50 protein-coding genes (1 of these 50 only partly in view) are annotated in these 57671 nt (G+C 64.5%); 35 read left to right on the top strand and 15 right to left on the bottom strand.

All coding sequences use genetic code 11. The annotated features are described in order from the left end of the window. The first annotated feature begins 110 nt into the window (after positions 1-110). The 5 genes from ASR47_RS15105 (at position 111) to ASR47_RS15085 (ending at position 6439) form a co-directional block, all read left to right on the top strand. Positions 111-521, top strand: a complete 411-nt coding sequence (locus ASR47_RS15105; protein WP_065308601.1) for a hemerythrin domain-containing protein — start codon at positions 111-113, stop codon at positions 519-521. A gap of 37 nt (positions 522-558) precedes the next feature. Further along, entirely contained in the window at positions 559-1740 is a 1182-nt protein-coding gene (gene hmpA / locus ASR47_RS15100; RefSeq protein WP_065308600.1) for an NO-inducible flavohemoprotein, read from the top strand. A 107-nt stretch (positions 1741-1847) separates the two neighbouring features. Then, positions 1848-2156 (top strand): DUF485 domain-containing protein, encoded by a 309-nt coding sequence (locus ASR47_RS15095; protein WP_065308599.1) that lies wholly within the window; start codon positions 1848-1850, stop codon positions 2154-2156. Continuing rightward, positions 2153-3826: a cation acetate symporter gene (locus ASR47_RS15090; protein ID WP_065308598.1), complete on the top strand. Its 1674-nt coding sequence runs from the start codon at positions 2153-2155 to the stop codon at positions 3824-3826. Before ASR47_RS15095 ends, ASR47_RS15090 begins: the two co-directional genes overlap by 4 nt. A 135-nt stretch (positions 3827-3961) precedes the next feature. After that, a complete protein-coding gene (locus ASR47_RS15085) occupies positions 3962-6439 on the top strand; it encodes an ATP-binding protein (protein ID WP_082988946.1) in 2478 nt (825 codons plus the stop codon). Positions 6440-6448: 9 nt separating this feature from the next. Here ASR47_RS15085 and ASR47_RS15080 read toward each other — a convergent pair whose 3' ends face one another. Continuing rightward, positions 6449-6895 carry an RrF2 family transcriptional regulator gene (locus tag ASR47_RS15080; RefSeq protein ID WP_065308596.1) on the bottom strand — a complete coding sequence of 149 codons (447 nt, stop codon included), beginning with the start codon at positions 6893-6895 and terminating at the stop codon, positions 6449-6451. Between the two features lie 345 nt (positions 6896-7240). Here ASR47_RS15080 and ppc point away from each other — a divergent pair, with 345 nt between their 5' ends. The 4 genes from ppc to ASR47_RS15065 all read left to right on the top strand — a co-directional run bounded on the left by ppc (position 7241) and on the right by ASR47_RS15065 (position 12559). Beyond that, positions 7241-9994 (top strand): phosphoenolpyruvate carboxylase, encoded by a 2754-nt coding sequence (gene ppc / locus ASR47_RS15075; protein ID WP_217270567.1) that lies wholly within the window; start codon positions 7241-7243, stop codon positions 9992-9994. Between the two features lie 75 nt (positions 9995-10069). After that, the gene (gene pyk, locus ASR47_RS15070) at positions 10070-11530 is read left to right on the top strand and encodes a pyruvate kinase (protein WP_065308594.1); all 1461 of its coding nucleotides are present in this window, start codon (positions 10070-10072) and stop codon (positions 11528-11530) included. A gap of 289 nt (positions 11531-11819) precedes the next feature. Further along, positions 11820-11996 (top strand): hypothetical protein, encoded by a 177-nt coding sequence (locus ASR47_RS27430; RefSeq protein ID WP_171898947.1) that lies wholly within the window; start codon positions 11820-11822, stop codon positions 11994-11996. Next, positions 11993-12559 (top strand): DUF6891 domain-containing protein, encoded by a 567-nt coding sequence (locus tag ASR47_RS15065; RefSeq protein ID WP_065308593.1) that lies wholly within the window; start codon positions 11993-11995, stop codon positions 12557-12559. The genes ASR47_RS27430 and ASR47_RS15065 overlap by 4 nt, the downstream gene beginning before the upstream one ends. 182 nt (positions 12560-12741) lie before the next feature. Here ASR47_RS15065 and ASR47_RS15060 read toward each other — a convergent pair whose 3' ends face one another. Continuing rightward, positions 12742-14325: a hypothetical protein gene (locus tag ASR47_RS15060; RefSeq protein ID WP_150127817.1), complete on the bottom strand. Its 1584-nt coding sequence runs from the start codon at positions 14323-14325 to the stop codon at positions 12742-12744. A 99-nt stretch (positions 14326-14424) separates the two neighbouring features. Between ASR47_RS15060 and ASR47_RS15055 the strand changes: the two genes are divergently transcribed. The 4 genes from ASR47_RS15055 (at position 14425) to ASR47_RS15040 (ending at position 18908) form a co-directional block, all read left to right on the top strand. Next, positions 14425-15003 carry a (2Fe-2S)-binding protein gene (locus ASR47_RS15055; protein WP_065308591.1) on the top strand — a complete coding sequence of 193 codons (579 nt, stop codon included), beginning with the start codon at positions 14425-14427 and terminating at the stop codon, positions 15001-15003. Continuing rightward, a complete protein-coding gene (locus ASR47_RS15050; protein ID WP_082988945.1) occupies positions 15000-16034 on the top strand; it encodes an FAD binding domain-containing protein in 1035 nt (344 codons plus the stop codon). Before ASR47_RS15055 ends, ASR47_RS15050 begins: the two co-directional genes overlap by 4 nt. Then, entirely contained in the window at positions 16031-18346 is a 2316-nt protein-coding gene (locus ASR47_RS15045) for a xanthine dehydrogenase family protein molybdopterin-binding subunit (protein WP_065308590.1), read from the top strand. Before ASR47_RS15050 ends, ASR47_RS15045 begins: the two co-directional genes overlap by 4 nt. Positions 18347-18413: 67 nt before the next feature. Then, entirely contained in the window at positions 18414-18908 is a 495-nt protein-coding gene (locus ASR47_RS15040; protein ID WP_065308589.1) for a DUF3617 domain-containing protein, read from the top strand. Between the two features lie 17 nt (positions 18909-18925). On the opposite strand, the gene ASR47_RS15035 is transcribed toward ASR47_RS15040, so the two are convergent. Then, entirely contained in the window at positions 18926-19891 is a 966-nt protein-coding gene (locus ASR47_RS15035; RefSeq protein ID WP_245714358.1) for an alpha/beta hydrolase, read from the bottom strand. A 101-nt stretch (positions 19892-19992) separates the two neighbouring features. Beyond that, on the bottom strand, positions 19993-21189 hold the full coding sequence (locus tag ASR47_RS15030) for an MFS transporter (protein WP_065308587.1): 1197 nt from the start codon (positions 21187-21189) through the stop codon (positions 19993-19995). Positions 21190-21344: 155 nt separating this feature from the next. Here ASR47_RS15030 and ASR47_RS15025 point away from each other — a divergent pair, with 155 nt between their 5' ends. The 4 genes from ASR47_RS15025 to ASR47_RS15010 all read left to right on the top strand — a co-directional run bounded on the left by ASR47_RS15025 (position 21345) and on the right by ASR47_RS15010 (position 28136). Continuing rightward, positions 21345-22235, top strand: a complete 891-nt coding sequence (locus ASR47_RS15025; RefSeq protein ID WP_065308586.1) for a LysR family transcriptional regulator — start codon at positions 21345-21347, stop codon at positions 22233-22235. A 390-nt stretch (positions 22236-22625) separates the two neighbouring features. Continuing rightward, positions 22626-22994, top strand: a complete 369-nt coding sequence (locus ASR47_RS15020; protein WP_150127815.1) for a hypothetical protein — start codon at positions 22626-22628, stop codon at positions 22992-22994. Positions 22995-23387: 393 nt separating this feature from the next. After that, the gene (locus ASR47_RS15015; RefSeq protein WP_065308584.1) at positions 23388-27116 is read left to right on the top strand and encodes a PAS domain S-box protein; all 3729 of its coding nucleotides are present in this window, start codon (positions 23388-23390) and stop codon (positions 27114-27116) included. Between the two features lie 24 nt (positions 27117-27140). Further along, a complete protein-coding gene (locus ASR47_RS15010) occupies positions 27141-28136 on the top strand; it encodes a response regulator (RefSeq protein WP_065308583.1) in 996 nt (331 codons plus the stop codon). A gap of 180 nt (positions 28137-28316) precedes the next feature. Here the strand turns inward: ASR47_RS15010 and ASR47_RS15005 are convergent, their stop codons facing one another. Then, positions 28317-30194 carry an esterase/lipase family protein gene (locus ASR47_RS15005; protein ID WP_065308582.1) on the bottom strand — a complete coding sequence of 626 codons (1878 nt, stop codon included), beginning with the start codon at positions 30192-30194 and terminating at the stop codon, positions 28317-28319. A gap of 13 nt (positions 30195-30207) precedes the next feature. Further along, the gene (locus tag ASR47_RS15000) at positions 30208-30984 is read right to left on the bottom strand and encodes a DUF481 domain-containing protein (protein ID WP_065308581.1); all 777 of its coding nucleotides are present in this window, start codon (positions 30982-30984) and stop codon (positions 30208-30210) included. Between the two features lie 197 nt (positions 30985-31181). Here ASR47_RS15000 and ASR47_RS14995 point away from each other — a divergent pair, with 197 nt between their 5' ends. The 12 genes from ASR47_RS14995 (at position 31182) to ASR47_RS14940 (ending at position 44768) form a co-directional block, all read left to right on the top strand. Then, a complete protein-coding gene (locus tag ASR47_RS14995) occupies positions 31182-31877 on the top strand; it encodes a winged helix-turn-helix domain-containing protein (RefSeq protein ID WP_065308580.1) in 696 nt (231 codons plus the stop codon). Further along, positions 31870-33213 carry a sensor histidine kinase gene (locus ASR47_RS14990; RefSeq protein ID WP_065308579.1) on the top strand — a complete coding sequence of 448 codons (1344 nt, stop codon included), beginning with the start codon at positions 31870-31872 and terminating at the stop codon, positions 33211-33213. The genes ASR47_RS14995 and ASR47_RS14990 overlap by 8 nt, the downstream gene beginning before the upstream one ends. Positions 33214-33384: 171 nt before the next feature. Next, entirely contained in the window at positions 33385-34329 is a 945-nt protein-coding gene (locus ASR47_RS14985) for a DUF535 family protein (protein ID WP_065308578.1), read from the top strand. A 91-nt stretch (positions 34330-34420) separates the two neighbouring features. Next, positions 34421-35395: a porphobilinogen synthase gene (gene hemB / locus ASR47_RS14980; RefSeq protein WP_065308577.1), complete on the top strand. Its 975-nt coding sequence runs from the start codon at positions 34421-34423 to the stop codon at positions 35393-35395. Between the two features lie 60 nt (positions 35396-35455). Next, positions 35456-36811: an MBL fold metallo-hydrolase gene (locus ASR47_RS14975; RefSeq protein WP_065308576.1), complete on the top strand. Its 1356-nt coding sequence runs from the start codon at positions 35456-35458 to the stop codon at positions 36809-36811. 52 nt (positions 36812-36863) lie between these two features. After that, positions 36864-37373: a peptide-methionine (S)-S-oxide reductase MsrA gene (gene msrA / locus ASR47_RS14970; protein WP_065308575.1), complete on the top strand. Its 510-nt coding sequence runs from the start codon at positions 36864-36866 to the stop codon at positions 37371-37373. A gap of 13 nt (positions 37374-37386) precedes the next feature. Then, the gene (locus tag ASR47_RS14965) at positions 37387-38202 is read left to right on the top strand and encodes a helix-turn-helix transcriptional regulator (RefSeq protein WP_065308574.1); all 816 of its coding nucleotides are present in this window, start codon (positions 37387-37389) and stop codon (positions 38200-38202) included. A gap of 147 nt (positions 38203-38349) precedes the next feature. After that, positions 38350-39705 carry an MFS transporter gene (locus tag ASR47_RS14960; protein WP_082988943.1) on the top strand — a complete coding sequence of 452 codons (1356 nt, stop codon included), beginning with the start codon at positions 38350-38352 and terminating at the stop codon, positions 39703-39705. A 14-nt stretch (positions 39706-39719) separates the two neighbouring features. Next, on the top strand, positions 39720-41399 hold the full coding sequence (locus ASR47_RS14955; protein ID WP_065308573.1) for an FAD-dependent oxidoreductase: 1680 nt from the start codon (positions 39720-39722) through the stop codon (positions 41397-41399). After that, on the top strand, positions 41396-41605 hold the full coding sequence (locus tag ASR47_RS14950) for a hypothetical protein (RefSeq protein ID WP_065308572.1): 210 nt from the start codon (positions 41396-41398) through the stop codon (positions 41603-41605). Before ASR47_RS14955 ends, ASR47_RS14950 begins: the two co-directional genes overlap by 4 nt. Positions 41606-41694: 89 nt before the next feature. Further along, positions 41695-44388, top strand: coding sequence for a polysaccharide deacetylase family protein (locus tag ASR47_RS14945; RefSeq protein ID WP_065308571.1), 2694 nt, complete (start codon positions 41695-41697; stop codon positions 44386-44388). Between the two features lie 2 nt (positions 44389-44390). Beyond that, positions 44391-44768, top strand: coding sequence for an immunity 22 family protein (locus tag ASR47_RS14940; protein WP_065308570.1), 378 nt, complete (start codon positions 44391-44393; stop codon positions 44766-44768). Here ASR47_RS14940 and ASR47_RS14935 read toward each other — a convergent pair. Then, positions 44765-45952 (bottom strand): DNA-binding transcriptional response regulator, encoded by a 1188-nt coding sequence (locus ASR47_RS14935; protein ID WP_171898946.1) that lies wholly within the window; start codon positions 45950-45952, stop codon positions 44765-44767. The genes ASR47_RS14940 and ASR47_RS14935 overlap by 4 nt on opposite strands. 122 nt (positions 45953-46074) lie before the next feature. Here ASR47_RS14935 and ASR47_RS14930 point away from each other — a divergent pair, with 122 nt between their 5' ends. Both ASR47_RS14930 and ASR47_RS14925 read left to right on the top strand, forming a co-directional pair. Continuing rightward, complete coding sequence (locus ASR47_RS14930) at positions 46075-48144, top strand: TonB-dependent receptor (protein WP_065308568.1); 2070 nt, start codon at positions 46075-46077, stop codon at positions 48142-48144. Positions 48145-48170: 26 nt separating this feature from the next. After that, positions 48171-48716, top strand: a complete 546-nt coding sequence (locus tag ASR47_RS14925) for an RNA 2'-phosphotransferase (protein WP_065308567.1) — start codon at positions 48171-48173, stop codon at positions 48714-48716. Positions 48717-48742: 26 nt separating this feature from the next. Here the strand turns inward: ASR47_RS14925 and ASR47_RS14920 are convergent, their stop codons facing one another. The 6 genes from ASR47_RS14920 to ASR47_RS14895 all read right to left on the bottom strand — a co-directional run bounded on the left by ASR47_RS14920 (position 48743) and on the right by ASR47_RS14895 (position 54475). Beyond that, positions 48743-49870, bottom strand: a complete 1128-nt coding sequence (locus tag ASR47_RS14920) for a HupE/UreJ family protein (RefSeq protein ID WP_065308566.1) — start codon at positions 49868-49870, stop codon at positions 48743-48745. Next, entirely contained in the window at positions 49867-51033 is a 1167-nt protein-coding gene (locus tag ASR47_RS14915) for a tetratricopeptide repeat protein (protein ID WP_065308565.1), read from the bottom strand. The genes ASR47_RS14920 and ASR47_RS14915 overlap by 4 nt, the downstream gene beginning before the upstream one ends. 74 nt (positions 51034-51107) lie before the next feature. Continuing rightward, positions 51108-51356, bottom strand: coding sequence for a hypothetical protein (locus ASR47_RS14910; protein ID WP_065308564.1), 249 nt, complete (start codon positions 51354-51356; stop codon positions 51108-51110). 25 nt (positions 51357-51381) lie between these two features. After that, complete coding sequence (locus ASR47_RS14905; protein WP_082988941.1) at positions 51382-52881, bottom strand: DUF4331 domain-containing protein; 1500 nt, start codon at positions 52879-52881, stop codon at positions 51382-51384. A 365-nt stretch (positions 52882-53246) separates the two neighbouring features. Beyond that, the gene (locus ASR47_RS14900; RefSeq protein ID WP_065308563.1) at positions 53247-53894 is read right to left on the bottom strand and encodes an NrsF family protein; all 648 of its coding nucleotides are present in this window, start codon (positions 53892-53894) and stop codon (positions 53247-53249) included. Next, positions 53891-54475 carry a sigma-70 family RNA polymerase sigma factor gene (locus tag ASR47_RS14895; RefSeq protein WP_065308663.1) on the bottom strand — a complete coding sequence of 195 codons (585 nt, stop codon included), beginning with the start codon at positions 54473-54475 and terminating at the stop codon, positions 53891-53893. Before ASR47_RS14895 ends, ASR47_RS14900 begins: the two co-directional genes overlap by 4 nt. A gap of 126 nt (positions 54476-54601) precedes the next feature. Here ASR47_RS14895 and ASR47_RS14890 point away from each other — a divergent pair, with 126 nt between their 5' ends. From ASR47_RS14890 to ASR47_RS14875, 4 genes are all read left to right on the top strand, one after another. Then, positions 54602-55417 (top strand): DUF1223 domain-containing protein, encoded by an 816-nt coding sequence (locus ASR47_RS14890; protein WP_065308562.1) that lies wholly within the window; start codon positions 54602-54604, stop codon positions 55415-55417. Between the two features lie 77 nt (positions 55418-55494). Then, positions 55495-55785, top strand: coding sequence for a pentapeptide MXKDX repeat protein (locus ASR47_RS14885; RefSeq protein ID WP_065308561.1), 291 nt, complete (start codon positions 55495-55497; stop codon positions 55783-55785). A gap of 76 nt (positions 55786-55861) precedes the next feature. After that, on the top strand, positions 55862-56092 hold the full coding sequence (locus ASR47_RS14880) for a hypothetical protein (RefSeq protein ID WP_065308560.1): 231 nt from the start codon (positions 55862-55864) through the stop codon (positions 56090-56092). A 51-nt stretch (positions 56093-56143) separates the two neighbouring features. Then, positions 56144-56782: a CatA-like O-acetyltransferase gene (locus ASR47_RS14875; RefSeq protein ID WP_065308662.1), complete on the top strand. Its 639-nt coding sequence runs from the start codon at positions 56144-56146 to the stop codon at positions 56780-56782. 6 nt (positions 56783-56788) lie between these two features. On the opposite strand, the gene ASR47_RS14870 is transcribed toward ASR47_RS14875, so the two are convergent. Both ASR47_RS14870 and ASR47_RS14865 read right to left on the bottom strand, forming a co-directional pair. Then, complete coding sequence (locus ASR47_RS14870; RefSeq protein WP_065308559.1) at positions 56789-57436, bottom strand: LysE family translocator; 648 nt, start codon at positions 57434-57436, stop codon at positions 56789-56791. A gap of 61 nt (positions 57437-57497) precedes the next feature. Continuing rightward, positions 57498-57671: the 3' end of a YeiH family protein gene (locus ASR47_RS14865; protein WP_065308558.1), read on the bottom strand. Its footprint extends 900 nt past the window's final position; 174 of the gene's 1074 nt are visible here — the last part of the coding sequence; the start codon falls outside the window, past its right edge; the stop codon is at positions 57498-57500.

Raw genomic sequence — 57671 nt, 5'->3', positions numbered from 1 at the left:
CAATGCACGCCGCAAGCCGGCGTGGCCGGCTGCGGCTTAAAACATGCATGTAATTTGCATGTTTAAGCGCAAGGCGCTACACTGGCGGCACTTCTACCGCGGAAACCACCATGAATATCGATAAATTCAAACATGAACACGTGGCCATCCTGTCGGCCATCGACCAGCTGCGTACCCTGGCGCGCAGCGGCGTGGCGGCGCAGGCGCAGGCGATCGCCGAACAGGTCGTCGCCATGAGCGGCCTGGTCAAGCTGCACCTGGCTGTCGAGCAGCGCGTGCTGTATCCGGCCGTGCAGGCGTGCGGCGTGGCCAGGGTGGCACGCCTGGGCCGCCAGTACGAAACGGAGATGCAAGGCATCGCCGGCGACTACCTGGCCTTTGCCGGGCGCTGGAATACGGCCGTGCGGCTGGCGCAGGAGCCTGACGCCTTCCGCAGCGAAGCCAATCTGGTGTTGCACGCGCTGTACCAGCGCATGCGCCGCGAAGAGACCGAACTGTATCCGGCCGTCGAAGCCATCTGAATCCACATAGCTATCCACCTCATTACAGGAGTTTTTCATGCTGACCCAGCCACAACGCGACATCGTTAGCGCCACCGTGCCGATCCTCGAGCAGGGCGGCGAAGCGCTGACCCGCCACTTTTACCAGGGCCTGTTCCGCGATTATCCGGAAGTTCTGCCGTACTTTAACCAGGCGCACCAGCACAGCGGCGAGCAGCAGCGCGCGCTGGCCAACGGCGTGCTGGCCTATGCGCGCAATATCGACCGGCTCGACGCCCTGGGCGGCCTGGTCGCCACCATCGTCAACAAGCACGTGGCGCTGCAGATCCGCGCCGAGCACTATCCACTGGTAGGCGCCAGCCTGCTCAAGGCGATCCGCGAAGTGCTGGGCGAGGAGGTGGCGACCGACGCCGTGATCGACGCCTGGGGCGCGGCCTACGGCCAGCTGGCCGAGATCCTGGCCGGCGAAGAAGGGCGCATCTACCGGCAACAGGCCAGTGCGCCCGGCGGCTGGAGTGGCGCGCGCGATTTTCAGGTGGTCGGCAAGGTGGCGGAGAGCGAAGAAATCACCTCGTTCCTGATGGCGCCGGTGGACGGCAAGGCGGTGCTGGCGTTTGCGCCGGGCCAGTATATCGGCGTGGTGGTCAATGTCGACGGCGTGCCGATGCGGCGCCAGTATTCGCTGTCGGCCGCCAGCAATGGCCAGACCTACCGCATCAGCGTCAAGCGCGAGCCGGGCGGCAAGGTATCGAATTATTTGCATGACCAGGTACACCTGGACGGCGTGGTGCAACTGACGCCGCCGTCGGGCCAGTTCGTGCTGGCCGACGGCGACAAGCCGCTGGTGCTCATTTCGGGCGGCGTCGGCATCACGCCGACCCTGGCCATGTTGACGCAGGCCCTGCGCGGCAAGCGCCCGGTGCACTTTATCCATGCGGCACGCAACCATGGCGTGCATGCGTTTCGCGCGCAGATCGACGCACTGGCGGCGCGGCATCCGCAACTGAAACGCCATTACTGCTATGCGGAACATGGCGGGCCCGAACATGCGCCGGACGCCGTCGGCCTGCTGGGCAAGGCGCAGCTGGCGCAATGGCTGCCCGCCTCGCGCGATGTCGATGCGTATTTCCTGGGACCGCAGCCGTTCATGCGCGCCGTAAAGGGCTACCTGCGCGAACTGGGCGTGCCGGAAAACCAGACCCACCATGAGTTTTTCGGTCCCGCGTCCGCCCTGAACTGAAATGTCGAAATGCCGCCCGCCGTAAGGGGCGGGTAAGCCTCGCCCTTTATTGTGGTAGCCAAGCTCGAAACAAAAGAGCATGGTTTCATATAAATGGAGGCAACAAAATGCAAGACGATCTGGTTCAAAAAATCAAGGGCGACCCCAATTATCACAAGCTGGTCAAGGTACGTTCGACGTTCGGCTGGTGGCTGACGGCCGCCATGATGGTGGTCTATTACGGCTACATCCTGCTGATCGCCTTCAACAAGGAATTTCTCGCCTCGAAAACGGGCGCCGGCGTGATGACCTGGGGCATGCCGATCGGCCTGTTCGTGATCGTCTTCACGGTGGTGGTGACCGGCATCTATGTCAGCCGCGCCAACAAGCAGTTCGACGAGCTGACGGCCGCCATCGCCAAGCGGGTGCAGGTATGAGCGCCGTCCGGCAGTTCCGGCGCGCCCTGGCAGGATTGACTTTGTCAGGCGGCAGCGGCGCGGTCATGGCCGCCGGCGCCGACCTGGGCCAGGCGGTGCAGCAGCCGACCAACTGGACCGCGATCATCATGTTCGCCGTGTTCGTCATCTTTACCCTGTTCGTCACCAAATGGGCGGCCGCGAAAACCAAGTCGGCCTCGGACTTCTACACGGCCGGTGGCGGCATCACCGGTTTCCAGAACGGCCTGGCGATCGCCGGCGACTATATGTCGGCCGCATCGTTCCTCGGCATTTCCGCCGCCGTCTTTCTGAATGGCTATGATGGCCTGATCTACGCCATCGGCTTCCTGGTCGGCTGGCCCATCATCACCTTTTTAATGGCCGAGCGCCTGCGCAACCTGGGCCGCTATACCTTTGCCGACGTCGCCGCCTACCGCTTCAAGCAGGCGCCGATCCGCATTTTCTCGGCATCGGGCACTCTGGTGGTGGTCGCCTTTTACCTGATCGCGCAGATGGTCGGCGCCGGCCAATTGATCAAGCTGCTGTTCGGCCTCGAATACTGGATCGCCGTGGTGCTGGTCGGTACCCTGATGATGATCTACGTGCTGTTTGGCGGCATGACGGCCACCACCTGGGTACAGATCATCAAGGCGGTGATGCTGCTCGGCGGCGCCAGCTTCATGGCCATTGCCGTGCTGGCGCAGTTCAACTTCAGCCCCGAAGCGCTGTTTGCCAGGTCGGTCGACGTGCACGCCACCAAGGAAGCCATCATGGGTCCGGGCAGCTTTATCAAGGACCCGATTTCGGCCATCTCCTTCGGCATGGCGCTGATGTTCGGCACGGCTGGCCTGCCGCACATCCTGATGCGTTTCTTCACCGTGCCGAGCGCCAAGGAAGCGCGCAAATCGGTGTTCTGGGCCACCACCTGGATCGCCTATTTCTATATCCTGACCTTCATTATCGGTTTTGGCGCCATCGTGCTGGTCAGCACCAATCCCGAATTCAAGGATGCGGCCGGCAAACTGCTGGGCGGCAACAACATGGCGGCCGTGCACCTGGCCAAGGCGGTCGGCGGCAATGTGTTCCTGGGCTTTATGTCGGCCGTGGCGTTTGCCACCATCCTGGCCGTGGTGGCCGGTTTGACCCTGTCGGGCGCCTCGGCCGTCTCGCACGACCTGTACGCCACCGTCATCAAGAAGGGCAAGGCCACCGGTGCGAACGAACTGAAAGTGTCGCGCGTGACCACCATCGTGCTGGGCATTATCGCCGTCGTGCTGGGCATCGCCTTTGAAAAGCAGAACATCGCCTTCATGGTCTCGCTGGCGTTTGCGATTGCCGCCTCGGCCAACTTCCCGGTGCTGTTCATGTCGGTGCTGTGGAAAGACTGCACCACGCGCGGCGCCACCATCGGCGGCTTCCTCGGTTTGATCACGGCGGTCGGCCTGACGGTGGTGTCGAAATCGGTGTGGGTCGACGTGCTGGGCCATCCGGCAGCGCTGTTCCCCTACGCTTCGCCGGCGCTGTTCTCGATGACGGCCGGTTTCGTCGGCATCTGGCTGTTCTCCATCCTCGACAAGAGCCCGCGCGCGCGCATCGACCGCGCCGGCTACGAGGCGCAGCAAATGCGTTCGGAAACGGGCATCGGCGCGGCGGGCGCCAGCGCGCACTGATCTGAGGCGCAGTGAAGGAAGCAGGGCAGGCCGGTGCGCAAGCACCGGCTTTTTTCATGGCCTCCAAATAAACGCCCAGCTCATCAGTAATCATGGCATAGTCCCCGGCTACCTCTGACTGGAGCCCGATGTTGTATGGATACGCCCCCGACCTTCCCCTGTGACGCCGCCTTGCCGCAGCGTCCGCCCACGGAAGGTCTCCTGGGTTTCGAGCCGTTTCTGCAGGCCATGCCCACACCGTGTGTGGTAATGACGCCACAAATGACCATCGTTACCGCCAATGCCGCCTATCTGCGCCTGTCCGGGCGCCGTGTTGCCGATGTGGTGGGGCGCAATGTGTTCCACGCCTTTCCCGGCAATCCCGCTGATCCGCACGCCGACGGCGTCGCCAACCTGCGCGCCTCGCTGCTGCGCGTGTGCGCCACCGCGCGCCCGGACAAGATGGAGTTGCAGCGCTATGACATCGCCACCGAAGCCAATGGCACAGACTACCAGGCGCGCTACTGGAAAATCCAGAACGCGCCCGTGCTCGATGCCGATGGCGCCGTTGCCTGGATCATGCACACGGTCGAGGAGCTGACCGACTTTTATCTGCCGCGCAAGAACACCTTGCGCGATGTGCTGGCCAATCTGGCCGAAGCGCTGCGCAACCTGAAGGGTGAGGGCGACATCGGCCACGCGGCATCGGCCATCCTGGGCGAGGCGCTGGGCGCCAGCCGGGTCGGCTACGGCACCCTCAACCTGGCCGCCGATACCCTGGGCGTCGTGCGCGACTGGTGCGCGCCGGGCGTCGACAGCCTGGCCGGCAGCAACGCCTTGCGCGGTTATGGCGCGCTGGTCGACGAGCTCAGGCGCGATCGTTTCATCGCCATTGCCAATGTCGATCACGATCCGCGCACGGCGCCCCTGGCGGCGCACCTGCGCGCGCGCGATGCGGCCGCCTTTGTCCATGTGCCGGTGGTGGAGGATGGTGCGCTGGTGGCCGTGCTGTTCGTCAACGACAGGCGCGAACGGCACTGGACGGCGGAAGAACTGGTGCTGATCAAGGAAGTGGCGGCGCGCATCCGCATTGCCGCCGAGCGCGCACGCAGTGAGGCCGCGCTGAGCCAGAGCGAAGCGAAGTTTCGCATCATTACCGACGCCATGCCGCAGATGGTGTGGTCAACCTTGCCGGACGGCTACCACGATTACTACAACGAGCAGTGGTACCGCTACACGGGCGTGCCGAACGGCTCGACCAATGGCATGGGCTGGAACGATATTTTTCATCCCGACGACCGCGCGCGTGCCTGGGACGCCTGGCATGCCTGCCTGGCCAGCGGCAAGGTGTATGAAATCCAGTACCGTTTGCGCCACCACAGCGGCATTTACCGCTGGGTGCTGGGGCGTGCCTTGCCGATCCGCGACCACCTTGGCGGCATCACGCGCTGGATGGGCACCTGCACCGATATCGACGATCAAAAGCGGGCCGAGGAGGAACTGCGCCGGCTGGGCGTGCGCAAGGATGAATTCCTGGCCATGCTGGCGCACGAGCTGCGCAATCCGCTCGCGCCCATCAGCAGCGCGGCGCAACTGCTGATGTTTGGCGCGGCCGATCCGCAACGCGTGCAAAAGTCGGCCGGCGTGATCCAGCGCCAGGTGCGCCATTTGACCAACCTGGTCAACGATTTGCTCGACGTGTCGCGCGTCACGCGCGGCCTGGTGCAGCTGGACCGGCGCGTGATCGACCTGCGCGAGGTGCTGCACGGCGCCATCGAACAGGTGCGCCCGTCCATCGAGGCGCGCCGCCACCAGCTGGCGCTGGTCTTGCCGCCAGCGCCGGTGCTGGTGCATGGCGACCGGACCAGGCTGGTACAGGTGGTGGCCAACCTGCTGGGCAATGCGGCCAAATACACGGCACTCGGCGGGCATCTGAGCATGTCGCTGCAGCTGGCGCAGGGGCAGGCTTGCATTATTGTCGGCGACGATGGCATCGGCATGACCCCCGATCTGCTGCCGCATGTGTTCGAACTGTTCGTGCAAGCCGAGCGCACGCCGGACCGCGCCCAGGGCGGCCTGGGGCTGGGCCTGGCGCTGGTGCAGAGGATTGCGCAACTGCATGGCGGCAGTGTGCAGGCCCATAGCGCCGGGCTGGGCCAGGGCAGCACCCTGACCGTCTGCCTGCCGGTATCGTCTGCGCCGGCGCAGGACAGCGCGCCGCAGGCCGGTGCGGCAGAAGCGGCGCCACTGGCGAACACAAATTTGCCGAGCTTGCTGCTGCTGGACGACCATGTCGATGGCGCCCACATGCTGGGCGCCTTGCTGCGCGCGCGCGGTTTCGACGTGACGATCGCCCACGACGGCGCGTCCGTGTTGCGCCTGGCGCAAGTGCGGCGCTTCCAGGTGTACATCCTCGATATCGGCCTGCCCGGCATGGATGGCTATGAAGTGGCGCGGCGCCTGCGCGCCAGTGCCAGCGCCGAGATCGCCCAGGCGCGGCTGCTGGCGCTGACCGGCTACGGCAAGGCCGAAGACCGGCAGCGGGCGCTCGATGCCGGCTTTGACCATCACCTGGTCAAGCCGGTTGACTTCGATGCGCTGTTGACATTGCTGGCCAGGCCCGCCAGATCCTGAACTGCCGCCTCAGTGTTCCAGTTTCAAGGCGATCACGCCGGCCAGCGCGGCCGGCGCCGGCGCCAGGATGGACGCCAGCGTCACCTGGTCGAGCACGGCCAGGAAGGCGCCGGTCGCCTGGCCCAGCGCCGATTTCAGTTTGCAGTCCGGTGTCAGCGGACAGGTATTGTTGTCCTTGTTAAAACACTCGGCCATGAAAAAATCGCTTTCCGTCTCGCGCACCACGGTGCCGATATTGATCTCGGACGGCTCGCGCGCCAGGCGCAGCCCGCCGTTGCGGCCACGCACGGTTTCCACGATGCCCGACAGTCCCAGCTGGTGCACCACTTTCATCAGATGGTTTTTCGAAATCAGATGCAGGTCGGCGATGTCCTGGATGGTGACCAGCCGGTCGCGGTTGGCGCCCAGGTACATCAGGGTACGCAGGGTATAGTCGGTATAGGCGGTCAGTCGCATGGCAGGTCAGCTTGTTAAAGATGTGAAATACATCCTTGTTTCTGGCGCCAGCATACAGCAAAAGAACGTCGTTTTCATGGACCTGGCGATAAAAGCAGATTGCATTTCGGCTAAATGCGTAGTAAATTTTCATATTGTTGGAGTGCGAACCGACAGGCAAACAGGCAGCAAGCCCTGTAGACCCCTTTTTTGCATGGGAAAGGGCGCAGAATGAAGGAGATGCCAGGGCATTGAGGTAAATTTACTACAAATTTAGGAATGCAATTTTCTTGATGGAAATCGCATAAACGCAATCAATCGGCAAACAGTTGCAGTCCGCTGGTGGCTGCCCCGGGAAGACATACCATGCAAATGAATGAAGTAAAAGACGAATTGCTCAGCAGCGATATCCGCCAGCTGGGCCGCCTGCTGGGCGACGCCATCCGCAGTCAATTGGGTGACGCCGCCTTCGACGGCATCGAAAACGTGCGCCAGCTGGCGATCCGTTTCCGCCGCGATCACGACGAAACGGCGCGCGCGCAATTGTCCGACGCGCTCGAAAGCATGTCGCAGGAAGAAACCACGCAACTGATACGCGCCTTCAGCTATTTCTCGCTGCTGGCCAATATTGCCGAAGACCAGCACCATATCCGTCGCACGCGCGCCCACCTGATCGCCGGCTCGCCGCCGCGCCAGGGCAGCTTGCGCCATGCGGTCGGCAATGTATTTGACGCCGGCCAGGCCGATGCGCTGGAAACGTTTTTTGAAGACGCCTTTGTCAGCCCGGTGTTTACGGCGCACCCGACCGAAGTGCAGCGCAAGAGCATCCAGAACTGCCAGCTGGCCATCGCGCGCCTGCTGAACGAACGCGACCGCGTGCAGATGACGCCCGAGGAAGCCGAACAGAACGAGGAAGCGCTGGGGCGCGGCATCGTGACACTATGGCAGACGCGCCTGCTGCGCACCACCAAGCTGTCGGTGATGGACGAAGTGGAAAACGGCCTGTCCTTCTACGACCATACGATCTTGCGCGAACTGCCGCAGCTGTACTCGTCGCTGGAAACCATGCTGGCGCAGCGCGATGCGCGCTGGGAAGACACCGAATTACCCAATTTTATGAAAGTCGGCAGCTGGATCGGCGGCGACCGCGACGGCAACCCGTTCGTGACGGCCGATATCCTGCGCAGCACCTTGCAGCAGCAGGCCAGCAAGGTCTTCGGTTTTTACCTGGAAGAATTGCGCAAGCTCGCTTCGCAACTGTCGCTGGCGCAAAAACTCAATGGCTGCAGCGACGACTTGCGGGCGCTGGCCGAACGCTCTGCCGATGCTTCGCCGCACCATGCGGACGAACCGTACCGCCGCGCCCTGCATGGTGTGGTGGCGCGCGCGGAAGCGGCGCGTTTTGTTCTGTGCGGCAAAGGCAAGCAGGCCGACGGCGTCACGCCGTATGCCTCGGCAGCCGAGCTGCTGGCCGACCTGGACGTGGTGCATCATTCGCTGGCCGGCAACGGCCTGCGCGCGCTGGCCCGTGGCCGCCTGCGCCAGCTGCGCCGTGCGGTAAAAGTGTTCGGCTTTTCGCTGGCGCCGCTGGACCTGCGCCAGAATTCCGACGTGCATGAACGGGTGGTCGGCGAGCTGTTTGCCGGCGTGCAGCCTGGCCTGGTCTACCTTGAGCTGGACGAGGAAGCGCGCATCGCCTTGCTGCTCAAGGAATTGTCGTCGCCGCGCCTGCTGATGTCGCCGTTTGCGCAATACTCGGAAGAAACAACGGGCGAACTCGCCATTTTCCGCGGCGTGCGCGACGCGCACCTGAAATACGGCCGCGAGTCGGTGCCGAACTGCATCATCTCGAAGGCGGCCAGCGTTTCGGACCTGCTGGAAGTGGCGCTGCTGCTCAAGGAAGCGGGCCTGCTGCGCCAGGACAGTCTGGAAGTCGATGTCAATATCATCCCGCTGTTCGAAACCATAGACGACTTGCGCGCTGGCCCGGCCATCATGGCGCGCGCCTTTGGCCTGCCGTTCTACAGCGGCCTGCTCGCTTCGCGCGGCCGCCAGCAGGAAGTCATGCTGGGCTATTCGGACAGCAACAAGGACGGCGGTTTCCTCACTTCGGGCTGGGAACTGTACAAGGCCGAGATCGAACTGGTCAATGTGTTCAGGGAACACCAGGTCAAGCTGCGCCTGTTCCATGGCCGCGGCGGTTCGGTTGGCCGTGGTGGTGGCCCCAGCTATGAAGCCATCCTGGCCCAGCCGGCCGGCGCCGTGCAAGGCCAGATCCGTTTGACCGAGCAGGGCGAAGTCATTACCGCCAAGTATGCGAACCCGGAAGTGGGGCGCCGCAACCTGGAAGTGCTGGTGGCCGCCACCATCCAGTCGACCCTGCTGCCGCAGGCGCAGCTGCAGCCCAAGGCGTCGGCTGGCGCGGGCCACCTGGCCGCGATGGAAGAACTGTCGGGTACGGCCCTGAACGCCTACCGCGAGCTGGTGTACGGCACCGAAGGCTTCGAGCAGTATTTCTGGGAATCGACCGTGATTGCCGAGATTGCCGCCCTCAATATCGGCAGCCGCCCGGCTTCGCGCAAGAAATCGACCTCGATCGAAGACCTGCGCGCGATTCCGTGGGTGCTGAGCTGGGCCCAATGCCGCTTGATGCTGCCGGGCTGGTTCGGCTTCGGTTCGGCCGTGCAAGCCTATGTCAAAGCCCATCCGGACACCGGCGCCGAACTGCTGCGCGGCATGTACCAGGACTGGCCGTTCTTCACTTCCCTGCTGTCGAACATGGACATGGTGCTGGCCAAGAGCGATATCGCGATTGCCGGCAAGTATGCCGAGCTGGTCAAGGACGAAGCCCTGCGCACGGCGATTTTCACGCGCATCCGCGCCGAATACGCTGCCACGCTGGACGCCCTGAAACTGATTACGGGCCAGGAAGAACTGCAGCAAGCCAACCCGCTGCTGCAGCGCTCGATCCGCCACCGCTTCCCGTATATCGATCCGCTCAATCACGTGCAGGTGGAATTGCTCAAGCGCTTCCGCGAAGGCAAGCAGGATGCGGCCGCGCGTACCGGCATTCATCTGTCGATCAATGGTATTGCGGCCGGCTTGCGCAACAGCGGCTAAGTTTTATCTCCCCAACAGTGTAATCGGCCAGCCCACGAGGCTGGCCGCCGTATGACCTTTTATAGAAAGCACACAATGACTCTGCAAACCCAGCAACGCGCGACCAAGATTGTCGCCACCATCGGCCCTGCCTCCAACGACATCGACACCTTGGTGCGCATGTTCAAGGCCGGCGTCGACGTGGTGCGCCTGAATTTTTCGCACGGCAAGGCGCAGGACCATATCGACCGCGCGCGCATGGTGCGTGAAGCGGCGGCCCTGTGCGGCCGCGAAGTGGCCATCATGGCCGACTTGCAAGGCCCGAAAATTCGCGTCGGCAAGTTTGAGGAAGGCAAGATTTTCCTGGAAAAAGGCGACAAATTTATCCTGGACGCGAAATGGGGCGAAAACGGTGAACTGGGCAACCAGGAACGCTGCGGCCTGGACTACAAGGAACTGCCGCGCGACCTGCGCGCCGCCGACGTGCTGCTGTTGAATGACGGCCTGATCGTGCTGACGGTCGACAAGGTCGTCGGCAGCGAAATCCACACCACCGTGAAGATCGGCGGCGAACTGTCGAACAACAAGGGCATCAACCGCCAGGGCGGGGGACTGTCTGCGCCGGCGCTGACGGCGAAAGACATGGAAGACGTCAAGACCGCCATGAGCTTCCAGGCCGACTACGTGGCCGTATCGTTCCCGAAAAACGCCACCGACATGGTGATGGCGCGCCAGCTGGCCAATATCGCCGGCGAAGCGTGGGACCACAAGCCGATGATGATCGCCAAGATCGAGCGCGCCGAAGCGATTCCGGCGCTGCAGGAAATCCTCGACGCCTCCGACGGCATCATGGTCGCGCGTGGCGACCTGGCGGTGGAAGTGGGCAATGCAGCCGTGCCGGCCCTGCAAAAGCGCATGATCAAGATGGCGCGCGTGTCCAATAAACTGGCGATTACCGCCACGCAGATGATGGAATCGATGATCGTCAACGCCGTGCCGACCCGCGCGGAGGTCTCCGACGTGGCCAACGCCGTGCTCGACGGCACCGACGCCGTGATGACCTCGGCTGAAACGGCTTCGGGCCGCTATCCGATCGAAACCGTCGAAGCGATGGCCGCCATCTGCCTGGACGCCGAAAAATGGGACACCGTGAAGCTCGACGCCGATTTCCTGAACGCCACTTTTACCCGCATCGACCAGTCGATCGCCTATGGCGCCCTGTTTACGGCGTATCACCTGCGCGTAAAGGCGATTGCCACCCTGACGGAATCGGGCTCGACCGCCCTGTGGATGAGCCGCTGCAATATCGACATCCCCATCGTGGCGCTGACTCCGAGCGTGACGACCCGTCGCAAGCTGGCCCTGTACCGCAACGTCAGCACCATCAGCCTGGAATCGGGCACCGACCGCGACAAGGTCCTGAAACAGGCGGAACAGCTGCTGGTCGAGCACAAGGTGGTGTCGAAAGGCGATACCGTGGTGGTTACCTGGGGCGAGCCGATGGGCAAAGTGGGCGGCACCAATTCGCTGAAGATCACCAAGATCGGCCAGCACTGATCGCCGGATGCCGGCCGGGCGCAGTGTGTTACCAGATGCTACGCCAGGAAAACAATCATTGGAAAGCGGCCGGGCAGGGCAGCGTTGTGCTCGACGCCAGGCTGCTGACTGCCGGCACACTGGTCGCACAGCGCCAGAAATCGCTCCGCCATTGGTAGCCGGGCCCCTTAAGACAAGCTGAAAATGGCGCTGCTGGCGGCGTGCAGCGGCGAGGAAGGTCGAACCGCTATTGCGCCGCCAGCCGTTCCATGTCAGCATGGCCCTTCACTGAACGCTAGCGGAGTGCGCCATGACTGCCTATATTCCTGCCCTGATCTGGTCGATGTCGGCCGTTGCCTGCCTGTTGGTCGCCAAGCGCCGCAACCTGAAAGCCACGGCGCCCATGGCGTGCATGGTGACCTTGCTGGGGCCGCTCGCGATTCCCTATGTGCTGGCCTTGAAACCCGTCAAACGGAACGCTGCATGACCGACAGTGAACAGCATGTAGCCGACAGCGTCCGGCAGTGGGTGTGGTCGGGCTTTTACACGCGCGACGACATCGAACAGATGATGGATGATATCGTCGATGACGACTGCGATGTCGACGCGTTGCGCTCCCTGATCGGCCCCATGCTGCGCGAGAAGCAAAAGGCCGAGCGCGGCTGGTCGGAGCTCACCGATTGCGACCGGCTCGACCAGGTCTTTTACGGTCTGCACGAGCGTGGCATCTGCGCGCTGGCCAATGCCGGCTACACCAAGTCCGATGGCTATGCCGACGTGGCCGAAGCGGTGGCCGACGCGCCCGACGATCACTACACGGGCTATTGCTTTTACCACGGCCAGGATGTCGAGCGCGCCATCGAAGGCCACGGCGTGATGCTGGCGTTTGGCGACCTGGGCGACGATGATGCACGGGGCATACAGCTGGGGCAAGTGATCGCCGAGGCGCTGCGCGAGGCCGGCTTTCAGGTGGCGTGGGACGGCACCATGCAAACCCGTATCAATCTGCCGGTGTTTGACTGGAAACGGCGGGCGGCGCAAGCATCATGATTTTTGTCATCGTTGCGAATATCACGTTGCTCGCGGACATGGCCGAGACACTGGCCCGAGAGTAGCCGCGGTTTGCTTGTGGAAGAGCGTTGAAAAGGGCGCACATTCCTTCTCGGTTGCTGATCACAAGCGAGTGCCGGGCAGGACGCCGGGACTGACCCAGGGCGCGTCCCGCCTTTGTCCTATTGGTTCACCGCCCTATCAGGAATAATCCATTGGAAATCGGTGAGGGTGAACGGCGCCAGGCAGCTGCTCTCAGGATTGAGTGCGGCGCGCAGATTCGGGCACGCCGGGTTTTGATAACTGGTGACGCCGGGCGTCATGGCTTGAAAACTGCTCGGCCAGCCCGCGTTCGCGTGGCAGGTATAGCAACTGGTGGCGACCGGGTGCGTGACCAGTTCAATATACGGGTTGGTGGCGACGGGCAGCAGTTCCGGATTGCCTTTTTCCGGGATGCCATAGGCTTCCGTCAGCAAATAATGCTTCCATGGTCCTTTGGCTTGCGGGTTGGCTGGGCGGTTGGCCGCATATGGCATGCTGTCGGGTATATCCGACCACCACACGCTTTGCAGACCCCAGCTGGGAATTTCCTTGGTATTGATATGCATGGCCACCGTGACCAGAAAATCGCCGGCGCCGAAAGGCTGACCGTTCAGCCAATAGCTGGCGGCGTTGATGATGGCCTTGTCGGCCTCGTCGAAGCTGTCCCAGTCGGCCTGGCTGACCTGGTGGTGATAAAAGTCCTGCAGGCCGTATATTCTGGCTGCCTTGGTGATCGTCGGCCATGGCGTGGTGGCGTCGTGCCTGAACACGCCATGCAGGTAGCTCACTTGCGCTATTTTCCCGACCTGCTTGCCGCTGGGATCAATCGCAGCCAGGGTGTGCCACTTTTCGTAGCCGGCATAACCCGGATAGCTTGCGCTGAAGTCGTTGTGCCACACCGGCAATGCGCTCAAGCCCTTGGCCTTGACGGGCCAATACATATGCTTGGTCACGACATAGCTGGCCGGCGCATTCAGGTTATGTACTCTTTTGTCAGGATCATCCTTGCTGTACAGGGCGTCGAGCGTGCTTTTTTGGTACACCGGCTGTTTCGGATCGCGGATGAAGTCCAGCGCCTCCTTGCTCAGCGATTCAGTCGCGATCATAATATCGCCGTTAAAGGCGAAGTGGATGCCGTCGCGGATGCTGAGCTTGGTTTTTCCCCCATCGATGGTGCTGACAATCGCGTTCGGATACGCCTTGATCACTTGGGCCGGAACGATGTACGCGGGGGTGTCCGGCAGGTTGACGGGCGGCAGGGTGCTGGCGCCCAGGCGGCCCATGCGGCGCTTCGGGGCACTGCCCATTTTCGTGTCGCCGACTTCGGCACTTGCTGAAATGGGCTTGCTGGCAAAGGCGTCGCTCGTGTTTGGCCAGGTGTACCAGACCGGCCAGTCAAGGCCGGCCGCCGGCTGCATGATGCCGGCCCATAGCCGCCAGCCGTGCGCTCGCACGACGGCATTGTCGCCTTGCTTGACCGCCGCCTGCAGGGCGCGTGTTTCGGCTGGCTCCAGGTAGCCGTAGCCCTTCGGAAACGGTTGGTAAGAGGGCTCGATGGCGGAAGCGGCGACGGTAAACAGCAGGGCGAGGCTGGTGCAGGCTGGCTTGAGGACTGACATGGGCGTTCCTGGTGAAGTTGGCAACAATAGCGATAGTAGCTCCGAATTAATTGTGGAATCTATGCAATTGTCACGCGACAGGCCTGGCGCTGCTTTCTGGCGCAACGCTCGCTGAATTGACCATATGTGCGAGACCGCATATAACAACCATCGCTACAATCTTAATATTCAGGCATCCCCACGATTCATCTGGAAGGGTTTGCCATGGATACCCGTTTGCCCGCGACACCGATTTCCCCCGCACCAGCCGCCGCAGCACCGCCGGTGCCGCTGTATCCCCTCAAGCTGAACATCAATGGCCAGCAGCGCCAGCTGCACGTGGAAGCGTGGGTCAGCCTGCTTGATCTGCTGCGCGAGCGCCTGGCGCTGACCGGCACCAAGAAGGGCTGCGACCATGGCCAGTGCGGCGCCTGCACGGTGCTGGTCGACGGCAAGCGCATCAATTCCTGCCTGACCCTGGCGCTGATGCAGGAAGGGCGCAGCATCACCACCGTCGAAGGCATGGCCGATGGCGCTGCGCTGCATCCGCTGCAGCAGGCGTTTATCGCCCATGACGCGTTTCAGTGCGGCTACTGCACGCCGGGCCAGCTGTGTTCGGCCATGGGCCTGATTGCCGAAGGCCAGGCCGATACGCGGGCCCAGGTGCGCGAACTGATGAGCGGCAACGTATGCCGCTGCGGCGCCTATCCGCAGATCGTCGCGGCGCTGGCCGACGTGATGCAGCTGCCCGATGAAACACAGGACGGCCCGGCCACGGCGCCGGTCGGCATGGTGCCCGCATGAACCCGCTCTCGTTCGTGGTGCCCTTCGACCAGGCCGCCGCCCTGACGCAGATTCGTGCCGAAGGCGCGCGCTTTATCGCCGGCGGCACCAACCTGGTCGACCTGATGAAGGAGCGTGTGATGCTGCCGCAGCGCCTGGTCGATATCAACCACCTCGACCTGGACGCCATCGAAGAAACCGGCGATGGCGGCTTGTTGCTCGGTGCGCTGGCGCGCAATGCGGCCACCGCCTATCACCCGCTGGTGCAGGAGCGCTACCCTTTGCTCAGTGCGGCCATCCTGGCCGGCGCCTCGCCGCAGATCCGCAATATGGCCAGCAATGGCGGCAACCTGCTGCAGCGCACGCGCTGCCATTATTTCTATGACGCCGGCGTGCCGTGCAACAAGCGCGAGCCGGGCACGGGTTGCCCGGCCATCGGCGGCATTTCGCGCCAGCACGCCATCCTGGGCGCCAGCGATTCCTGCATCGCGACCCACCCGTCCGACATGTGCGTGGCGCTGCGCGCGCTTGACGCCGTGGTGCATGTGGCCTCGGGCAATGGTGAACGGGCGATACCGTTTGGCGAGTTTCACCGCCTGCCCGGTGACCAGCCACAGATCGACACCAACCTGGCGCCGCACGAACTGATCACGCATATCGTGCTGCCGGCCGCGCCGCAGTTCGCGGCGCACGCGGTCTATCTGAAACTGCGCGAGCGCGCTTCGTATGCCTTTGCGCTGGTATCGGTGGCCGCCATGCTCGATATCGGCGAGGACGGCGTCATCCGCGAAGGCCGGGTGGCGCTCGGTGGCGTCGCCCACAAGCCGTGGCGCGTCGAGGAAGCCGAAGCGCTGCTGCGCGGCGTGCCCGATCCGGCCCGCTTCGGCGCCTTTGCCGACCGCCTGCTGCAAGGCGCGCAGGGGCAGGGCGGCAACGATTTTAAAATGGTCATGGCGCGGCGCGCCATCGTGCGCGCGCTGTCGATGGCGGCGGCGGGCACGCATGACAATACAGGCCACGGCAGCACGGTGATGGCAAGGGGAGCGGCATGAGTTCAGCGACAACGGCATTGATACCCGAGCTGCGCACGCCGGTGGCGGACGCCGGTACCGGCTACGTGAAGACCGGCACGGCGGTGCCGCGCGTGGACGGGCGCGACAAGGTCACGGGCGCGGCGCGCTATGCGGCTGAAATTTCGGCCGATGACTTGTTACATGGCGTGGTGGTCAACAGCACCGTCACGCGCGGGCGCATCGTGTCGTTCGACACCAGCGCGGCGATGGCCCAGCCGGGCGTGGTCGACGTGATCACCTATCTGAACCGGCCAAAGATGCGCAGTTACGACCTGTTCTACAAGGACATGACGGCCCCCGCCGGCGCGCCGTTCCGGCCCCTGTATGACGAGCAGATCGTCAGCAATGGCCAGCCGGTGGCGCTGGTGGTGGCCGGGACGTTCGAGGCGGCGCGCCATGCGGCGGCCCTGGTCAAGGTGCGGTATGAAATCACGCCGCATGAAACCGGCTTGCTCAACTACCTGTCACGGCCGCACAAGCCGCAAGGACTGAAGGCCGGCTTTACGCCGCCGCCCGACGAGAAGGGCAATGCCGCCCGGGCCTGGCAGGATGCCGACTGCAAGATCGACGCCCAGTATTTCAGCGGCGTGGAGCATCACAACCCGATGGAGCTGTTTGCCTCGACCGTGATTCGCGCCGCCGACGGCCATCTGACCATCTACGACAAGACGCAAAGCTCGCAGAACAGCCGCTGGTATGTCTCGCGCGTGTTCGGCCTGTCGAAAGCCGAGGTCACGGTGCGCAACCCGTATGTGGGCGGCGCGTTTGGCGCCGGCTTGCGGCCGCAGTACCAGCTGCCGCTGGCCGTGATGGCGGCCATCAAACTGCGGCGCTCGGTGCGTGTGGTGATGACGCGCCAGCAGATGTTTACCTTTGGCCACCGGCCCGAAACCTGGCAGCGCGTCAAGCTGGCGGCCAGCCGCGACGGCGTGCTGCGGTCGATCGCGCACGAGGCGGTGGCCGAAACCTCGCGCTTCGAGGATTACGTGGAAGTGGTGGTGAACTGGTCGGGCCAGCTGTACGCCTGCGAGCATATCCGCCTGGCCTACCAGCTGGTCGACCTGGACCAGTTCACGCCGATGGACATGCGCGCGCCCGGCGCGGCCCACGGCGTGCATGCGCTGGAAGTGGCGATGGACGAACTGTCGTACGAGGTGGGCATGGACCCGCTGGCGTTCCGGCTGAAAAACTATGCGGAAATCAATCCCGTCGACGGCCTGCCGTATTCGACCAAGGAGCTGCGCGCCTGCTATGCGCAAGGCGCCGAGCGTTTCGGCTGGAGCCGCCGGCCGCTGGCGCCGCGCAGCCGCCGCGAGGGCACGGAATGGGTGGGCTGGGGCATGGCCACCGGCATCTGGGATGCGATGCAGATGTTTGCCCGCGCCAGCGCCGTGCTGCACGCCGACGGGCGCCTGGTGGTCAGCAGCGCGGCCACCGATATCGGTACCGGCACCTACACCGTGATGGCCACCATCGCGGCCGAGGAGCTGGGCCTGCCGCTGGAACACGTGGCCTTCCAGCTCGGTGACTCGACCCTGCCGGTGGCGCCCGTCGAAGGCGGCTCCTCGCATGTGGCCACCGTCGGCTCGGCGGTGCAGGGCGCCTGCGAAAAACTGAAAAAAAACCTGTTCAAGCTGGCCCGCCAGCTGCCCGACACGCCGTTTGACAACGCACGCTTTGCCGACGTGGAGTTCGCCGAGGGGCGCATCCGCCTGCGCCGCGAGCACGGCACAGGCATGGCGCTGGTGGAGTTGCTCAAGGCGGCCGAGGTGACGCGGATCGAGGAAAAATATCTGCTGCTGCCGAACATGCTCAAGCAGCGCAAATATACGCGCGCCGTGCATTCGGCGGTATTTTGCGAAGTGCGGGTGGACGAGGAATTCGGCACCGTGCGGGTCACGCGCGTGGTCAGCGCGGTGGCGGCCGGGCGCATCATCAATACCAGAACCGCCGCCAGCCAGGTCAGCGGCGCCGTCGTGTGGGGCATCAGCCAGGCGCTGCACGAAGAAACCCATATGGACCACGCGCTGGGGCGCTTCATGAACCACAACCTGAGCGAATACCATGTGGCCGTCAACGCCGATATCCACGATATCGACGTCCTCTTCGTGCAGGAGGACGACCGCATCGTCAGCCGCCTGGGCGCCAAGGGCGTGGGGGAAATCGGCATCGTCGGCGTGGCCGCCGCCATTTCCAACGCCATCTACCACGCGACGGGCAAGCGGGTGCGCAGCACGCCGATGACGCCGGATAAAGTGATGAGTGCCCCGGTGATGAGCGACGAGGTATGAGCTACGGTGTGGCTGGTGCGTGGTCCTCTGGGCTATATTGGCTTTTTTACTATCGGGGACACGCCACATGAAGCGCACCGCCACACTGCTGTTGATGACATTGATTTCCCTGCCGCTGGCCTTGGCCGCCACTGCGACTGCCACGGCGGCGGAGCCGGCGCAGCGCCTGCAGCGCGCCAGCGGGCTGTGGAAAGTGACGCCCACCACCTCGCCCCATTCATGGGAAATCTGCGTCGACCAGGGCAAGGACCGCCTGATCGACGACGACCTGTGGGCCAATTTCGAGACCGAATGCCAGATCGAATCGCAAAGCCGCGACGGCGACAGCTACCGCGTCCAGGCCCAATGCCCCGACGCGAAGCTGGCGGCCAGCTTCAAGGGCGACCTGGCGCGCGCCTATACGCTCACTGCCGACACCAGTTTCGAGCTCAAGGGCAAGACCGAAGTGCAGCATACCGAGCTCAAGGCCACGTTCGAAGGCGCTTGCCCGGCCGGCCTGGCGCCGGGCGCCAAGAAAATGCGTGGCGGCCTGGTCATGAAAGGCGTGTACCAGAGTCGTTAAATCATCCTGCTCTTCGACTACTTCAAATTGCTGCGAAAGAAGCTGGCCAGCTTGTCGAAGGGGATCAGCTCGACCCGGTCGTACAGATCGACATGGCCGGCGCCCGGGATAGTCACGAGTTCCTTGGGCTGGCCCGCCAGGCGATACGCTTCCTGGCTGAATTCGCGCGAGTGCGCCTGGTCGCCGGTGATGAACAGCATGGGGCGCGGCGAGATGGTCTCGATATCGTTGAACGGGTAGAAATTCATGAACTTGACGTTGCTGCTCAAGGTAGGGTGGGTGGTGGTCAGCGTGGTGGCGCCCCTGGGCGTATATTCGCCGCGCGGGGTACGATAGAAGTCGTAGAATTCGCGCTCGATCGGATGGCTGCTTTCCGTCAGTGCATGCACCGTGCCGCTGGTGTAGGCCACGGCGCCGCCGCCAAACTCCACGTCACGCTGCGCCGCCGCCTTGGTGATGATCTGCTTGCGCTGGGCCAGCGTTTGCGAGTGGTTCAGCGCATTGCGGTTGGCGCCGCCCATGTCGTACATGCTGACGGTGGCGATCGCCTTCATGCGCGGGTCGATCTTGGCCGCGCTGATCACGAAGCTGCCGCTGCCGCAAATGCCCAGCACGCCGATGCGCTGTCGGTCCACCGACGCCTGCGTGCCGAGGAAGTCAACGGCGGCGCTGAAGTCTTCGGCGTAGATATCGGGCGAAACCGCATTGCGCGGCTGGCCTTCGCTTTCGCCCCAGAATGACAGGTCCAGCGACAGGGTCACGAAACCCTGTTCGGCCAGCTTTTGGGCATACAGATTGGCGCTTTGCTCCTTCACCGCGCCCATTGGGTGGCCGACGATAATGGCGGCATGGCGCTCACCGGCCCTGGCGCCCTTGGGCAGGTACAGATTGCCGGCCACCTGCATCTGGTACTGGTTCCTGAAAACGACTTTTTGCGCCGTCACCCCGGTGCTGGCGTAAAAATTGTTGGCTCCTCTGGACATGTCCGCTCCTGTGGCGTTGAACGATGCGGCGATCATCAGTGCAAGTATCAAATGGCATTTTTTCACGTTGGTTCCTGAGTGTGAGTTGAGAAAGGATGGTGTCAGGCCTGCAGCCGCCTGCCATTGCCGACCAGCAGGCAAGCCATGGCCAGCAACGCCGCGCCGCCGAGCAGGGTGGCCGTGATGTAAAAATGGTCGAGCAGCAGGCCGCCCAATGCGGCGCCGGCCATGATGGACAACTGGATCGCCGCGACCATCAGGCCGCCGCCGCTTTCGGGCGCGTCGCGCACGCCGCGCGTCAGCCAGGTCGACCAGGCGACGGGAATGGCCGCATTGAGCGCGCCCCAGGCGGCCAGCGCGATTGCCGTGACCCACAGATGGTGGCCAACGCCCAGCAGCAGCACGGTGACCAGTCCCAGCGCCAGCGGCAGCCAGCGCAGCAGCGGGTACAGGTGGCGGCCCAGCAGCAGGGTGGCGCCATAGGTGCCGGCAAAGCCGGCCACGCCCAGTCCCAGCAGCAGCATCGACATTTGCGGCACGCTCGCTTGCGTGTACGTTTCAAGAAAGGGCCGGAAGTACGTAAAGCTGGTAAATGCTCCGCCAAACGACAGCATGGCGCCGGCCATCGCCAGTGCCACATGGCGGCGCTTCAACAGGCCCAGCACGCTGGTCGTTGCTTTGCTTGCATCGGGCGGCAAGGGGGGCAAGGACGGCAGGCTGGCTGCTTGCCACAGCAGGTTGATCAGCACCAGCGGCACCAGGGTCCAGAAGGTGGCGCGCCAGCCGATAATGGCGCCGAAGTAGCTGCCCATAGGCGCTGCCAGCGCCGCCGCCACGGCGTTACCCGTATACATCAAGCCGAGTGCCTTGGGCAGCAGCTCGCCCGGCACCAGCCGCATCACGGTGGCGGTGGACAGCGCCCAGAAGCCGCCGATGGTCACGCCGAGCAGGGCGCGCGCCAGCATCAGCACGGTAAAGTCGGGCGCCATGGCGATCAGCACCAGCGAGGCCAGCATGGTCCAGGTCAGCGCGATCAGCACATGGCGGCGGTCGTGGCGGCGCGCGACGGCCGGTATCAGCAGGCTGGTGGCGACGGCGAACAGACCCGAGACGGCGATCGCCTGGCCGGCCATGCCTTGCGTGGCGCCGAGGTCACGGGCAATCGGCGTGAGCAGGCTGACTGGCATGAATTCGGCCGCGATCAGCAGCGCCACGCACATGGTCATGGCGCCGACGGCGCTCCAGGCGGGCTGGCCGGCCGCGCTGGCGTGGTCTGTCAGAGGAGAAGACAGTTGCATGGGAATCGAGGTGCTTGAGAAGGAAGCACCGATGGTAGCCGCGTTTGCGCGGCTGAAAACAGGCCGCCATTGCTAGGGTTTATGCGCGTACGTCATCAATCGATTGCCAATGGCCGGCTGTTAGAATGAACGATTACCGGTTTCTTCGAGTTCCCATGGCGCGCGACAATATCAACGATATCCAGGTCTTCCTTGCCGTCGCGCGCGAGCGCAGTTTTACGCGCGCGGCCGCCACCCTGGGCATGTCGCAGTCGGCATTGAGCCATATCGTGCGCGCGCTCGAAGCGCGCATGGGGGTGCAGCTGCTGGCGCGCACCACGCGCAGCGTGGCGCCGACGGCCGCCGGCCAGCGCCTGATCGACACGGTGGCGCCGCGCTTTGAAGAGATCGAAGCGGAGATCGCCGCCATCAGCGACCTTGGTGGCAGCCCGGCCGGCATCATCCGCATCACGGCCATCGACCATATCATCGACAGCGTGCTGTGGCCGCGCCTGGCCCATCTGCTGCCGCAATACCCGGACCTGCGCATCGAGATCAATTCCGACTACCGCATGCACGATATCGTGGCCGAACGCTTTGACATCGGCGTGCGCTATGGCGACCAGGTGCAGCAGGACATGATCGCCGTCAGGCTCACGCCCGACGTGCGGATGGCCATCGTCGCCGCGCCCGATTACTGGCGCGGCCGGCGCCCACCGGAGACGATAGCCGAACTGCAACGACACAACTGCATCACCCTGCGACTGGCCGGCGGCGGCTTGTATGCTTGGGAATTGTGCGAGGGCGGCCAGCCGCTGGACGTGCGCGTGACTGGTCAGGCGACCTTCAACAGCGCTTGCCAGATGCTCAACGCCGCGCTGTACGGGGTCGGCCTGGCTTTCCTGTCGCAGGAGATGGTCGCGCCCTACCTGAAGGACGGCCGCCTGGTCAGCGTGATGGACGACTACTGCCCGGCGTTTCCCGCGCTGCACGCCTATTACCTGTCGCGCCGCCATACCTCGCGCGCGTTTTCGCTGGTGATCGAAGCCTTGCGCTACCAGGGGTGAACAGGGCCTGGGAACCGTCACTGCCGCTCCGGGCGCGACGTGGGTGTGATCAATCTGTGATCAATCTTGCTGATCGCAAGGCACTTGCCGTCGACTTTGAGCAGATTGAAAAAGTCGGTAGCGCACAAGCGCGAGAAAGCGTTGGTGTCGATGCGCGCGCTGGCGCCGGTGCCTGCCTTGCGCCAGCCGCGTGCCTGACTCGCCACCGTGGCGCAGCAGCGACTGATCGACCACGACCGGCGGGACAAGATGATCCGCCGCGAGCGAGGCTTTGATACCTCGCAGCGTGCTGCTGTTTCCGCACTACAGGATGCAGGGGCCGCCAGCGGAGCGCGCCGCCGGCGGCGCCTCTGCTACACTGCCGGGCTTGACCATTCTGCCATGATTGCCATGTCCACCACACCCACCATGACACCGCTGAAACGCGCTTTCGAACAATCGCGTGCCGAGAACAATATCGAACTGATACTGCCGGCGCTGCTGAAGGCGCAGTTCCATGTGGTGATCGGCGGACAAAGCGAACAGATCGACCTGTTCCTGGTGCCATCGCCCAATCCCGAGCGCCGCTGCGTGACGGTGGCCGAAGAACTGGCTTTCCTGGCCGGCATCGATTATCCGAAGATTCCCGTCACCGGCCGCCAGCTGGTCGCCTCGATTCCGGCCGACATTGAGATCGTCATCCTGCATGGCGACGGCGCCAACTACCTGACGCGCGAGCAGCTGGCGTGGTTTCGCGGCATGCCGGAAATGCAAGCCTGAGCAACACCTGGCTGGCGCTGGCCGCAGCGTGTCGCTAAATCGCCGCAAAAAATTGCTTGCTTTGCAATGGACTTGCTGAAGTCCTATGAATATTTTCCAAAAGCAACTATAATCCCCGCTCGTCAGAACACACATCGTCACCCTGGCCGCCGCAGTTTTTGATACGCCGCGCCAGATGTTGCACGCATGCCGCTTTTTCCGTTCCGGGGAGGCATCTGGACGACTTCTGAAGTGATCTTCTTCCCGCCCCGACAATGCGGGCGCGGCGACCGTGCCATGATGCGGTCGATATTCCCTGTTTCAGCCTGCCGCGTTGCCGCGCTTGTTGCGGCGCTAGTGCCTGCTGGCGGCTTCGCGCCGCCGCTTAATCTTGTCCTCACGGATCTACACAGCATGCTCAGTTCAATGTTCGCGGCCGGCCCGGCCTCCCTTCCTTACCAGTACGGCACCCACGATGGCTGGCTGGTACTGATTTCGGTTGCGATCGCCATCTTCGCCTCGTTCATGGCCCTGCAGGTGGCCGGCATGGCGCGCGACAGCGACATGTGGCTGCAGCGCCAGACGGCGATCGTCACAGGCGCCGTGGCGCTGGGCGGCGGCATCTGGTCCATGCATTTCATCGGCATGCTGGCGTTCGACCTGTGTACCCACGTCACGTTCGAGCCCCGCCTGACCCTGCTGTCGATGCTGCCCGGCATGGGCGCTTCCTGGGTCGCGCTGCACCTGCTGGCGCGCCCGCACATCAGCGTGCCGCAGTTGCTGGTCGGCGGCCTGCTGGTTGGCGCCGGCATCGGCTCGATGCATTACAGCGGCATGGCCGCCATGCAAAGCGCGCTGGACCTGCATTACGAACCGTGGCTGTTCTGCCTGTCGCTGGTGGTGGCCATCGTCATGGCCATGCTGGCCTTGTGGATACGCTTCGGCCTGGCCGCCTCGCGCCTGCGGCTGCGGCCGATGACGGCGCTGCTGGCCAGCAGCGTGGTGATGGGCCTGGCGATTTCGGGCATGCATTACACGGGCATGCTGGCGGCGCGTTTTTCGGGCCTGCCTGCCACCGGCAGCAACACCATCACGGTGCAGGCCTCGTTCATCGCGCTGGCCGTGGCGTTGATTACCGTCACGCTGACCGTGTTCGTGGCGGCCGCCAATGGCCTGCTGCGCTACCGCCAGTTGCTGCGCCACGCCAATGCGGGCGAGTCGCGCCTGCGCGCCATCGTCGACACGGCCGCCGATGGCCTGATCACCATCGACGGCCAGGGCAAGGTGCGCTCCTTCAATCCGGCCGCCGAGGCCCTGTTCGGCTGGTGCGAAGCCGATATCCTCGGGCGCGACGCCTATATCCTGCTGCAGGACGATGACGCGGCGCGCTACCAGGGCTACTTGCGCGAATTCCTGGCCACCGGCGTGTCAGGCATCCCCGAGAGCGGGCGCGAACTCGAAGGCCGCCACCGGGACGGCACCATGCTGCCGATCCGCGTGGCCATCGGCAAGATCGACACGCCCGGCCAGCCGCTGTTCGTGGCCTTTGTCACCGACATGCGTTCGTCGCGCAACATGGAGCAGGCGCTGAAAGACAGCGAGCGCCAGTACCGCACCCTGATCCGCAATATTCCCGGCGTGTCCTTCCACACCAGCTTCGCACCCGACTGGAAAATGATTTTCATCAGTGACGCCGTGTTCAACCTGACCGGCTGGATGCCGCAGGACTTCATCGACGGGCGCATCAATATCATCGAACTGGTGCACCCGGACGATCGCCAGCGCGTCAACGACACCTGCGTGCAGGCGGCCAGCCAGAAGCGCGACTTTGAAAACGTCTACCGCATGATCCACCGCGACGGGCGCGAATGCTGGGTGCGCGAAAGCAGTGGCCCGGTGCTCGACAGCGACGGCGTGGTACGCTGGATCGACGGCGTGATCCTCGACATCACCGAGAGCGAATTGCGCAATGCCGAATACGAAGGCAAGGTGACGGCCATTTCGCGCGCCATGGCGGTGATCGAATTCGACCTGCAGGGCAGGGTGCTGGCGGCCAACCAGAACTTCCTCGACCTGGTCGGCTACCAGCTGGACGAAGTGCTGGGCCAGCATCACAGCATGTTCTGCGAGCCCGATTACGTGCAGTCCGCCGCCTATCCGCTGTTCTGGCAGCGCCTGGGCAATGGCGAATTCGACGCCGCCGACTACGACCGCATCGGCAAGCATGGCAAGCGCATCAGCATCCAGGCCTCGTACAACCCGATCTTCAATGCCGACGGCACGCCGTTCAAGGTGGTCAAGCTGGCCACCGACATCAGCGAGCAGCGCGCGCTGCAGGAAAACCTGCGCGCGGCCAAGGACCGCGCCGAGCTGGCGGCCGAGTCTAAAACCTCGTTTCTGGCCAACATGAGCCACGAAATCCGCACGCCGATGAACGCCATTATCGGCTTTACGGAAGTGCTGCTGGGCACGGCCCTGGACAGCCTGCAGCGGCGCCACCTGACGACCGTGCGCCAGTCGGCCCGCTCGCTGCTGGAACTGCTCAACGACATACTCGACACGGCCAAGCTGGAAAAGGGCGCGACCGAACTGGAGCTGGTGGACTTTTCGCTGCCCGACCTGGTCGACCACGTGGCCGCCTCGCTGCGCATTTCAGCGCACAACAAGGAGATCGAACTGCTGGTCGACTACGATCCGCGCGCCGGCCAGTTCTTCCTGGGCGACGCGCGCCGCATCCAGCAGATACTGACCAACCTGATCGGCAACGCCGTCAAATTCACCGAAGCGGGCCAGGTGCGCATCGCCGTCGACATGCAGGGCAGCGACGTGCATGTCGCCGTGCACGATACCGGCATCGGCATTCCGGCCGACCGCCTCGACAAGATCTTTGCACCATTTACCCAGGCCGACTCTTCGATGAGCCGCCGCTTTGGCGGCACGGGCCTGGGCACCACCATCTCGCTGCAGCTGGTCGAGCTGATGGGTGGCAGCATCACCGTGGACAGCACCCTCGGCGTGGGCAGCGCGTTCCATGTGCGGCTGCCGCTGGCGCCGGGCAAGGTGGTACTGCGCCGCAGCGAACAGCCGGTGCTGGCCTTGCCGCCGCTGCGCATCCTGGCGGCCGACGACGTGCCGCAAAATATCGAGCTGCTGATGATCAGCCTGGGCGCGGCCGGCCACCAGGTGATTACCGCCAGCGATGGCGAAAGCGCCGTGCGCGAGTTCCGCAACGGCAGTTACGACATCGTGCTGATGGACGTGCAGATGCCGCGCATGGATGGCCTGGAAGCGACGCGATTGATACGCATGCACGAGCGCGAACAGGGCTTGACACCGACACCGATCATCGCGCTGACGGCCAGCGTGCTGGAACAGGATCGCCGCGCCGCGGAAGCCGCCGGCATGAACGGCTTTGCCTCGAAACCGCTGGAAATGCACAAACTGACGGCGGAAGTGGCGCGCCTGCTCGATATCGCCGTCGCCCCCGAACTGGCGCCACCGCATGGGGCGCCCGGTTTTGCCGGCTGCCAGGTCGACTGGCAGCGCGGCACGGCCCTGTGGGGCGGGCGCGAGACGCTGGCGCGGGCGATAACCCGCTTCGCCAGCACCAACGCCGACAGCACGGCCCTGCTGGCGCGCGAGATCGGCCGCGGCGGCGCCAGCGTGGCCGGCCACCTGCTGCATCGCCTCAAAGGCGCGGCCGCGAACTTGTGCCTGGTGCAGATCGAGGGTATCCTCGGGCGCATCGAGCAGGCAATACAGCACCAGCGGCCGGTGGCCGAACTGCTGCAGCAACTGGCGGCGGCGTTTGCGGCGCTGTCGGCCGAAGTGATCGAGGGCGCCGAACCGGGCGTGGTCATTGTGGCTGCTGCGCCGGCGCCAGCGGCCGCGCCGCTCGACCATGCCGCCGCCGGCGCCCTGCTGCGCCACGCGATTGCCAGCCTGGAAGGCGGCCAGCTCGACGACAGCCTGATGGCGCAAGTGACGACCCTGCTGGCGCCGCACGCCCGGCAGCGCCAGTTGCAAACCCTGGCCGGCGCCATCGACGATTTTGAATTTGCGCGCGCCGCCGACGTGCTCAGGCAACTGCTTGAGTGGCTGCAGGCGCAGGCGGCCGAAGCAGACGGCGCCGTGCCATCCTGAACCGATTTTCAGCAACGAGCAACCATGACATTACCCGAACAGAAACCCATCGTGCTGCTGGTCGACGACGAAGCGACCAACCTGCAGGTGCTGCGCCAGATCCTGCAGGACGACTATCGCCTGCTGTACGCCAAGGACGGCGAAAAGGCGCTCGAACTGGCGCAGGCCAATCCGGTCGAGCTGATCCTGCTTGACATCATGATGCCCGCCATGACCGGCTACGAAGTGTGCCGCAAGCTCAAGGCCATGCCGCACACGGCGGCCATTCCCGTGATCTTCGTCACGGCCCTGTCCGACGTGAAGGATGAAACGGAAGGCTTCGAGGCCGGCGCCGTCGACTACATCACCAAGCCGGTCAGCCCGCCCATCGTGCGTGCGCGCGTGCGCACCCATCTGTCGCTGGTCGACGCGGCCGAACTGCGCCGTTCGCGCCTGCAGGTAATCCAGCGCCTGGGCCAGGCGGCCGAGTACAAGGACAACGAAACCGGCATGCACGTCATCCGCATGAGCTATTACGCGCGCCAGCTGGCGCTGGCGGCCGGCTTCAGCGAGGCCCACGCCGAGGACCTGCTCAACGCCGCGCCCATGCACGACGTCGGCAAGATCGGCATCCCCGACGCCATCCTGCAAAAGCCGGGCAAGCTCGATGCCGGAGAATGGCAGGTCATGCGCAGCCACGCCGAAATCGGCGCGGCCATTATCGGCGAACATGCGGCAGGGTTGCTCAAGATGGCGCGCACCATCGCCCTGACGCACCATGAAAAATGGGACGGCAGCGGCTATCCCAACGGCCTGAAGGGCGAGGAAATCGCCGTCGAGGGCCGCATCGTGGCGATTGCCGACGTGTTCGACGCCCTGACCAGCGAGCGCCCCTACAAGCGCGCCTGGACGGTGGCAGAAGCGATAGCCACCATGTCGGGCGACAGCGGCAAGCACTTCGATCCCGCACTGCTGGAATTGTTTGTCGCGCATCTGCCGGCGATGCTGGAGATCAAGGCGCAGTGGAAGGAGCCGGGTTGACGGTCAGGGCGGATCCGCCCTCAGGCGGTCCGCCAGCAGGCGCGCATGGGCTGGGCTGTCGCTGAACTTCAGCCATGAATGTGTCATGGTCTTGCTTGATATGATAAATGAAGCCGTGAATCGCATCGCCTTGCTGCACAATGATCTGATCGAGCTGCCGATGGGCTAGCCTCAGTGTTTTCAATCCGCCAGCCGCAAGATCCGCCGTATCTCCAGGATCGCCTGCGGATTTTCCTGCACGCTATGCCAGGATGGAAATACCTTTTCCGATTGGGCGCCCGCCAGGTGGGCGCTGGCGTAGGGCACCACGCCGTCGTTCGATTGCGCCAGCGGCAGCTCGGGCGTGTCGTTGCCCATGATGGAGTAGTAGCGCACTGCCGGGCTGATCGGCAGGTCGGCCACCAGTTGCACGAACGGGTCCTTGTCACTGAGATTGTCGATGCTGTTGGGGATGCGCAGCGGCGCGCTGTCGCCCGCAGCATCACTGGTGTTGAGCTGCGCCAGGCTGCCGGCGGCGTCGGACAGCTGATCGAGCATGGTGATCGGCAAGGTCACCAGGTTGCCGATCCAGCGCGCCACCTTGTAGTTGGCAAACGAGGTGCCGCGGTGCGGAGCGGCGATGAAAATGGCGCGGTTCACCTGCGGCATGGCCGAGAAATTCAGGTAGGGCGCCAGGCCCGCGCGCACTTTTTCCGCCTTCCGGCCCTTGAGCTGATATTGCTCGGTGATGGCGTCGAGCAGGGTGTCCCTGGCGTCGGAGACCATCAGCCGCGCCAGCACGCCGCCCATGCTGTGGCCGATCAGCACCATCTGGTTCGAGGCCGGCGCGCGGCCGGCGGGATCGAAATGGGCCAGCGTGGCGGCCAGGGCCTGGCGGATGGCCGCATTGTTCGCCGCCAGCGGCGCATTGCTTGGATAATAGACCTGCCAGATCTGGTAGCGCCGGCGCAGCTGCTCGTCGCCCATCAGTTCGTTGGCCACATTGATCCACGCCTCGGGACTGCTGGCCAGGCCGTGCAGCATGACGATGGTGCGCTTGGACGGATCGTAAGGCTGCATCAGGTGGACCTGCGGGCGCGACAGGCCGTCGGCGCTGCCGAACAGGGTACGCAGCGCCTGCAGGCCGAAACCCGAACGCGCCAGCCACAGGCCATAGCCGGCCGTGAAATTGGCCGCCACCGGCAGCTCCTGGCCGGCCATGCCGATGCTGGTACTGCGGGTCGGGTCGGCCAGCACCAGCATCAGGTTTTGCGTGGCCAGCACCTCATCGAGGCTATTGCCTTCGAAGCGGATCAGCGCCGTGACGACGGGAAAGCGGGTTTCCCGGTAGGGCGCCGCAGTGTCTTTTGCTGCTGCCGGCTTGGGCATGACGGCCACCAGCTCGGCGCCAAAGCCGTCGCGCCGGTACACATTGCGCACGCCTGAAAACGCCAGCGAGGTGGCCGGCAGCAGTTCTTCGGGCAGGGTGCCGTCCTGCGGCAGGCGCAGCGCGGAAAGTTCGCTGTCGATGCGCCAGCCGGACACCAGCACCGCATTGCCGTCCGGCCGGTACTCGCGATGATGGCGAAACAGGTTGACGACGGCTTTTTGCACCGCGTAGTTGTAGTAGTCGCGAATTTGCGTCTGCCGCTCTTCGAACGCGCGCTGGCCTGGCGTGCGCGCGGTGTAGAACAGGTAGGCATAGGCGTAGCGGGCCGATTCCAGCCAGGCCGCCAGCAGGCTGGCGCTGTCGTGGCCGGCCTGTTTTTCCTCCTGCAAGGCAGTCCCCAGCCACAGTTCGGACAGGGTCGCCAGGCGCTGCTCGTCGCTCAGCAGGGTGGAACGGGCCAGGTCGGCGCGGCAAGTGCCGGCGTTGCTGGTGCAAGCGTCGATGTCGCTGCCGATAATGCGCAGCACCTCGCTGGCCGCCGCACTCAGCTTGCCGGTGGTCAGTACGTCGCCGCGCCGCTGCTGCAGATAGTCGGCGGGCGAAATATCGGAGACGGTGACGGCGGCGCAGCCACCGAGCAGCACGGTGGCGCACAGCAGCAGGGCGCCAGGGAGGTGGCGGGCAGGCATGGAAGGCCGCACGTCAGAATGAATAGACGAGGGTCAGCGAGGTTTGCGTATCGGTGTTCTTCTTGTCGTCGGGCACGCGCGTGTCGTTGCGGGCGCTGAAGGCGGCCTTCATCTGCATGGTGCCGTTGATCTTGGCGCTGAGCGCCGATTCGGCGATCGAGTGGGTATTCGAGGTGCCGCGTTCAACGCTGACCGTCTGCGTGAACATGGCCGACTGGCTCACCTTCCATTTCATGGCCGCCGCGCCGCGGATGGTCAGGCCATGCTCGGACACGCCTTCGTCGTTGGTGCCGCTGAAGTAGCCCGGACCGACTTCCACGTCGACGCTCTTGTCGTCGGACTGGTACCAGCGCGAACCGTGACCGACGGCCAGGGTGCTGTATTTGGTATAGGCGCCGAAACGGTCGTTGACGTGCGAGGCCAGCACGAACAGTTTTTCATTGTCGGACATCAGCTTGTAGGCGGCCTTGCCGGAGGCGGAAAAGCGTTCGGCCGAGCGCTCGCGGTAGCGGTGGCCCTCGTCATCGGTATTCTTGTCTTCCTTGAAGTAGCCGCTGAAGATGTACTGGTTGCTCCAGTCGTCGAGCTCCTGGCGCGCGTCGATCTTGCCGGTGACCGAGGTGCCGGCCGTATTGCCCGAGGTGGTGATGGCGCCCAGTTCGGCCGAGGTACTCCAGCTGCCGATGGGGATTTCGTCGAACAGCAGGCTTTGCTTGGTGTCTTTGGCGATGGCGCCGGCATGCGCGGTGGCCAGGGCCAGCGCCAGTACGAGGGTAGAAATGGATTTCATGGCTGTGTGCTTGTGTGTGGCGGGCGCACCTGCGCGGGCGCGGCCCATCAAGGTCGAGCGCATATTGTACCTGAGCCCGCAATCTCCCGCCCTGCGCACGCGCCGCCGCATCCTGCCCGTTTTCAGGTCCGGGACTGGCAAGCCGCGTCCGCCTGGCGTATGCTGCGCATATTTCCACTGATTCATAAGGATTCACCGTGCGCTGCCTGGTCATCGAAGACGAAGCCGATACTTCCCGCTATATTTGCGCCGGCCTGCGCGACGCCGGCCATGAGGTTGTCGCCTGTGACAACGGCATCGACGGCATGCGCCTGGCCTGCGGCGAGGAATGGGACGCGCTGGTGCTCGACCGCCTGCTGCCGGGCGAGATCGACGGCTTGGCCATCGTCGCGCGGCTGCGCGGCATGGGCCGCAATACGCCGGTGCTGGTGCTGTCGGCCCTGTCCAGCGTTGACGAGCGCGTGCGCGGCCTGCGCAGCGGCGGCGACGATTACCTGTCCAAGCCGTTCGCCATCGACGAGCTGCTGGCCCGCATCGAAGCGCTGCTGCGCCGCGCCGCGCCGGTGCCCGACGCCACCCAGCTGCAGGTGGCCGACCTGGTGCTCGACATGCGCACCATGCGCGTGACGCGCGCCAACCGCCAGATCGCGCTGCAGCCGCGCGAGTTTCGCCTGCTCGAATACCTGATGCGCCACCAGGGCCAGTCGGTCACGCGCGCCATGCTGCTCGAAGCGGTGTGGGATTACCATTTCGACCCGCAGACCAATGTGATCGACGTGCAGGTCAGCCGCCTGCGCACCAAGATCGACAAGGAATTCTCGCCGGCGCTGATCCACACGGTGCGCGGCGTCGGCTATACCCTGGGCGTGCTGGAAAGCGGCCCGCATGCCTAAGTCGATCGCGGCCCGCCTGGCGCTGGGCTACGGCCTGCTGCTGGCCATTTCCATCGCCATCGTCTGCGGCGTATTCTATTTCGGCACCATCGGCGTGCTCGATCGCAGCGTGGACCGCAAGCTGACGGTGCTGTCCGAGCGCCTGGCGCTCTTGTACCGGCCCGAGGACAGCACGAGAACCTCGGCCGAGATCGCGCACTTGCTGACCGACCGCACCGACAGCGATACCGAGATTTTCCTGCTGGTCAGTGCCGAAGGACGGCGCATCTCCGGCAACCTGTCGAGCTGGCCGGTGGCCGAGAGCCCGGCCGGCAAGCTGCTGCACGTGCATGTGACGCGCGAAGGGCGCGTGGTGCCGGCGCGGCTGCTGATCCGCGACCTGATCGACGGCTCGCGCCTGTACGTCGGGCGCGCCATGCTGGAAAGCGATTCGATCCGCACCCTGGTGCTGCGCTCGATCGCCTATGGCGGCGGGGTGGCGATTGTGCTGATGGTGGCTGGCGCCTGGCTGTTCCGGCGCCAGCTGGAGGCGCGCATCGGACAGATACGCCGCACCGCCGCCGAGATCGAGGCGGGCGACCTGTCGCAGCGCATTCCGGTGGCCAGCGACGACGAATTCGGCAAACTCAGCCGCGACATCAACCGCATGCTGGACCGCATCGAACACCTGATGGAAGGCGTGCGCCACGTCTCGAACGCGATTGCCCACGACCTGCGCACGCCGCTGGCGCGGGTGCGCAACAAGCTCGATGGTGCGCTGCGCCAGCCGCAGACGGTGCAAGCCTGGCAGGGCGCGGCGCAGTCGGCGATCGCCGACATCGATGACCTGACGCGCGTGTTCGACAAGCTGCTGCAGATCGCGGCGGCCGAATCGGGCATGCGCCCCGAATACTTCAGCGATATCGACCTGCAGCAGATCGGCGCCGATATCGTGGAAATGTACGAGGCGACGGCCGACGAGCAGGGTGTGCTGCTGGTGCAGCTGTATGGCCCCGAGCTGCCGGCGCGCGGCGACCGCAACCTGCTGGGCAGCGCGCTGGCCAGCCTGGTCGACAACGCCATCAAGTACGCGGGGCAGGGCAGCACGGTGGAAGTGTCGTGCGGGCAGGACGCGGCCGGTGCCTGGCTGGCCGTGCGCGACAACGGCCCGGGTGTGCCGGCCAGCGAGTTGCCCAAGCTGACGCAGCGCTTTTACCGCCTCGACAAAAGCCGCCACCTGCCAGGCAATGGCCTGGGCCTGTCTATCGTCGCGGCGATCGCGGCGCTGCACGGCGGCAGCCTGGAGGTCGAGGATGCGGCGCCGGGCCTGTGCGTGCGGCTGCGCCTGAATCGCTAGCATGGCCGGGCGCATGGTTCACATTGCCAACTTGTAACCCCCCTGGTTTTTCGCCTCGCCTATCATGTGCCTACCCGTCGCGGAGCGGCTGCACTGCGGTGCAGCCGCCTGGTCCGGGCTGCTCGCGGCCGAGGCCGCGCATTGACAGACGAGCGCCGAAGAACCGTTTCCATGACTTCCTTTATCGCCGGCCTGACGCCACAGGCGCCACCCGCCTTTGACCGCGAAGGCCACCAACTCAAGGCCTTGCTGGGCGCCCTGGTGTTTCCCCGCCAGCGCGCGCGCTGGCAAGCTTTTATCAACGACACGCCCGGCATGGCCGCGCTGGCGCAAGAGCATGCCTGTTTGCTGTACAAGATTTATCGCCCCTACGCGCTGCGCGGCGCCGGCTGCGCCGCCCGCGTCACCCTGCTGCAAGGGCATTACCGCTTTTTATGGCAGGTGGGCGCGCGTCCGCTGGTCGAATACGCGGCGCGGCGCGCGCTGGTGCTGGCCAGCGTGGAAGGGCGCGACGGTGCCCTGTACCGGCTGCAGCTGACCGCCATCCACGAAAGCTATCGCGAAGGCGAACTGTGTTTGCGCCTGACGCGCGACGGCGAACCGCTGTACCTGGCCAGCTTTTTGTTCCGGCCGCACCGCGCCGGCGCCAGCGTGCAGCTGGGCGCGCTGCAAGGCTTGCGGTCAAACGCCGGTGCGCAGGCCGTGCGCGAGGCCACCCGCGCCTTGCACGGCTGCCGGCCGAAGAACCTGATGGTGGCGCTGCTGCGCGACCTGGGCGACTTTTACGGCTGCCGCCAGCTCGAACTGGTCAGCAACGACAACCGCATTGCGCTCAATGGCCGGCGCCGGCGCCACATCTCGTGCGACTACGACCTGGCGTGGGAGGAGCTGCATGCGCTGCCCGGCAGCGATGGCAATTACCGGCTGCCGTGTACGCCGTGCCGCGAGCCCGACCTGGCCGAGGTGCCGTCAAAAAAGCGCGCCGATGCGCGCCGACGCGGCGCCATGCTGGTGCAGCTGGCGGCCACCATGCGCTGGCAGCTGTCGGCCCTGCGCAGCGTGCCCGCCGAGGGGGCGGCCGGCGTGGCGGCGCCGCGCCTTGCCGCCGTTTCTTGAGGCAGGCGCGGTTTTTTGAGGCCTGCCCGGCGCAGCTGGCGCGATGGGCGTATACTTGCGGCGTCTTTCAACCAGAAAAGCCAGTCACCCCATGCCAGCAACTTTCCCTACTTCGCGCATGCGCCGCTTGCGCGCCAACCCGCAATTGCGTGAATTGTTCCGCGAAACCGAGATCAATCCGCGCGACCTGGTGTTGCCGATCTTCGTCGACGAAGGCGCCAGCGATTTTGTCGACATCAAGTCCATGCCCGGCGTGCGCCGCATCCCCGAAGCGAAGCTGGCGCAGGAAGTGGAGCGCTATGCGCGCGCCGGCCTGCGTTCGGTGATGACCTTCGGCATTTCGCACCACAAGGACAGCCACGGCAGCGATACCCTGAACCCGGACGGGCTGGTGGCGCGCATGTCGCGCATCATCAAGGACGCCGTGCCCGAGATGGTGGTCATGTCCGACACCTGCTTTTGCGAATACACGGACCACGGCCACTGCGGCATCCTGCACGGCGACACGGTCGACAATGACAGCACGGTGCAAAACCTGGGCAAGCAGGCGGTGATCGCCGCCCGGGCCGGCGCCGACATCATCGCGCCGTCGGCCGCGATGGACGGCCAGGTGGCGGCGATCCGCAGCGCGCTTGACGCTGCCGGTTTCCACGACACGCCAGTGATGGCCTATTCGACCAAGTTCGCCTCCGGCCTGTACGGCCCGTTCCGCGATGCGGCCGGCAGCACCCTCAAGGGCGACCGCAAGACCTACCAGATGGACCCGATGAACCGCCGCGAAGCGATCCGCGAGTCGCTGATCGACGAGGCCGAAGGCGCCGACGCGCTGATGGTCAAGCCGGCCGGGGCCTACCTGGACATCATCCGCGACCTGCGCGAAGTGACACGCCTGCCGATCGGCGCCTACCAGGTCAGCGGCGAATACGCGATGATCAAGTTTGCCGCGCAAGCCGGCGCCATCGACGAGCGCCGCGTGGTGCAGGAAACCCTGGGCGCCATCAAGCGCGCGGGGGCCGACATGATCTTCACGTATTTTGCGATGGATGTGCTGAACAATCCATACTAAGCGTTATCGGGCGCGCGCCATTCTGGGCTATCATGGTGCGCTGCCTTTCCGGATATTTTTATGCCCCTTAAAATCTCCCGCATCCTGCATGCCGGCTATGTCTTCGACTGCGACGGCACCGCCATCGCCTTTGATCCCATCGTCGAAAATCCGTTCAGCCGCAATTGCCACGCTTTCCCGGACGTGCGCTTCGACCTTGACCAGGTGCGCCAGCTGCGCCTCGATGCCGTGTTTATCTCGCATTTTCACGACGATCATCTGTCGCTGGAAAGCCTCGATTTTCTCGACCGCGCCACGCCGATCTACCTGTATTGCATCTTCGACGAACTGTTCCAGATGATCCGCACTTTGGGCTTTGAAAAAGTCGCGCGCCTGCGGGTCGATGTGCCGGTGCGGGTGGGCGCGATCGAGGTGATACCGCGCCGCGCGCTCGACGACGATGTCGACTCGCTGTTCCAGGTGCGCGCCGCCGGCGTGAATGTGCTCAACGTGGTCGACTCGTGGATCGGCCCCGAGACGCTGGCGCAGCTGGCGGCCCTCGGGCCGTGGGACATGGTGCTGTGGCCGTTCCAGACCATGCGCGAAGTGGCCGTGATCGCGCCCCGGCTGGCCGGCCCGGCGCGGCCCACCTTGCCCGACGACTGGCTGGAGCAATTGCAGGTGCTGGCGCCACGCTATATCGTGCCCAGTTCCTGCCAGTTCGTGCAGGAGGACTGGTCCTGGTATAACCACGCGATGTTCCCCGTCACCTACCGCCAGTTCGCGCGCGAGGTGGGCGCGGCGGTACCAAAGGCCAGCGTGCTGCGGCTCGACCCATCGGTGTCGGTACTGCTCGATGCCGATGGCTTGACACAAGCCGCGCCGCTGCCGTGGGTGATCCCGGTGGGGGCGCAGGAGATCGATTTTGACTATCGGCCTGGCCTCGCGCCGCCGGCCACGGCCGACATCGCGCGGCGTTTCCCGGCCTTGAGCGAGGCGGAGGCGGCGCTGGTGCTGGACTTCTGCCGCCATGGCCTGCTGGAGCGCTACCGCGACATGGAGCTGTTCGAGGACAGTTACTTTCAGCAGCCGCGTTTGTGGCGCTTGTCGCTGTACCGCCATGACGGCGCGGCCACGGTGCTGCACTACCGCCTCGATGGCGACCTGATCGACCTGGTGCCAGCGACGGATGAGGCGCCATCGTGGACCACCGATGTGCCGCTGGCGAAATGCCATGCGGCGCTGGTGCTCGGCGAATCGCTGACCTCGATGTACATTCGCATCAACGACGCGGCTTTTGATGACGCCACCCTGGCCGAATTGCGCGAGGCCGATATCACCGACGATCCGCTGATACGCTGCCTGTTCAACGATGCCATCGGCGCCTACCAGGCGGCGCAACTGAAACGCCTGGGCTACTGTGTGGACACGCACTGAAGAAATCCGCCGGACGCGGTAAGATAGCTTATCTCTGAACAAGGACAACACCATGGCACATAAGACTGAAACCGCAATCCTCGCTGGCGGCTGCTTCTGGGGCGTGCAGGACCTGCTGCGCCGCTATCCTGGCGTGGAAGCGACGCGCGTGGGCTACACGGGCGGCGATGTGGCCGACGCCACTTACCGCAACCACGGCACCCACGCCGAAGGCATCGAGATCACGTTCGACCCGGCCGTGATCAGCTACCGCCGGCTGCTGGAATTGTTTTTCCAGATCCACGATCCGAGCACCGAAAACCGCCAGGGCAATGACCGCGGCACCAGCTACCGCTCGGCCATCTACTACACCAGCGAGGAACAGAAGCAGGTGGCCGAAGAGACCATTCGCGACGTCGACGCTTCCGGCCTGTGGCCCGGCAAGGTGGTGACGGAAGTGGCGCCGGCCGGCCCGTTCTGGCAAGCCGAACCCGAGCACCAGGATTATTTGCAGCGCCTGCCACACGGCTACACCTGCCATTTCGTCCGTCCTGACTGGGTGTTGCCACAGCGCCAGCAGTAGGCAAGGAGCGGCCATGCGCTACTGGCGGGTCGAACGCAAGTCTTCGGAAGGCCAGCTGGACCTGGGCCGCGCCTTTGACCTGATGAGCGCGATCGGCCATGAGGACGTCAACGCCATGGCCGGCGCCATCCTGAAAACCGTGGCCAGCGCGGCGCCCATCGTCCAGTGCACCATCTTTGCCTATGAGTTCGGCAACCGGCCGCGCACGGTGGCCGTGGCCGACCGGCGCGGCGGGCGCTTTTTGCAGGACATCGCCGACAGCTACGCGCGCCACTACTATGCGCTTGACGGCAACCAGAGCGTGATCGCGCCAGCGTCGTCCAGGCAGGATTGCGCCATCGTGCTGCACCAGCAGGCCAGCGATGAAATCGCGCATGCCGGCTACCGCGCCGCCTGCTATCAACGGCCGAATGTCTCGGATCGCCTGTCGCTGCTGGTGCAGCCGGCCGGCGATATCTGGCTGTCCGTCAATTTCTATCGCGACAGCGCCCAGGGCCAGTTCGGGCCCGGCGAAATCGCCGCCATCGAAACCCTGGCGCCGCTGTTCGCCCACGGCGCGCAACACCATTACCGCCTGAACGGCCAGCCGCTGCAAGGCGCTGGTCCCATGATGCTGGCCAGCCTGCGCCGGCATTGCCCTGACCTCAGCAAGCGCGAACTCGACGTGCTGCGCGGCGTGCTCGAAGGCTTGACCGCCGTCGAGATCGCTGACGCCATGGGTTTGCAGCCATCGAGCGTGATCACCTACCAGAAGCGCGCCTACAAGCGGATGGGCATTTCCAGCCAGCGCCAGCTGTTTGCGCTGTGCCTGGGGCCGCAGGCGGCCTGATTCCATCTACGCCTTTTGAACCAGTGATGTCCCCAAAATGGGGACAAGCAAAGCCGTAGGCGTCTGCATACTGTGTCTCAAGCCGGGATCACCCGGCAGCTCCGCCGATAAAAACCAGATGGCGGGCACACTTCATGGAGACACCCTATGGCCAACGCCACCCATCCCGCCCATTCCGCCAGCTTGCCCATCCCGGACGCGGCCACCGCCGCGCTGGAACAGCAGGTGATCCGCAAGGTATCGCGCCATTTGCTGTGGTTTTTGTTCCTGCTGTTCGTGTTTTCCTTTCTTGACCGCATCAATATCGGCTTTGCGGGCCTGACCATGATGCAGGACCTGGGCTTGTCGGGCACCCAGTTCGGCTTTGCCACCACCTTGTTCTATATCGGCTATATCGCCTGCAGCATTCCCAGCAATATCATCCTGGCGCGCCTGGGCGCGCGGCGCTGGATCGGCTCCATCATGATCGCCTGGGGCCTGGCCTCGACCGCCACCATGTTCGCCACCAGCCCCGCCAGCCTGTACGTGCTGCGTTTCCTGGTCGGCGTGACGGAAGCGGGGTTTCTGCCCGGCATGCTGCTGTACCTGACGTTCTGGTTTCCGAGCAGCTACAGGGCGCGGGCCAACGCGCTGTTCATGATCGCCATGCCGGTGACGGCCGCCGTCGGTTCGGCGCTGTCCGGCCTGATCCTGGGCATGGACGGCCACTGGGGCCTGTCTGGCTGGCAATGGCTGTTCCTGCTCGAAGGGCTGCCGTCGGTGCTGCTGGGGCTGGCCGTGTATGGTTATCTCGACGATGCGCCAGGCAAGGCGAACTGGCTCTCCAGGCTGGAACAGCAGGTGCTGGGGCGCATGCTGGAGGCGGAAAAGCCGGCAGTGCCGCCAGCCGCCAGCCTCGCCAAACCGTCCGTGCTGGCCGAAATGTGCTCGCCCACCGTGCTGAAATTCGGCCTGGCCTACTTTTGCCTGGTCAATACCCTGGCGATGGTGGCCGTCTGGACGCCGCTGATCGTGAAAAGCTTCAATAGCGGCGCCAGCAACACCACCATCGGCTTGCTGGCCGCCATACCGCAGGTCTGCACGGTGATCGGCATGATCGCCTGGGGCCGCCGCTCGGACCGCCTGCAGGAGCGGCGCTGGCATATCGTCTGGCCGATGCTGCTGTCGGCGGCGGGCTGGCTGCTGGCCGCGTATTCGGGCAACCCCATGGTGCAGCTGCTGGGCATCTGCATGGCCTCGACCGGCGCCTATACCGCCATGTCGGTGTTCTGGACCACGCCCGATGGCGCACTGAGCTTTGCCGCGCGCGCCATCGGCATCGCCGTCATCAACGCCACCGGCAATATCGGCTCGGCCCTGAATCCGGTGGTGGTCGGCTGGCTGAAAGACTATACCAACAGCTTTGCCACCGGCCTGCTGTACGCCAGCGCGCTGCTGGTGGTGGGCGCGGCCATCGTGCTGACCTTGCCGATCGCCCGCGGCAGGGCAAAGCAAGCCATTTGAAAGGAATCATCATCATGACACCTGAATTTCAAGCGTACCCCCATGTGCCCAGGGTTTATCCGCCTGGCAAGCCTGCCGGCGCGGGAACCCAGCATGTGCCCGTATTGATTGTCGGCGGCGGCCCGGTGGGCCTGGCCACGGCGCTGGGCCTGGCCCGCCACGGCGTGCGCTCGGTGCTGGTCGAGGCCGACGATGGCGTGTGTACCGGCAGCCGCGCCATCTGCATTTCGCGGCGCAGCCTGGAAATCATCGAACGCCTGGGGGCACTGGACGGCTTCCTGGCCAAGGGCCTGCCCTGGGCCGGCGGGCGCAGCTTTTACCGCGACGAGGAAGTGCTGCACTTCAGCATGCCGCAGGATGCGCACCAGAAGCTGCCGCCGATGGTCAACCTGGCGCAATACCATATCGAACAGTTTCTGCTCGATGCGGCAGAGCGGCATGCCGAACTGATCGATATTCGCTGGCAAACAAAAGTCACGGCGGTCGAACAGCGCGGGAGCGGCGCCGGCCTGACCCTGGCCACGCCGGATGAAACGTACAACATCGACACGGACTGGCTGGTGGCCGCCGATGGCGGGCGCAGCGCGGTGCGCGAGGCGCTGGGCCTCAAATTGCAGGGCACCAGCTACGAAGGACGCTATGTGATCGTCGACATCCACCTGAAAAGCAGCCGCCCGACCGAACGCCTGGCCTATTTCGATCCGCCGTCCAATCCCGGTTCGACCGTGCTGGTGCACAAGCAGCCCGACGATATCTGGCGCATCGACTACCAGTTGCGCGACGACGAGGACGCGCAGGCGGCCGTGCTGATCGAGAACGTGGCGCCGAGGGTGGACAGCCTGCTGGCCATGATGGGCGAGACCGCGCCCTGGCATCCGGTGTGGATCACCATCTACAAGGCCAATGCATTGACCCTGGAAAAATACCGCCACGGCAGGGTGCTGTTCGCCGGTGATGCGGCCCACCTGGTGCCGATTTTCGGCGTGCGCGGCGCCAACTCCGGCATCGACGACGCCGACAACCTGGCCTGGAAGCTGGCCCATGTGGTGCAAGGGAAATCGAGCGCTGCCTTGCTGGACAGCTATTGCGACGAGCGCGTATTTGCCGCCCATGAAAACCTGCGCCACGGCAGCAAAAGCACGGAATTCATGGCGCCGCCCACCTTTGCGTTCGAACTGATGCGCACGGCCGTGCTGGGCCTGGCCGGCAAGCATCCGCAAGTGCGCTCGCTGATCAACCCGCGCCAGACCAGTGCGATTGCCTATGCGCGGTCGCCGCTGAACGCGGCCGATACGGATGAATTTTTGGCCGGCCCGGCGCCGGGCAGCGTATTGCCCGAGTGTCCGCTGGCGCTGCTGGACCATGGCACGCGGACGGCACGGCACATGACCGACCTGGTAAACCTGGGGCAGGGCGGCTTTGTGGGCCTGTATTTCAGCGACGATGGCGCCGTGCCGGCCGAACTGGCGGCTGTGCCCGGCGTGACCATGCTGGCCGTGGCGCGCCAGCCCCTGCAGGCGGCCGGCCTGTGCGCCTGGGACCATACGGGCCAGCTATTTTCCCTGTTCGGCGCGCGCCACGGCAGCTTTTACCTGGTGCGTCCCGACGGCCATGTGCTGGGGCGGTGGCATGAGGCGGCGGCGGCGCATGTGCGCCAGGCGCTGGCAACGATATTGACCAGGGAGGCAGCATGACCGACATCGAACTCGATAATCTTTACACCGAGCTGTGCCACACCATGGGCGGCATCGGCGAACCACGCGCGCCCTTGTTCCTGGCCCGCTTTGCGCTACTGTCCATGAGCGCCATCGGCGACGCCGCCACCGTGCGGCGCTTGCTGTGCGAGGCGGCAGCCGATCTGGCGCCGGCCACACCTGTCGAAGGTGACTGTCGGAAATAAATCGAACGGTGCAAGTCGCTGGCGTGCTCTACAATTACGGATCAAGCAAGTTTTTGCAGAACTCCGTAGTTGAAGGGAACCCCCCAGTCGTGACTTCCAAACCGATCAAGATAGCTGCCACTCTCGTGGTGGCCCTGGCCGCAGGCGCCGGCATCCATGTTTTTACCCGTCCCGCCACGCCCGCCCAGCCGTCCGCCGAGGCGGTAGCACAGGATGCCGCCGCCAAAAAAGCCAGCAGCGACGCACTAGCGGTTGCCGCCCAGCTGCGCGAACTGCTGGCCAATTTCCGCAAGATTATCGTGCTGCTGGCCGACGAGGACAGCCTGCCCGAAGGCGCGCGCGACGAAGCGCGCAAAGTGGGCCAGGCGTTGTTCCATGACAACCAGGAGCGCACCGCCAGGCTGGACGCCATGCTGGACCAGCTGATGGCGCCCGGCAACGCCGGCCGTTTTGACGCCGTCGACGGCCTGCTGGCGTATATCGAATCGGACCCGGGCCTGTTCGATGCCGACCGCCTGGCCTTCCGCGAACTGCTGCAGGGCTTGCTGGCCGACGTGGCGAAAGACGGTTCCTTGCCGGCGATCAAGCTGCACAAGCGCATTTCGGAAGACCTCGACGCGCTGGCGGAAATCGAGCGCAATTACGAAAAAGAGATACGCCAGATCTTCGGCACCATGGGCCAGCGCGCGATCGAACTGAAACGCGAACGCTGGGACGACTACGTGGCGCAGCTGAAAAAACTGTACAACCGCGAGCAGATCCTCAAGGAAAACGGCATCGTCATGCCGTACACCAAGCCGCCGGCCGGTTCCATACCGGAACCGAAACCCGCCGTAAAGAAGGAGGATGCGGAAATCTTCGGCCTGAATTTGCCGAAAAAAACCATCGTGCTGACCTTTGACGACGGCCCGCACCGCCGCTACACGGAAGAAATCAGCGCGATTCTGAAACAGTATGGCGTGCCGGCCGTGTTCTTTAACGTGGGCCGCAATCTGGGCAGCCTGGACGCGCAGGGTCACGCCAAACTGAACGCGGGCGCGGAAGTAAGCCGCAAGCTGATGAAAGAAGGCTATGCGGTGGGCAACCATAGCTTCACCCATGCGCAATTGTCGAAGGAAACCGGCGACAAGCTCAAGGGCGAAATCCTCGGCACCGACACCTTGCTGAAAGCCATCAGCCCGGACCGTGCCGCGCTGTTCCGCTTCCCTTACGGCGCGCGCAACAGCGAAGGCATGGCCGCGCTGGCCGACGCCCACCTGAAATCGGTGATGTGGAATATCGATTCGCTGGACTGGGCCGACCCGGTGCCGAGTTCCATCACCAACCGCGTGCTGGCCTCGGTCGACAAGGCGGGGCGCGGCATTATCCTGTTCCACGATATCCACGAACGCACCGTCAAAGCCTTGCCGGCCATCCTGGACCGCCTGGTGGCCGAAGGCTATCAGTTCGCCGGCTGGGACGGCACCACCTTCAAATCGGCCAAGGGCGAGGCGCCAGCGCCCGAGAAAGTGGCCGTCTCGACCGGCTACGCCAATTCCTGGGCGGTGGTGATCGGCATCGATGACTACGCCAAGTGGCCCAAGCTGCAATATGCGGTGCGCGACGCGCAAAGCATCCGCGAAACCCTGATCGACAAGTTCGGCTTCGCGCCCGAGCGCGTGGTGACGTTGAAAAACGCGGAAGCGACGCGCAACAATATCCTGGCCGCCTTCCACGACAAGCTGGCCCATGGCGGCGTACAGAAGAACGACCGCATCTTTGTTTTCTTTGCCGGCCATGGCGCCACCCGCAAGCTCAGCTCGGGGCGCGACCTTGGCTATATCGTGCCGGCGGACTCCGATCCGGCGCAGTTCGCCACGGACGCCATCCCGATGACGGAAATCCAGAATATCGCCGAAAGCCTGACGGCCAAGCATGCGCTGTTCGTGATGGACGCCTGCTACAGCGGCCTGGGCCTGACCCGTGGCGCCGGCAGCAGTTCCTTCCTGCGCGATAACGCCAAGCGCATCGGCCGGCAAATGCTGACGGCCGGCGGCGGCGATCAATTGGTGGCCGATGGCGGCCCGAACGGCCACTCGGTGTTTACCTGGACCTTGTTGCAAGGCCTGGCCGGCAAGGCCGACCTCAACGGCGACGGCCTGATTACGGCCACCGAACTGGCGGCCTACGTGGCGCCGGCCGTGTCCAGCGTGTCGAACCAGACGCCGGCCTTTGGCAGCCTGCCGGGCTCCGAAGGCGGCGACTTCGTGTTCGAATTGCCGGGCGAGACGGAATTCCTCAGCCCGAACACGACGCAATTGTCAACCGAGGCGATCGCCATGAACAGCAAGCTCGACGCCAAGCCGGCGGCGGCCAGCGTGACAGTCAAGGACTTGCAGGGCGGCGAGCAGAAGATCGTCACGCCAGGCGCCGTGCCCAGCACCACGCGCCAGCTGGCGCAGCGCGCCAACGACCGCGGCTTGCAGCACTACAAGGAAAAGCAGTACGACCTGGCTGAGGCGCAATTTACCGAAGCGCTGAAACTGCGGCCCGACTTCGCGCTGGCCGCCAACAACCTGGGCTTTGTGTTCTACAAGCAGGAGAAATACCGCGAAGCGGCGCGCTGGTTTGAAAACACCGTCAGGATGGACCCGTCGCGCGCGATCGCCTACCTGAACCTGGGCGATGCCTACTTCAAGGCGGGCGACGGCGCCAAAGCCAAGCAGGCCTATAAAACCTATCTGGAACTGGCGCCGACGGCGTCGACCGCGCCGGCCGTGCGGCAGAAGATGGAGAAGCTGTAAGCATGGCGGACGCGGCCATCGTCCATGTGTTTACAGCCAGCGGGCGCTTTGCCAGCCGCGCAGCGCTGCAAGCCTATCTGTTACCCGGCTACACGGACGATGGCGACCTCGTGCCGTCGGCCTTTTGCCGGGAGACAGGGCTGAGCGAATATGAACCGGCCTGCATCGAAAGCGAGCTGGCGCCTGCGCCACAGCCCCTGGAACAGTTGCTGCAGGGCGTGTCGTATGGCGGCAGTTGGCTGGCGCAGGCGGTCACCGATGCGAACGGCTTGCTGGCCGATACTGGTGTATGCGTGTATGCGCCGAATCTGCTGGCCCATCCGGCGCAATGTACCTTGGCCTACTTGGGCGCCTATCGCTACAGTCCTGTTACTGGCTAGCGCTCCTCGCGTACCAGACGGTTGACTTCCGCCAGCAAGCTGGTGCCCGAGGTGGTGATCAGGCGCGCGCCGGCCGCTTCGGCCTCCCTGCCGTAGCTGGCGGCGGTATCCTTGCTGCAATAGACGAGGATGGGCAGTTCCGGCAGGGCCAGCTTCATTTCCCGCACCGTGCGCACGCCGGCGTCCTTGATGCGCTGGCCGCCTTCCAGGCGCGCCATGTCGGTAATCAGCAAGGCGTAGCGGTTCTTTTGCAGCATCGCTTGCGCCTGGGCCAGCGACTGCACCAGGTCCACATTGATGTTTTCGCGCACCAGTTGCTCCACCAATAAAGTGTTGTTGCGCGGGTGGTCGTCCAGCCACAGAATGCGCACTGCGGGTTGTTGTGCCGGTTGCAAACCTGCCAGCGACGCCACGGCCGGTTCGCCATCACCGGCCGTGCGCGCCAGCAGCAGCTGGGTCACCGCTTCCTGCATGTCTTCCAGCGACTTCTGCTGCAAGCGGCTCAGTTCCGTCACTTCGATTTCCCTGCCGCTTTCCAGCCGCACAGACTCATTCTTGACCAGGCTGTCGGCCCGCTTGATCATGATGGACAGGTAAATGCGCGTGAGCAAATAGCCGATCAAAAAGCCGTGGACGGAAAAAAACAGCATCACGCCGCCCACCACCGCCTTGCCGGTTGCCACATCGATGGCCAGGCTGGGCGCGATAAACGCCGCCACGCCTTGCGCCGTGGCGGGCAGGCTTTTCAGTTCGATCAGGCCAACGCCGACGATGATCTTGGTCAGCCAGTCCGACACCTCCACCAGGTTGGAATTGATTTCCATCGGCGTAGGCGTACCGAGAAAAATGGTATTGCTGGCGCCGGCCGCCGCTTCCATGGCGGCCGGCTCGTCGCCGCTGCGGCGCTTGCCGTTGCTGCGCTCTTCGGCCGGCGGCATATTGACGGTGCCCGATGGCAGGCTGCGCGGGATGCCGAACAAAAAGCCCAGCAGCATGCCGCTGACACAAAAGCCCAGGCTCCACAGCAGGGCCGGCACGGCGTGGTAATACGGCGCAAACAGGGCGCCGGCGAGTACCGCCAGCAGGCCGGCCAGCAAGATCGACAGCAGGATATACGGCAGTACATCGCGCTTGGCGGGCATCATGCGCCTGGCGGTCCTGGTCGCGCTGTCGGTCTGGTCCATGGTCATTCCCTACTGGTCAGAAAAGCAAAATTTTGAATCCAGCACGCAAGTTGCTGCGTATATTGATATTGCATGAGACACATTCGCAAGCCCGCTCTGACATCATAAAAACTGGAGACGAGATGCATTTGAGAAAAAGCAAACTGGGGGCAGCTTGCCAGCTGGCGCTGCTGTGCATGGCAGGCCAGGCGGTGGCCCAGTCCGATGGTGCGCCGGCCGACGAAGCGCGCACTGTGCGCGTGGCGGGCCACTATGACAACGCCGTTGGCACCTCGGATGCGGCCAGCCAGGGCGTGATTACTACCGACCTGATAGTTAACCGGCCGGCTTTGCGCACGGGCGAACTGCTCGAATTCGTGCCTGGCATGATCGTCACGCAACATAGCGGCGACGGCAAGGCCAACCAGTACTTCCTGCGTGGTTTTAACCTGGACCATGGCACCGATTTCGCCACCTTTGTCGACGGCATGCCCGTCAATATGCGCACGCATGCCCACGGCCATGGCTATTCCGACCTCAATTTCCTGATTCCCGAACTGGTACAGCGCATCGACTACAAGAAGGGGCCGTATTATGCGGGCGAGGGCGACTTCGCCTCGGCCGGCGCGGCGCGCATCCGGTTGATGGACAAATTGCCACAAGGCACGGCCAGCCTGTCCGTGGGCCAGCATGGCTACACGCGCGGCGTGCTGGCCGACGCGTTTGCCGCCATGCGGGGCACCTTGCTGTATGGCCTGGAACTGAACCGCAACGACGGCCCCTGGGACAGCCCCGAGCGCGTGCGCAAATACAGCGGCGTGCTGCGCTACAGCCAGGGCACGCAGGATGACGGTTTTAGCCTGACTGGCATGGCGTACAAGAACAGCTGGAATTCCACCGACCAGATACCCTTGCGCGCGGTAGAGTCGGGCGAGGCAGGCCGCTATGGCGCGCTCGATCCCAGCGACGGTGGCGATACCAGCCGCTACAGCCTGGCTTACGCCATGCGCAAGCGCAGCGACAACCGATTGTTCGAATTTGACGCCTATGTGATCCGCTCGCAGCTGGATCTGTACAGCAACTTCACCTATTTCCTGGCCAATCCGGGACTTGGCGACCAGTTCCAGCAAAGCGAACGGCGCACCGTGGCCGGTGTCAACACCAGTGTCAGCTGGCAGACCGAGCAGGCCGGTTTTGCCATGCGCAACAAGCTCGGCGTGCAGGGCCGCTACGACAAGCTGTCGCCGGTCGGCCTGTATGGCACCGAGGAAAGAGTTCGGCACAGCACGGTGCGCGAAGACCGCGTGCGCGAAGGCAGCGTGGGCCTGACTGCGGAAAACAGCACGCAGTGGTTGCCGTGGCTGCGTTCGGTGGCCGGCGTGCGCTACGATGCCTACCGTTTCAATGTCGCCAGCAGCATCGCAGGCAATAGCGGCAAGGCGAATGACGGCATTACCTCGCCCAAGCTGTCCTTGATTGTCGGGCCGTGGAGCAAGACCGAGTTCTTTGCGAATTATGGCAAGGGTTTTCACAGCAACGACGCGCGCGGCACCACGCAGACGCGCTTGCCCGATGGCAGCGCTTCCTCGCCCGTCACGCCGCTGGTGCCGACGAAAGGCATGGAGCTGGGCGCGCGCACGGAATGGCTGCCGGGCCTGCAAAGCTCGCTGGCGCTGTGGCGCCTCGATATCGCTTCCGAGCTGCTGTTTGTCGGCGACGCCGGCGAAACCGAGCCGAGCCGCGCCAGCCGGCGCCATGGCATCGAATGGAACAACCACTATATCGCCGCGCCCTGGCTGCTGTTCGACCTGGACCTGGCCGCCTCGCGCTCGCGCTACACGCAAAGCGATCCGGCCGGCAATTTCATTCCCGGCTCGATCGACAAGGTGGCCTCGTTCGGCGTCACCCTGACCGACCAGGGGCCGTGGTCGGCCGCCTTCCATCTGCGCTACTTCGGCCCGCGCCCGCTGGTGGAAGACAATTCCGTGCGCTCCGCTTCGACCACCCTGGCCTATGCACGCCTGGGCTACCAGCTCAACCGCCAGAGCCGTGTCTCGCTCGACGTGTTCAACCTGTTCGACAAGCGTGCCAGCGATATCGACTATTACTATACGTCGCGCCTGCCAGGGGAAGCTGCGGAAGGGGTGGAGGACCGGCATTTCCATCCGGTCGAGCCAAGGTCGGTGCGCTTGACCCTGGCGTACGCCTTCTAGCACAGCGGCTCTGCTAGACTGCGGCAATGACCGATCCTTTAGTTAAAACCAGCAAATTTCTCTCTCTTGTATTGCGCCATGCGCCCGAGACCATCGGCCTGAGCCTGGACGCCAACGGCTGGGCCGAGGTGGACCAGTTGCTGGCGCAGGCGGCCAGCCACGGCAAGGCCATCACGCGTACACAACTCGATGCAGTGGTGGCCAACGACAGCAAGACGCGCTATGCGTTCAGCATGGACGGCTTGCGCATCCGCGCCAACCAGGGCCATTCGCTGGCCGCCGTCGATATCGGCCTGCCACCGGCCATGCCGCCGGCCGTGCTGTACCACGGCACGGCCAGCCGCTTTGTCGACGCCATCCGCGAGCAGGGCCTGCGCCCGGGCTCGCGCAACCATGTACACCTGTCGGCCACCGAAGACACCGCCGTCAATGTCGGCAGCCGCCATGGCAAGCCGGTGGTGCTGAGCATCGACACGGCCGCCATGCTGGGGCAGGGCCATGTGTTTTATGTGTCGGCCAATGGGGTGTGGCTGACCGATGCGGTGCCGGCAGCGTTCATCACGTTTAGCTGACACGACGCCTTTGCCTGGCGTGACGCTCAAGCGCTGATCAGCTTGATGTCCAGCACCCTTTCCGCCAGCCAGATGGCCGCCACCAGCGCAATCGCCAGCGAACCCCAGGTGAATAGCTGGCGGTAAAACCAGGTTCTGCGCAGCCACCAGGCCAGCGGCAGGAACACGGCGACAATCGCCAGCTGGCCGATCTCGACCCCCACGTTGAAGCCGAACAGGCTGCTTACCAGCGACGACTGCGGCAGGCCCAAGTCGCGCAGCACGCTGGCAAAGCCGAAACCGTGGATCAGGCCAAACACAAACGCCGCCACCGGCCGCCTGCCGCGAAACAGCGGAAACAGATTGTTCAGCGCAGCGAGCACCACCGAGGCGGCGATTGCCGACTCGACCCAGCGCGAGGGCAGGGAGATCAGCGACAGGCTGGCCAGGGTGAGGGTGATCGAGTGGGCCAGCGTAAATGCCGTGACGACCTTGAGCACGTCGAAAAACGCGGCGCGCAGGCCGGCCTGCTGCTCGCGCAGGCCCGGCAACAGCACCGCCGGCAGCAACAGCGACAGCAGGAACAATATATGGTCGGTGCCGATCCAGATATGCCAGATGCCGTGTTTGACATACGCGCCGAACTGCGCCAGCCGGTCCGGCGCGGCCAGCGACAAGGTCTGGCGCGGGCTGTCCGGGTCAAAAATCGCCGTTTGCGTCTCGCCATCGTGGGTCAGTTTCAACAGGCCCTTGTGCTGCGGGTCGAGGTCGGCGAACAGGGTGTAGCCGATATCGAGGCTGGCGGGCGCGGCGCTGCCGGGGCAGGCGGCCGTAAAGCGCAGCACGCTGTAGGCGCCATCGGTATGGTTGTCGATCAGCTGCTCTCCGGGCTGCAGGGTGCAGGCTCCTGCGGTGGTGGCGACCTGCAGGCGCTGCAGCGCGTAGGCGGAAATTGCCTGGTGGCGCGCACGGATCTCGTCCCAGGTCAGCGTGCCGTCGCCATTGCCATCGAGACCGATGGCGAAATCGAGGTCGCGCAGGGCGATATCCCATTGGCCGGTGATCTGCTGGTCCTGCACGCTGATGGCCAGGTAGCTGTCGCTGGGCTTGTGCGCTTGCGCCGGTGCGCACCAGGCGCACAGCAAAAACAAAAAGGCAAGCAGGCGGACGTTCACAGGGCACCCGCTTTCGTCACCAGCGCCTGCAGCGCCACGTCTTCCACGTGATTGGTCTTGATCCACGCCAGCACGGGCTGCGCCGCGCCCCTGTCGCGCGCGGCGACGGCCGCTTCGAGCACGATGCGCATGTCGGCCGCTTCCTTCTGGATCACCCAGTTCTTTTGCGCCAGCAGCAGGGCGCCGGGAATGTCGCGCTGCAAGTACAGGGCAAAGCGCGCCTGTTCGCGTTGGTGCACGGTGTCGCCGCGCTGCATGGCGGCGTTGAAGCGGGCCGCCAGTTCGGCAGTGGCGGCCTTTAATGGCGCCTCCTGGCCGGACACCGCCTGCATGGCCAGCGCCTGGCGCAGCAGCAGGGCGTCGATGCGCTGCTGGTCTTTCAACAAAGTGATGACTTCGGGCGCGCGCTGTTGATCCAGCAAAAAGTCACTGTAGGCGCCCAGCAGGTAGCTGTCGCGCGGCTGCTGCGCCAGGGCTTGCCTGAAGCGCGTCTCGGCCAATTTGCTCTCGCCACGGCGCGCGGCCATTTCGGCCAGCAGGCTCAAGGCCCAGTGTTCCAGTTCGGGCGCGGTGCCGCTGCTGCGCTCGAGGGTGAGATTTAATAATTGTTCGCTTTTCGCGGCGCGGCCCGTCACGCCGGCCACATTGGCGAGGCAGGTGACGGTCACCAGTTGCGTCGTGAGGCCGGACAGGCGGGCGCAGCTGGCGGTGGCCTTGTCGTAATCGCCCTGCACCGTCAGCACGGTGGCGCGCGTCAGCCAGGCCTGGGCGTTGGCGGAGTCCTGCGCGATGACCGCATCGAGATCCTGCAGGGCGTCGCCGAAATGATGGGTGCTTTGCAGGATGGTGGCGCGCAGCAGGCGTACCGGCACCGGTGGCGCGGCTTGGCGCCACCAGGGCGCCAGCGCCGCCTGGGCGTAGCCGAGATAGCGCGGATCGGTCTCGCTGCGCGACAGGCCGATATAGCGCTGCGCCAGGCTGGTGGCCAGCGCCAGGTCCTGCGGCTTCTGGCTCAGTTGCGCGCGCAGGCTGCGCAGTTCGCCCTGGGCGGCGTCGGCACGGCGCGGCAGTTGTTCGATGACGGCATTACCGTCCTTGGGGAGATACGGCGCGGCGTGCGCCAGGCAGGGCAGGGTAAAAAACAGCAAGAACAATTTTCTCATCAGAGAGGGCTCCGGGCCTGCGGTCGGGTGATACAGGCCGCCAGGGCAATGCCCGGGCGGCCCGCTGGTGCTGCTTACAACGGTACCGGTTCCTTGTCTTCCGGCGAGGTGGCAACGATGGCGTCGATGCTCACCGCGTCCTTGTCTTCGCTGGTGGTCAGGATGGTATTGCTCACAGCCACGAAAAACGTGTCGAGCAGGGCCACTGGTGGCGGATTGACGCCGCCGCTGCCGCTGTCGTCATGGTGGCTGCTGTGGCCGCTACCGCAACCGGCCAGCAGGGCGGTGGCGGCCAGGGCGGCAATTACATGGAACTGTTTCATGTCGGACTCCTGTGTTGGGCTGGGGTTACATCTGTGGCGAGCCGGCGATCGGGGTTGCCAGGTAAGGGAAACCTGGCGTGAACACTTTTTCGTCAAGGTAGGCGCCGTCCGTGAAGTGCAGTCCACCAGCCGGCGCATCGGCCGGTGCGCAGCCGATATTCAAGGTGCACAGCTTGCCCATCGCCACCCGCAGCACCACATCGACCACGTCGTCGCCAGGACGGCGGCCGTTAGGGAAGCCGGCATTGTCGCCACCGATGACGCCCAGGCGGTTTTGCGCGCCGACGGCGGTGGCCGCGATCGAGGTATTCAAACGCAGCATTTCCGAGGCGGTCACGGTGGTCGGCTGGTTGACGCCCTTGATGCCGGTAAGAAAGGTGGCCACCAGGTCATTGCGCGGGAAGTTGGTCGGCGCCTTGGCGCCGGCCGAACCGAACAGTACTTCGACCAGGGCCGGTGCGGTCGGATTGGTCACATAGTCGGCAAACTGCGCGTCGCCCGACGGTTTGCTGGCGTTGAAACGGTCCTTGTCTTTCAGGCCGATCACCAGTTCATTGACCAAAGGCATGCCCAGGCGCGATACCTGGACCCAGGCGCCGCCTTCTTTCGAGGCCGTGGTGGTGGTGCCGGGTGCCGGGTTGAGCAAGCGGCCCTGGCGCAGGCTGGCCGTGGTCCAGCCGCCGATGACAGGGTCGGCGCCTGCCGTCAGGCACGAAGTCGGCACTTCCATTTCGATGGCGGTGACGTTTTTCTTGGCCAGGTCGTCCTTGGTGGCCGATTCGGCATTGGCCGCGAACTCGGTGGCGGGCGCCTTGATATTGATCAAGTCAAACGTTTCGCCCAGGTTGACCACGAACGGGTCCTTGCGCTGGCCGACAAACATGCGCGCCGGCGTGGCGCAGCCGGGGATATTGACGGCGTACACGTGCTGGGCCGCATAGGCCGCATAGTTCGGGATCGATTTGTTGCCGATATTGTCGACCGGTTTGTCGAAGCTGGTGCCGCCGCCGGTGGCATTGGTCACGGCCGAACGCGTGCCGCTGCGCCGGTCGCCGCGCACTACCGTGACGCTGTAGGTTTCGCGCACGTTCAGGCCGGCCGGGTTGACGGTGTCGATGGCGCCGCCGTTGATCGCCAGCGGTATCGAGACTTTCTTGCCGCCCACGGTGAACTGGGCGTCCTTGATGGTGTTGGTGAAGCGGAACTGGAAGGTAAGGTCTTCCTTGCCGTCGCCATTGTTATCGATATGAATTTCGTACAGGGCTTGCGGGTCCATGGTGAAGTAGTTCGGGCCGCCGTAGGCATCCTGCAGCGGCACGTAGTCGGCCACCAGCGTGGTGTAGGCGCCGCGGCCCGCTTCATAACTGCGGAACATGTAGAAGTCGGTGGCGTCGACCTTGGGGTTTTGCGTGATGAACGGTGCTTCGCGGTGGCTGGAAGCGAAGGCCGATGGCGCAAGCGCCATGGCCAGCAGATTGCAGAGGATGGCGGCGCCCAGTGCGGTTTTCGATTGCAATAATGACATGTCGATTCTCCCTGAATTGTTGTTCGCAAAGGCAATACTTCAATGAATTACGGAGCTGCCCAACTTGTACGGATGGCAAACGTGACCGGATTCAAATTCTTGCCATTTTTTTCGGGAAGAATCGGCATCGATCGGTTTGCGGGGCTGGCAGGCCCCATCCAATCTACGCGTTTCTTTCAGCGCAACAAAAATAAATATTTGAAGGACAAGAAATAATGGCAAGCTGGCCATGATTGACGGCAGCGGCGAGCGCGTACCGGGCAGGAGGTGGCGTCGCGCCGGGGATGGCGTGGCGCGGCCGGTGGGAATGCGTGAGTCTGTCGCTATGGAGTCGATAGGCTGGGCTCGCCTGCCGCGCCGCGTGGCTACCAGGCCAGCACTTTGGGACCCAGCAAGGCGCCGATGGCGGCCGGCACCAGCATGCCCAGCACATACCAGAAACCGATAAAGCTGGCCGCCATTTCCGGGCAGTGCAGGCAGTAGACGAGGGCGGCCGCGCCGCCGGCGGCAAATCCCGCAGCCGCGCCGGCCAGGCGCAAGCGCGTGGGCGCCAGCTGGCGCATGGCGCGCAGCATGGCCGCCAGCACCGGCAGCGACAGCAGGGCGATCAGCAGCGGGCAGCTGCGCCAGGTCGTGCCCCAGAACAGCTCGGCGCGCAGCTCCGGCGCCGCCGTGGCGATGGCCGCCGCGCCCAGCAGCCACATGAGCAACAGGGGCAGGGCCAGCCAGCGCAGCAGGCTGCCGGTATTGGCGCCTGGCATGCCCAGCCGCCGGCTGGCATGCCAGGCCGCCAGGCAGACGCTGGCGACAAACGCCAGCTTGATCCAGAAATCCGGCCGCAGCGCCAGTTGCGCCAGGTTGGGGCGCACCCCCAGCCACGCCGCCATCAGCGCCACGCTGGCCAGCAGGCCCGCGCCCAGGGTGGCGGCGGTGCGCCAGCGCGCGCCCGGCGGCGGTGCGGCGGCCACGTCGGGTCCGCTGGCCAGCATGGCGATCAAGTCATCGGTTTTCATGTTGTTGTACTCCTTAAATTGGCTGCCAGCGCCTTCAGGCCGCGATGCACGGCCACCTTGACGCTGGCTTCCGAGATGCGCATGGCGCCGGCCGTGTCGCGCACCGACCAGCCGTTCAGCTTGGTGTACACGATGGCGTCGCGCTGCTGCGCCGGCAAGGTGGCCAGCAAGGTGGCCAGGTCGCGGCTGGCCTCTTTTGCCTCGGCATCGGCGCTGGAAAACAGCGCCTGTGCATCGTCATCTTCATCGTACGGCGTGTGCAGCGCATCGCGCCGCGCATGCCGGCGCAGCCAGTCGATCAGCTTGTAGCGGGCGATCGCATGGATCCACGACGTCAGCGGCACGCCCGTATCGTACGTCAGCCGCTGGTTGTGGATGGCCAGCAAACACTCCTGCACCAGGTCTTCCACCTCATCGGGCCAGCGCTGCAGTCGCCGGCGCAAAAAGGCGCGCAAATGAGCGCTGGTCGCTTGCAGAAAACTGCGGTAGGCCTGCGCATCGCCGTCGAGGCCGCGCAGCATCAGGCCATGCAGGCGCAGCTCGGTGCCGTGCAGTTGCTCACTGACAGGTATTCGTTGCATGAGGCCCTTCGGTGACAGGCGGTGAACAATATTGTTAAAAAAATCGACGGGGCCTGTAACCAATCTCGTTGCCGTGACGAATTGAGGGGCAAGCACGCTTCTTTTTTACTATAACGGTTACGCATCATGAATATCAAGTACCGCCTGGCAGCAACTTTTTTACCGATACTGCTGTCGGCCATGGCGGCGCAGGCGGCCGCCGGCCCGCGCTGCGAAGTGGCCAGCGGCCCTCGCACGGCGGCGCTGGTGGAGCTGTACAGCAGCGAAGGCTGTTCCAGCTGCCCGCCCGCCGACCAGCGCCTGAACGCCTTGCGCAAGGAAGCCGGTGCTGCCGGCCTGGTGGTGCCGCTGGCCCTGCATGTCACGTACTGGGACCGGATCGGCTGGACCGATCCGCTGGCGCAGCCGCCGTTCGACGCGCGCCAGGCCGAACTGCTGCGTGATCAGCGCCAGCACGTGGCGTACACGCCGCAGTTTTTCGTCGGCGGCAAGGAAGTGCGCGGCTGGGACGCGCAGCTGCCGGCGGCGATCGCTCGCATCAATGCGACCCCGGCAACCGTCAATCTGCGCCTGTCGGCCAAGCCGGGGCGTGACGGCAAGCTGCTGCTCGACGCGCAGGCCGGGGCCGTCGATGGCCACACCGGTGGCAAGCTGTACCTGGCCGTCAGCGAAAGCGGCATCGTCTCGCAGGTCCTGCGCGGCGAAAACCGCGGCGCCACCCTGCGCCATGACGCGGCCGTGCGCCTGTGGCTAGGGCCGGTGCCGCTGGTCCAGGGCCGCGCCAGCCTGCGCCGTGAAGTAAGCGTGCCGCCGAGCTGGCGCCAGGACCGCTTGCAGGCCGTCGCCTTTGTGCAGCAGGCCGAAGGCAGCACCATTTTGCAAGCCGTCGGCATGGCGCCTTGCGCATCGGTAGCAGCTGGCGTCTTTGCAGGCGGCTCCTGACAGATTTTCAGCAGTACCAGTAGCGCTTGTATCAAACCCGGGCATAGTCCCAACCAACCTCGAGACAAGGAATCATCATGAAAAACACCATCACCGCCATTATCGCCACCGCCATCTTCATGTCGGGCACCGCCCTGGCCCAGGACGCCATGAAGAAAGACGCCATGGCCAAGGATGCCTCGGCCGACGCCATGCACAAGGATGGCATGGGCAAGAACGGCATGGCCAAGCCGATGCCGAAGAAGCACATGAAAAAAGATGCCATGGCCAAGGACGGCATGATGAAAAAAGATGACATGAAAAAAGACGAGATGAAAAAGGACGAGATGAAGAAGGACGAGATGAAGAAGGACGGCATGGCCAAATAAACGGCGGTCGTGGCGTCATCGCCGGGCAGGGTATAGACGGGCATCTGATCGCTTTTCTTCCTGCCTGGCCCTGTCCTTGCTGTTCGTCGGCGGCGCTTTCGGCAAGCTGCTGTGCGGCTATCTGGGCGCGCGCATCGGCATGATGCAAACCGTCTGGCTGACCGAATCGATGACGGCGCTATTGATCGTGCTGGCGCTGTGGCTGCCGCTGGCCGTCGTCATGGCCATGCTGCCCTTGCTGGGCCTGGCGCTGAACAGCGCCTCGCGGAAACTGGTATTTCTGATGATGCCGGTCGACGGCAAATAGATGACGCCGCTGGACTTGCCCGCCAGTGCATCCATCGTCTACACTCGCCGCATGAAAAATTTTGAAAAGCGGCGCGACCGCTACGAGCTGTTCAGTGCGTTTGAAAATCCGCTGGTCAATATCAACTTCCTGCTCGACGTGCCGGACTTCCGGCCCTGGTGCAAGCAGCAGGGAATTCCCGTATTCCACTTCTTCCTGTATTGCGTGCTGAATACGGTCAAGCAGAGCGACAACTTCATGTACCGCATTTACGAGGGCGAGGTGATCAGGATTGATGACTTTCCCGCTTCCTACACCGTCATCAATGCGGACGACAACCTGAACTACACGCGCTTCGAGATGACGGACCAGCTGGACCTGTTTATCTCCCGCAGTCTGGAGGCCAAGCGCATCGCCGAAGCTTCAGCCAAGCTGATCAATACAGGTACGGGGGAAAGCGTGCGCGAGCAGCGCCACAACATCTTTATTACCAGCCTGCCGTGGCTGGACCTGCGCGCCATCGAACACCCGGTGTACCGCCACGGCGAGGCCGATATCCCGTGCATCAGTTGGGGCAAGTTCGGTCCGGGCGCCGATGGCCGCATGGCGGTGCCGTTTTCAGTGCAGGCGCACCACGGCTTTGTCGACGGCTACCATATCCAGCAGCTGGCGCAGGCGATCGCCGAGCGCATCGCCGCCATTATCGCCTGAGCGGTATCACGCCGCCTTGCTGCGCAGGCGCAACAAGCTCAGGCCCAGCAGCACGAAGGCGCCACCTGAAATGCGGTTGAACAATTTCGCGCGGCCGGGGCTGGCCAGCTGGCTTTTCAGCAGGCGCGCCAGAGTGGCATAGAACAGATGGGCCAGCATGGCGCAGGCGACGAACGAGGTCGTCAGCACGGCGAACTGCAGCGCCACGGGCTCCGCCTGGCTTATAAACTGCGGAAACAGCGCCGAGAAGAACAGGATGGCTTTCGGATTGGTCAAGGCGACGGTCAGGCCCTGGCGGAACAGCTTGCCGTTCGAATTCGGATTGGCCGCGCGTGGCTGCTGCGACACTTCGGCTGCGGCAACGATGCTGGTCTTGCTGCGCCATTGCTTGATGCCCAGATAGACCAGGTAGAGCGCGCCTGCCAGTTTCAGCAGCATGAAGGCGGTGGCGGAGGTGGCCAGCACCACGCCCATGCCGGCCATGGCGACGCCGGAAATAATGAACAGTCCCACGCCATTGCCCAGGCTGCTGACCATGGCGCGGCGCGGGCCGACGGCGATCGAGTTCGAGATGGCCAGGAGCACGGCCGGGCCGGGCGAAAACGTGACAAGCAGGGCGACGCCGCAAAACAGCAGCCAGTTCGAGAAGTGCATGGGATACCTGTATCAAAAAATCAAGCGGACCCTATTGTACGAAGTTTTTTGTGTCCATGTGTCATGCCATTGCCGCCAGCATGGTGACGGTGCGATTGATCAGCGCGCCACCGGCCACCAGCCAGCAAAACAGCAGGCCGGCCAGCAGCAGGGGTTTGCAGCCGGCGCGGCGGATGGCCGACCAGTGCGTAGTGAGTCCCAGCGCCGCCATGGCCATTGCCAGCAACACGGTGTC

This window comes from Janthinobacterium psychrotolerans (genome assembly GCF_001677885.1).
GTDB classification, from domain to species: Bacteria; Pseudomonadota; Gammaproteobacteria; order Burkholderiales; family Burkholderiaceae_D; genus Janthinobacterium; species Janthinobacterium psychrotolerans.
The sequence above is the reverse complement of the archived record's forward strand: the minus strand, read 5'-3'. Positions and strand labels throughout refer to the sequence as shown.

Coding starts and splice junctions, on each gene's coding strand:
- ASR47_RS14885 (WP_065308561.1), top strand. CDS start 55,495: ATGAAAAACACCATCACCGCCATTATCGCCACCGCCATCTTCATGTCG.
- ASR47_RS14935 (WP_171898946.1), bottom strand. CDS start 45,952: ATGGACCAGACCGACAGCGCGACCAGGACCGCCAGGCGCATGATGCCC.
- ASR47_RS14950 (WP_065308572.1), top strand. CDS start 41,396: ATGACCGACATCGAACTCGATAATCTTTACACCGAGCTGTGCCACACC.
- ASR47_RS15010 (WP_065308583.1), top strand. CDS start 27,141: ATGACATTACCCGAACAGAAACCCATCGTGCTGCTGGTCGACGACGAA.
- ASR47_RS14895 (WP_065308663.1), bottom strand. CDS start 54,475: ATGCAACGAATACCTGTCAGTGAGCAACTGCACGGCACCGAGCTGCGC.
- ASR47_RS15035 (WP_245714358.1), bottom strand. CDS start 19,891: ATGTCCAGAGGAGCCAACAATTTTTACGCCAGCACCGGGGTGACGGCG.
- hmpA (WP_065308600.1), top strand. CDS start 559: ATGCTGACCCAGCCACAACGCGACATCGTTAGCGCCACCGTGCCGATC.
- hemB (WP_065308577.1), top strand. CDS start 34,421: ATGCCAGCAACTTTCCCTACTTCGCGCATGCGCCGCTTGCGCGCCAAC.
- ASR47_RS14900 (WP_065308563.1), bottom strand. CDS start 53,894: ATGAAAACCGATGACTTGATCGCCATGCTGGCCAGCGGACCCGACGTG.
- ASR47_RS15025 (WP_065308586.1), top strand. CDS start 21,345: ATGGCGCGCGACAATATCAACGATATCCAGGTCTTCCTTGCCGTCGCG.
- ASR47_RS14955 (WP_065308573.1), top strand. CDS start 39,720: ATGACACCTGAATTTCAAGCGTACCCCCATGTGCCCAGGGTTTATCCG.
- ASR47_RS14990 (WP_065308579.1), top strand. CDS start 31,870: ATGCCTAAGTCGATCGCGGCCCGCCTGGCGCTGGGCTACGGCCTGCTG.
- ASR47_RS15015 (WP_065308584.1), top strand. CDS start 23,388: ATGCTCAGTTCAATGTTCGCGGCCGGCCCGGCCTCCCTTCCTTACCAG.
- ASR47_RS14910 (WP_065308564.1), bottom strand. CDS start 51,356: ATGAAACAGTTCCATGTAATTGCCGCCCTGGCCGCCACCGCCCTGCTG.
- ASR47_RS14940 (WP_065308570.1), top strand. CDS start 44,391: ATGGCGGACGCGGCCATCGTCCATGTGTTTACAGCCAGCGGGCGCTTT.
- ASR47_RS15065 (WP_065308593.1), top strand. CDS start 11,993: ATGACCGACAGTGAACAGCATGTAGCCGACAGCGTCCGGCAGTGGGTG.
- ASR47_RS15080 (WP_065308596.1), bottom strand. CDS start 6,895: ATGCGACTGACCGCCTATACCGACTATACCCTGCGTACCCTGATGTAC.
- ASR47_RS15105 (WP_065308601.1), top strand. CDS start 111: ATGAATATCGATAAATTCAAACATGAACACGTGGCCATCCTGTCGGCC.
- ASR47_RS14915 (WP_065308565.1), bottom strand. CDS start 51,033: ATGAGAAAATTGTTCTTGCTGTTTTTTACCCTGCCCTGCCTGGCGCAC.
- ppc (WP_217270567.1), top strand. CDS start 7,241: ATGCAAATGAATGAAGTAAAAGACGAATTGCTCAGCAGCGATATCCGC.
- msrA (WP_065308575.1), top strand. CDS start 36,864: ATGGCACATAAGACTGAAACCGCAATCCTCGCTGGCGGCTGCTTCTGG.
- ASR47_RS14870 (WP_065308559.1), bottom strand. CDS start 57,436: ATGCACTTCTCGAACTGGCTGCTGTTTTGCGGCGTCGCCCTGCTTGTC.
- ASR47_RS15055 (WP_065308591.1), top strand. CDS start 14,425: ATGGATACCCGTTTGCCCGCGACACCGATTTCCCCCGCACCAGCCGCC.
- ASR47_RS14960 (WP_082988943.1), top strand. CDS start 38,350: ATGGCCAACGCCACCCATCCCGCCCATTCCGCCAGCTTGCCCATCCCG.
- ASR47_RS14965 (WP_065308574.1), top strand. CDS start 37,387: ATGCGCTACTGGCGGGTCGAACGCAAGTCTTCGGAAGGCCAGCTGGAC.
- ASR47_RS14925 (WP_065308567.1), top strand. CDS start 48,171: ATGACCGATCCTTTAGTTAAAACCAGCAAATTTCTCTCTCTTGTATTG.
- ASR47_RS15045 (WP_065308590.1), top strand. CDS start 16,031: ATGAGTTCAGCGACAACGGCATTGATACCCGAGCTGCGCACGCCGGTG.
- ASR47_RS15005 (WP_065308582.1), bottom strand. CDS start 30,194: ATGCCTGCCCGCCACCTCCCTGGCGCCCTGCTGCTGTGCGCCACCGTG.
- ASR47_RS14985 (WP_065308578.1), top strand. CDS start 33,385: ATGACTTCCTTTATCGCCGGCCTGACGCCACAGGCGCCACCCGCCTTT.
- pyk (WP_065308594.1), top strand. CDS start 10,070: ATGACTCTGCAAACCCAGCAACGCGCGACCAAGATTGTCGCCACCATC.
- ASR47_RS15085 (WP_082988946.1), top strand. CDS start 3,962: ATGGATACGCCCCCGACCTTCCCCTGTGACGCCGCCTTGCCGCAGCGT.
- ASR47_RS27430 (WP_171898947.1), top strand. CDS start 11,820: ATGACTGCCTATATTCCTGCCCTGATCTGGTCGATGTCGGCCGTTGCC.
- ASR47_RS15095 (WP_065308599.1), top strand. CDS start 1,848: ATGCAAGACGATCTGGTTCAAAAAATCAAGGGCGACCCCAATTATCAC.
- ASR47_RS15090 (WP_065308598.1), top strand. CDS start 2,153: ATGAGCGCCGTCCGGCAGTTCCGGCGCGCCCTGGCAGGATTGACTTTG.
- ASR47_RS15040 (WP_065308589.1), top strand. CDS start 18,414: ATGAAGCGCACCGCCACACTGCTGTTGATGACATTGATTTCCCTGCCG.
- ASR47_RS15030 (WP_065308587.1), bottom strand. CDS start 21,189: ATGCAACTGTCTTCTCCTCTGACAGACCACGCCAGCGCGGCCGGCCAG.
- ASR47_RS15050 (WP_082988945.1), top strand. CDS start 15,000: ATGAACCCGCTCTCGTTCGTGGTGCCCTTCGACCAGGCCGCCGCCCTG.
- ASR47_RS14875 (WP_065308662.1), top strand. CDS start 56,144: ATGAAAAATTTTGAAAAGCGGCGCGACCGCTACGAGCTGTTCAGTGCG.
- ASR47_RS14975 (WP_065308576.1), top strand. CDS start 35,456: ATGCCCCTTAAAATCTCCCGCATCCTGCATGCCGGCTATGTCTTCGAC.
- ASR47_RS14905 (WP_082988941.1), bottom strand. CDS start 52,881: ATGTCATTATTGCAATCGAAAACCGCACTGGGCGCCGCCATCCTCTGC.
- ASR47_RS14930 (WP_065308568.1), top strand. CDS start 46,075: ATGCATTTGAGAAAAAGCAAACTGGGGGCAGCTTGCCAGCTGGCGCTG.
- ASR47_RS15020 (WP_150127815.1), top strand. CDS start 22,626: ATGTCCACCACACCCACCATGACACCGCTGAAACGCGCTTTCGAACAA.
- ASR47_RS15000 (WP_065308581.1), bottom strand. CDS start 30,984: ATGAAATCCATTTCTACCCTCGTACTGGCGCTGGCCCTGGCCACCGCG.
- ASR47_RS14890 (WP_065308562.1), top strand. CDS start 54,602: ATGAATATCAAGTACCGCCTGGCAGCAACTTTTTTACCGATACTGCTG.